General features: G+C 67.0%; 45 protein-coding genes and 1 pseudogene (1 of these 46 running past the window's edge). 39 read left to right on the top strand and 7 right to left on the bottom strand.

Annotated elements, in window-relative coordinates; all coding sequences use genetic code 11:
* The 4 genes in view from metH to ACZYSP_RS34060 are tightly spaced (at most 52 nt apart) and all read left to right on the top strand, a layout consistent with a single transcriptional unit that may run on beyond the window.
* Positions 1-924 carry the end of a methionine synthase gene (gene metH, locus ACZYSP_RS34075; protein ID WP_093059265.1) on the top strand. It extends 1,815 nt beyond the left edge of the window, so 924 of the gene's 2,739 nt are visible here — the last part of the coding sequence; its start codon lies off the left edge, out of view; it ends in the stop codon at positions 922-924.
* Positions 925-976: 52 nt separating this feature from the next.
* Positions 977-2,806: an ArnT family glycosyltransferase gene (locus ACZYSP_RS34070; RefSeq protein ID WP_093081750.1), complete on the top strand. Its 1,830-nt coding sequence runs from the start codon at positions 977-979 to the stop codon at positions 2,804-2,806.
* Positions 2,803-3,798 carry a glycosyltransferase family 2 protein gene (locus tag ACZYSP_RS34065; protein ID WP_093081748.1) on the top strand — a complete coding sequence of 332 codons (996 nt, stop codon included), beginning with the start codon at positions 2,803-2,805 and terminating at the stop codon, positions 3,796-3,798. The genes ACZYSP_RS34070 and ACZYSP_RS34065 overlap by 4 nt, the downstream gene beginning before the upstream one ends.
* A complete protein-coding gene (locus ACZYSP_RS34060) occupies positions 3,795-4,196 on the top strand; it encodes a GtrA family protein (protein WP_093081745.1) in 402 nt (133 codons plus the stop codon). The genes ACZYSP_RS34065 and ACZYSP_RS34060 overlap by 4 nt, the downstream gene beginning before the upstream one ends.
* 24 nt (positions 4,197-4,220) lie before the next feature.
* Here ACZYSP_RS34060 and ACZYSP_RS34055 read toward each other — a convergent pair whose 3' ends face one another.
* From ACZYSP_RS34055 to ACZYSP_RS34045, 3 genes are all read right to left on the bottom strand, one after another.
* Entirely contained in the window at positions 4,221-5,420 is a 1,200-nt protein-coding gene (locus tag ACZYSP_RS34055; protein WP_093059271.1) for an amidohydrolase family protein, read from the bottom strand.
* Positions 5,375-6,139 (bottom strand): TetR/AcrR family transcriptional regulator, encoded by a 765-nt coding sequence (locus tag ACZYSP_RS34050; protein WP_093081743.1) that lies wholly within the window; start codon positions 6,137-6,139, stop codon positions 5,375-5,377. The genes ACZYSP_RS34055 and ACZYSP_RS34050 overlap by 46 nt, the downstream gene beginning before the upstream one ends.
* Positions 6,140-6,257: 118 nt before the next feature.
* The gene (locus ACZYSP_RS34045; RefSeq protein WP_093059274.1) at positions 6,258-7,031 is read right to left on the bottom strand and encodes a ferredoxin--NADP reductase; all 774 of its coding nucleotides are present in this window, start codon (positions 7,029-7,031) and stop codon (positions 6,258-6,260) included.
* Between the two features lie 311 nt (positions 7,032-7,342).
* Here ACZYSP_RS34045 and ACZYSP_RS34040 point away from each other — a divergent pair, with 311 nt between their 5' ends.
* The 28 genes from ACZYSP_RS34040 to ACZYSP_RS33905 all read left to right on the top strand — a co-directional run bounded on the left by ACZYSP_RS34040 (position 7,343) and on the right by ACZYSP_RS33905 (position 42,377).
* Positions 7,343-8,962 carry a 6-hydroxynicotinate reductase gene (locus ACZYSP_RS34040; protein WP_354339328.1) on the top strand — a complete coding sequence of 540 codons (1,620 nt, stop codon included), beginning with the start codon at positions 7,343-7,345 and terminating at the stop codon, positions 8,960-8,962.
* 2 nt (positions 8,963-8,964) lie between these two features.
* Positions 8,965-9,882, top strand: a complete 918-nt coding sequence (locus ACZYSP_RS34035) for a UPF0280 family protein (RefSeq protein ID WP_093081738.1) — start codon at positions 8,965-8,967, stop codon at positions 9,880-9,882.
* A gap of 21 nt (positions 9,883-9,903) precedes the next feature.
* Positions 9,904-10,545, top strand: a complete 642-nt coding sequence (locus ACZYSP_RS34030; protein WP_093059280.1) for an amino acid synthesis family protein — start codon at positions 9,904-9,906, stop codon at positions 10,543-10,545.
* 32 nt (positions 10,546-10,577) lie between these two features.
* On the top strand, positions 10,578-11,162 hold the full coding sequence (locus tag ACZYSP_RS34025; RefSeq protein ID WP_093059282.1) for an amino acid synthesis family protein: 585 nt from the start codon (positions 10,578-10,580) through the stop codon (positions 11,160-11,162).
* A 67-nt stretch (positions 11,163-11,229) separates the two neighbouring features.
* Positions 11,230-12,435: an ABC transporter substrate-binding protein gene (locus tag ACZYSP_RS34020; protein WP_093059284.1), complete on the top strand. Its 1,206-nt coding sequence runs from the start codon at positions 11,230-11,232 to the stop codon at positions 12,433-12,435.
* A gap of 30 nt (positions 12,436-12,465) precedes the next feature.
* The gene (locus ACZYSP_RS34015) at positions 12,466-14,400 is read left to right on the top strand and encodes an ABC transporter permease (RefSeq protein ID WP_093081733.1); all 1,935 of its coding nucleotides are present in this window, start codon (positions 12,466-12,468) and stop codon (positions 14,398-14,400) included.
* Positions 14,397-15,206: an ABC transporter ATP-binding protein gene (locus ACZYSP_RS34010; protein ID WP_093059288.1), complete on the top strand. Its 810-nt coding sequence runs from the start codon at positions 14,397-14,399 to the stop codon at positions 15,204-15,206. Before ACZYSP_RS34015 ends, ACZYSP_RS34010 begins: the two co-directional genes overlap by 4 nt.
* On the top strand, positions 15,203-15,937 hold the full coding sequence (locus ACZYSP_RS34005) for an ABC transporter ATP-binding protein (RefSeq protein WP_093059290.1): 735 nt from the start codon (positions 15,203-15,205) through the stop codon (positions 15,935-15,937). Before ACZYSP_RS34010 ends, ACZYSP_RS34005 begins: the two co-directional genes overlap by 4 nt.
* A gap of 31 nt (positions 15,938-15,968) precedes the next feature.
* The gene (gene pncA, locus ACZYSP_RS34000; protein WP_093081731.1) at positions 15,969-16,694 is read left to right on the top strand and encodes a bifunctional nicotinamidase/pyrazinamidase; all 726 of its coding nucleotides are present in this window, start codon (positions 15,969-15,971) and stop codon (positions 16,692-16,694) included.
* Positions 16,695-16,749: 55 nt separating this feature from the next.
* On the top strand, positions 16,750-17,910 hold the full coding sequence (locus tag ACZYSP_RS33995) for an ABC transporter substrate-binding protein (protein ID WP_371258879.1): 1,161 nt from the start codon (positions 16,750-16,752) through the stop codon (positions 17,908-17,910).
* A complete protein-coding gene (locus ACZYSP_RS33990; RefSeq protein WP_093081726.1) occupies positions 17,888-18,388 on the top strand; it encodes a (2Fe-2S)-binding protein in 501 nt (166 codons plus the stop codon). Before ACZYSP_RS33995 ends, ACZYSP_RS33990 begins: the two co-directional genes overlap by 23 nt.
* Positions 18,385-22,086: a molybdopterin cofactor-binding domain-containing protein gene (locus ACZYSP_RS33985; protein ID WP_354339329.1), complete on the top strand. Its 3,702-nt coding sequence runs from the start codon at positions 18,385-18,387 to the stop codon at positions 22,084-22,086. The genes ACZYSP_RS33990 and ACZYSP_RS33985 overlap by 4 nt, the downstream gene beginning before the upstream one ends.
* 89 nt (positions 22,087-22,175) lie before the next feature.
* Positions 22,176-23,357: a fumarylacetoacetate hydrolase family protein gene (locus ACZYSP_RS33980; RefSeq protein ID WP_093081722.1), complete on the top strand. Its 1,182-nt coding sequence runs from the start codon at positions 22,176-22,178 to the stop codon at positions 23,355-23,357.
* A gap of 151 nt (positions 23,358-23,508) precedes the next feature.
* Positions 23,509-24,603 (top strand): type VI secretion system protein TssA, encoded by a 1,095-nt coding sequence (gene tssA, locus ACZYSP_RS33975; RefSeq protein ID WP_093081720.1) that lies wholly within the window; start codon positions 23,509-23,511, stop codon positions 24,601-24,603.
* Between the two features lie 91 nt (positions 24,604-24,694).
* Positions 24,695-25,273, top strand: a complete 579-nt coding sequence (gene tssB / locus ACZYSP_RS33970; RefSeq protein WP_093081718.1) for a type VI secretion system contractile sheath small subunit — start codon at positions 24,695-24,697, stop codon at positions 25,271-25,273.
* A gap of 33 nt (positions 25,274-25,306) precedes the next feature.
* Positions 25,307-26,815 carry a type VI secretion system contractile sheath large subunit gene (gene tssC, locus ACZYSP_RS33965; protein ID WP_093059305.1) on the top strand — a complete coding sequence of 503 codons (1,509 nt, stop codon included), beginning with the start codon at positions 25,307-25,309 and terminating at the stop codon, positions 26,813-26,815.
* Positions 26,816-26,862: 47 nt separating this feature from the next.
* Positions 26,863-27,345: an Hcp family type VI secretion system effector gene (locus ACZYSP_RS33960; protein WP_097197420.1), complete on the top strand. Its 483-nt coding sequence runs from the start codon at positions 26,863-26,865 to the stop codon at positions 27,343-27,345.
* Between the two features lie 128 nt (positions 27,346-27,473).
* On the top strand, positions 27,474-28,334 hold the full coding sequence (locus ACZYSP_RS33955; RefSeq protein ID WP_093082835.1) for a type VI secretion system accessory protein TagJ: 861 nt from the start codon (positions 27,474-27,476) through the stop codon (positions 28,332-28,334).
* 11 nt (positions 28,335-28,345) lie between these two features.
* Entirely contained in the window at positions 28,346-28,873 is a 528-nt protein-coding gene (gene tssE, locus ACZYSP_RS33950; protein ID WP_042673168.1) for a type VI secretion system baseplate subunit TssE, read from the top strand.
* Positions 28,874-30,745 carry a type VI secretion system baseplate subunit TssF gene (gene tssF, locus ACZYSP_RS33945; RefSeq protein ID WP_093082833.1) on the top strand — a complete coding sequence of 624 codons (1,872 nt, stop codon included), beginning with the start codon at positions 28,874-28,876 and terminating at the stop codon, positions 30,743-30,745.
* Positions 30,742-31,947 carry a type VI secretion system baseplate subunit TssG gene (gene tssG / locus ACZYSP_RS33940; RefSeq protein ID WP_093082830.1) on the top strand — a complete coding sequence of 402 codons (1,206 nt, stop codon included), beginning with the start codon at positions 30,742-30,744 and terminating at the stop codon, positions 31,945-31,947. Before tssF ends, tssG begins: the two co-directional genes overlap by 4 nt.
* On the top strand, positions 31,944-34,673 hold the full coding sequence (gene tssH, locus ACZYSP_RS33935; RefSeq protein WP_093082828.1) for a type VI secretion system ATPase TssH: 2,730 nt from the start codon (positions 31,944-31,946) through the stop codon (positions 34,671-34,673). The genes tssG and tssH overlap by 4 nt, the downstream gene beginning before the upstream one ends.
* A 20-nt stretch (positions 34,674-34,693) precedes the next feature.
* Positions 34,694-37,063, top strand: a complete 2,370-nt coding sequence (locus tag ACZYSP_RS33930) for a type VI secretion system Vgr family protein (protein WP_093082825.1) — start codon at positions 34,694-34,696, stop codon at positions 37,061-37,063.
* Positions 37,064-37,077: 14 nt separating this feature from the next.
* The gene (locus tag ACZYSP_RS33925) at positions 37,078-37,506 is read left to right on the top strand and encodes a hypothetical protein (protein ID WP_489018959.1); all 429 of its coding nucleotides are present in this window, start codon (positions 37,078-37,080) and stop codon (positions 37,504-37,506) included.
* A 19-nt stretch (positions 37,507-37,525) separates the two neighbouring features.
* Positions 37,526-40,237: a DUF2169 family type VI secretion system accessory protein gene (locus ACZYSP_RS33920; protein WP_093082820.1), complete on the top strand. Its 2,712-nt coding sequence runs from the start codon at positions 37,526-37,528 to the stop codon at positions 40,235-40,237.
* Positions 40,234-41,283, top strand: coding sequence for a pentapeptide repeat-containing protein (locus ACZYSP_RS33915; RefSeq protein ID WP_093082818.1), 1,050 nt, complete (start codon positions 40,234-40,236; stop codon positions 41,281-41,283). The genes ACZYSP_RS33920 and ACZYSP_RS33915 overlap by 4 nt, the downstream gene beginning before the upstream one ends.
* A 53-nt stretch (positions 41,284-41,336) precedes the next feature.
* Entirely contained in the window at positions 41,337-41,981 is a 645-nt protein-coding gene (locus tag ACZYSP_RS33910; RefSeq protein WP_489018957.1) for a DUF3540 domain-containing protein, read from the top strand.
* Between the two features lie 15 nt (positions 41,982-41,996).
* Positions 41,997-42,377, top strand: a complete 381-nt coding sequence (locus tag ACZYSP_RS33905) for a DUF4150 domain-containing protein (RefSeq protein ID WP_093058952.1) — start codon at positions 41,997-41,999, stop codon at positions 42,375-42,377.
* A gap of 12 nt (positions 42,378-42,389) precedes the next feature.
* Here ACZYSP_RS33905 and ACZYSP_RS33900 read toward each other — a convergent pair whose 3' ends face one another.
* Genes ACZYSP_RS33900 through ACZYSP_RS33890 form a run of 3 tightly spaced genes read right to left on the bottom strand, consistent with a single transcriptional unit; the run spans position 42,390 to position 45,574 of the window.
* Positions 42,390-43,181 (bottom strand): PP2C family protein-serine/threonine phosphatase, encoded by a 792-nt coding sequence (locus tag ACZYSP_RS33900; protein WP_093082813.1) that lies wholly within the window; start codon positions 43,179-43,181, stop codon positions 42,390-42,392.
* A complete protein-coding gene (gene tagH / locus ACZYSP_RS33895) occupies positions 43,174-45,129 on the bottom strand; it encodes a type VI secretion system-associated FHA domain protein TagH (RefSeq protein WP_093082811.1) in 1,956 nt (651 codons plus the stop codon). Before tagH ends, ACZYSP_RS33900 begins: the two co-directional genes overlap by 8 nt.
* Positions 45,130-45,187: 58 nt before the next feature.
* On the bottom strand, positions 45,188-45,574 hold the full coding sequence (locus ACZYSP_RS33890; protein WP_256217027.1) for a TssQ family T6SS-associated lipoprotein: 387 nt from the start codon (positions 45,572-45,574) through the stop codon (positions 45,188-45,190).
* A gap of 150 nt (positions 45,575-45,724) precedes the next feature.
* Between ACZYSP_RS33890 and tssJ the strand changes: the two genes are divergently transcribed.
* The 6 genes from tssJ to ACZYSP_RS33860 all read left to right on the top strand — a co-directional run bounded on the left by tssJ (position 45,725) and on the right by ACZYSP_RS33860 (position 55,669).
* Entirely contained in the window at positions 45,725-46,243 is a 519-nt protein-coding gene (tssJ, locus tag ACZYSP_RS33885) for a type VI secretion system lipoprotein TssJ (protein ID WP_093058949.1), read from the top strand.
* A gap of 171 nt (positions 46,244-46,414) precedes the next feature.
* On the top strand, positions 46,415-47,794 hold the full coding sequence (tssK, locus tag ACZYSP_RS33880; protein WP_093058948.1) for a type VI secretion system baseplate subunit TssK: 1,380 nt from the start codon (positions 46,415-46,417) through the stop codon (positions 47,792-47,794).
* 8 nt (positions 47,795-47,802) lie between these two features.
* The gene (locus tag ACZYSP_RS33875; protein WP_489018953.1) at positions 47,803-49,203 is read left to right on the top strand and encodes a DotU family type VI secretion system protein; all 1,401 of its coding nucleotides are present in this window, start codon (positions 47,803-47,805) and stop codon (positions 49,201-49,203) included.
* Positions 49,203-52,862, top strand: coding sequence for a type VI secretion system membrane subunit TssM (gene tssM, locus ACZYSP_RS33870; RefSeq protein ID WP_489018951.1), 3,660 nt, complete (start codon positions 49,203-49,205; stop codon positions 52,860-52,862). The genes ACZYSP_RS33875 and tssM overlap by 1 nt, the downstream gene beginning before the upstream one ends.
* 1 nt (position 52,863) lies before the next feature.
* Positions 52,864-53,577, top strand: a complete 714-nt coding sequence (gene tagF, locus ACZYSP_RS33865) for a type VI secretion system-associated protein TagF (protein ID WP_093058945.1) — start codon at positions 52,864-52,866, stop codon at positions 53,575-53,577.
* A gap of 52 nt (positions 53,578-53,629) precedes the next feature.
* Positions 53,630-55,669, top strand: coding sequence for a serine/threonine-protein kinase (locus ACZYSP_RS33860; protein ID WP_489018949.1), 2,040 nt, complete (start codon positions 53,630-53,632; stop codon positions 55,667-55,669).
* Positions 55,670-55,699: 30 nt separating this feature from the next.
* On the opposite strand, the gene ACZYSP_RS33855 is transcribed toward ACZYSP_RS33860, so the two are convergent.
* Complete coding sequence (locus ACZYSP_RS33855; protein ID WP_489018947.1) at positions 55,700-57,250, bottom strand: YifB family Mg chelatase-like AAA ATPase; 1,551 nt, start codon at positions 57,248-57,250, stop codon at positions 55,700-55,702.
* Between the two features lie 216 nt (positions 57,251-57,466).
* On the opposite strand from ACZYSP_RS33855, the pseudogene ACZYSP_RS33850 reads away from it, so the two are divergent.
* Positions 57,467-57,671, top strand: a pseudogene (locus ACZYSP_RS33850) (TorF family putative porin); the annotation flags it as partial.

Genomic DNA, 57,671 nt, shown 5'->3' with positions numbered 1-57,671 from the left:
CTGCCGCCGGTGCCCAAGTTCATTGGCCGGCGCGTGTTCAAGAACTTCGACCTGACCGATCTGGCCAAGTACATCGACTGGGGCCCGTTCTTCCAGACCTGGGACCTGGCCGGCCCGTTCCCGGCCATCCTGAAGGACGAGATCGTCGGCACCGAGGCCGTGCGCGTGTACGCCGACGGCCAGCGCATGCTCAAGCGCCTCATTGAAGGCCGCTGGCTCAGCGCGAGCGGCATCGTCGGCTTCTGGCCCGCCAACACGGTGAACGACGACGACATCGAGCTGTACACCGACGAGTCGCGCAGCGAGGTCGCGCTCACCTGGTACGGCATGCGCCAGCAGACCGAGAAGCAGATGATCGACGGCGTGATGCGCCCCAGCCGCTGCCTGTCCGACTTCGTCGCGCCCAAGGACAGTGGCGTGAAAGATTACGTCGGCATGTTCGCCGTCACCGCCGGCCTGGGCGTCGAGAAAAAAGAGAAGTACTTCATCGACGACCTCGACGACTACTCCGCCATCATGCTCAAGGCCCTGGCCGACCGGCTGGCCGAGGCCTTCGCCGAGTCGCTGCACCACCGCGTGCGCACCGATCTCTGGGGCTACGCGAGCGACGAAAGCCTGAGCAACGACGACATGATCGCGGAGAAGTACCGTGGCATCCGCCCCGCGCCCGGCTACCCGGCCTGCCCCGACCACAGCGTGAAGCGCCCCATGTTCGACCTTCTGGCCTGCGCGGACATTGGCATGACCCTGACGGAAAGCCTCGCTATGATGCCCGCCGCCAGCGTGAGCGGTTTCTACCTGAGCCACCCCGATTCGACGTACTTCAACGTCGGCAAGATCGGACACGATCAGTTGCAGGACCAGGCCGCGCGGCGCAAGGAGAGCGAGTCCGATCTCGAGCGTCTGCTGGCGCCCAATCTTTGAACCTGCCGGCCGGCGCGGCCGCCCGGCGCCGGGAGTTGTTATTCAGAAGCTGATGTTTGCAGCCGCGCACTACGCGGCACTGGCGGTTTTCGTGTTCAGCTGCTGGGGTTACGGCCGCGCATTGCTGGGCCGCATGGCCCCGCCGCCGCGCCGCGACGCTGGGCTCGAAGCCGCCATGGCCGTGGCGCTGGGCGTTGGCCTCTTCATCTGCGCGTTCCAGGCGCTGGCCATCTTCGGGGCCTTCAAGATGGGCGCGACCGTGGCGCTTGTCGTGGCGGGCTTCGTTGCGGCGGCGATCCAGCTGCCGTCGTGGCTGCGCGTGCGGCGTGCCCTGCGTGCGAACGAACCCGCCGCGCCGTGGACCTACTTCGAACGCGTCGCGATGATCGCGCTGGCCCTGGTCGCATTGCCCGCGCTGGTAGCGCCGCTCGCGCCGCCGATCGCCTTCGACGAGCTGATGTACCACTTGCCGTATGCGCGCCAGGTCGCGCAGCAGGGCTCGCTGGGCATCCACGACTGGCTGCGCTACCCCTGGTTCCCGTACAACTACAACCTGCTCTACGCCGCCGCACTGCAGGTCGGCGACGACGTGCTGCCGCACTTCCTCAATGCACTGGCGGGTGCGCTGTCGGTGGTGATGATCTTCCGCCTCGGCATCCTGCACGCCAACCGGCTCACCGCCTGCATCGGCGCGGCCATCTGGCTGGGGCTTGGCGATTATTCGAACGCACTGATCGACATGGGCGTGGCGCTGTTCGTGCTGTCGGCCTGCGTGGCGCTGTGGTGGTGGCGCGAATCGGAACCCGGAAAGCCCGTGCACGGCGGCATGCGCTGGCTCGGCGTGGCTGCGTTCTGCCTTGGCGTGGCCGCGGGCTCGAAGTACCAGGCGCTGATCTTTCTGCCGCTGGTGGCGCTGTTCGTCATTCGCCACGAGCGCCGGCCCCAGGCATGGGCGCTGGTGTTCGTCTGCTTCCTGATCCCGTGCGTGTACTGGTACGCGCGCAACGCCGTCATGACGGGCGACCCGTTCAACCCTATCGGTGCGCGCGTGTTCGGCTTCACCGAATGGACGCCGGCCGACTACGTGCAGCAGGTGGCGGATGTGCGCGTGCATGCCGAACTGCCCAATGCGCTGATCTGGTCCGTGTTCTTCGCACCGTTCAGCGTGCTGTGGAAGCGCTCCGCGGCAGTGCGCGCCGCTGGCTGGTTCTGCCTGTACTCGGTGGTGGTCTGGGTCGTGACCTCGCGCTATCCACGCTACCTGACGGCCTCGTTCCCGCTGCTGGCCGCCATCGCGGCGATCGGCTGGCAGGTGCTGTTCGGTTGGGCCGCATCGGGCTTGCGCCGCGTGTTCGGTTCGAAGGAGAAGCAGCAGGATGCCGGCGCCGTCGCGACGGGCTCGATGAGCCGCGACACCGCGCGTTCCGGCGCCCGCGCGGGCGACTGGGTGCTCGTGCTGCTGCTGGCCGTGCTGGCTGCCGTGTCGGTGCGCCAGACCGCGGTGAAGGTGTCGATGGTCTCGATCACCCCGGAAGCCCGCGATGCCGTGCTGCGCAAGCACGTGCCGGGCTATGCAGTCATGGACTACCTGCGCCGCACTGCCACCGGCCGCGTCTACCAGATCGCGCTGAACGAGGCGATCTACTACGGCCCCAACCCCATCTGGGGCGACACGCTCGGGCCGTGGCGCTACACCGACTTCGGGCGCCTGTCGGGCGGCGATCTCGCGCGCAAGCTCGGTGGCCTGGGCTTTGTCGCGGTCGTCCTGCCAGACAGCGTGGTGCCGGTGTTCAGCGCGCGTGTCGACTTCGACAAGTACTTCGCCGTGGAGTACGAGAAGGACGGCAGCCGGGTCTACCGTATCCTTCCCGCCGCACAATGACCGACGCCAATTTCCCCACCACCCACGGCAGCAGCGGCCTGCGCATTGCCGCGGTGATCCCCTGCTACAACGAGGCGCTAGCCATCGCCCAGGTGGTGGCGGGCTTTCGCGCTGCGCTGCCAGAGGCCGAGATCCACGTCTTCGACAACAACTCCAGCGACGACACGGCCGCCGTGGCGCGCGCGGCCGGCGCCATCGTCACGCACGTGACCCTGCGCGGCAAGGGCAACGTGGTGCGGCGCATGTTCGCCGACGTCGATGCCGACGTGTACGTGATGGTCGACGGCGACGCCACCTATGACACCGGCGCCGCGCGCCGGCTCATCGACCGGCTGGTGAGCGACAACCTCGACATGGTGGTCGGCAGCCGCGTGGACGACGGCCAGGACGCGCATACCTATCGCACCGGCCACCGCCTGGGCAATCGCATGCTCACGGGTGCCGTGGCGCAGCTGTTCGGTGGTGGCCTGAGCGACATGCTCTCGGGCTACCGCGTGTTCTCGCGGCGCTATGCCAAGTCGTTCCCGGCGCTGTCGCGCGGCTTCGAGACCGAAACCGAACTTACCGTGCACGCGCTCGAACTGCGCATGCCCTATGCCGAGGAAAGCACCGCCTACAGCACGCGCCCCGAGGGCTCGGTGAGCAAGCTCTCGACCTACCGCGACGGCTGGCGCATCCTGAAGACAATCTGCAAGCTGTTCGTGAGCGAGCGGCCGCTGCAGTTCTTCTCGATCATCGGGGGGCTGCTGGTGCTGATGTCGGTCGCGCTGGTCTTGCCGCTCGTCATGACCTACATGCACACCGGCCTGGTGCCCCGGCTCCCCACGGCGGTGCTGGCCACGGGTGCGATGCTGGCTGCCATGCTGTCCTTCGTGTGCGGCGTTGTCATGCAGGCCATCACGCTGGGGCGACGGGAGGCCAAGCGGCTTAGCTACCTCGCGATTCCTAGCGTGCGCGAGCAGGCGGCCCGCGGCACACGCACTTCACGATGAAGATCGGACGCGAGTTCCTCTCCTTCGCCCTCGTCGGCGTGATCGGGCTCGTGGTCGACGTGGTCGTGCTGTACCTCGTAGCGCCGTTGCTGGGCTGGTACGGCGCGCGGGTGGTGTCGTTTCTCGCAGCGGCGACCACCACCTGGGCCTTCAACCGCCGCTACACCTTCGCGGCCAGCGCATCGGCCGGCCGCTCCCTCTGGCGCGAGTACCTGGGCTACCTGGCGACCATGGCCGCCGGCGCGGTGCTGAACTACGGCGCCTATGTGCTGACGCTGCACTGGGTCGAAGGGCGCTGGGCCGCGGCCCTGGGCGTGGCGCTGGGCAGCCTTGCCGGCATGAGCGCCAACTTCCTGTCGGCGCGCTACCTGGTCTTTCGCTCGCACCGCGGCGGCTGAGGCCGCCGGGTGTCGTGGCGCGTGTCAGTGCGCGCCGGAAACCACCACCGGGATTTCAGTCGCGGGCGGCGTATTGCGGCTGCGGCCGCAGCGCACGATGCCGTCGATCATCACCATGCCCACGCCCGGAATGTCGCCGAGCTGCACGCTTTCGAGCAGGCCCGGCGCGGGCGAATGCTGTGCGCGGTCCATGAACACGAAGTCGGCATCGCGGCCCACTTCGATCAGCCCGCAGTTGAGCTTTCGGATCTTCGCCGTGTTGCCGGTCGCGAAGCAGAACACCAGCTCGGCCGGAATGTTCGCGATGGACGACAGCATTGCCACCATGCGCAGGATGCCCAGCGGCTGCACGCCCGAGCCCGCGGGCCCGTCGGTGCCGAGAATCACGCGGTGCGGGCACTTGAGCTCCAGCGCCGCCTTGGCCGCCGCGATGGCCACCTTCTCGTTGCCGTTGTGCACGATCTCGATGGCGCGCGAGCTCTTCTCGCAGAGCTCACACACGTGAGCCTCGGGCAGTGAGGTGTGGCCGCCGTTGATGTGGCCAATGATGTCGGCGTCGGCCTCGAGCACAACATCTTTGTCGATCAGGCCCGAGCCCGGGATCGACGGGCCGCCCGTGTGGATGGTGCTCTGGATGCCGTACTTGCGCGCCCAGGCCACCATCTCTTTCGCCTCGTAGCCGGCCTTGACAGAGCCCAGGCCCACTTCGCCGAGCAGGCCCACGCCGGCTTCGGCGAGTTCCTTGAAGTCGCTCTCGACCATGCCCTTCTCGATGACGGGCGCGCCCGCCAGAACCTTCACGCCGCCGGGGCGGAAGTTGTCGAAGGCGCGCTGCGCGGTGATGGCCAGGGCCTTCAGGCCCACGATGTCCTTGGGGCGGCCGGGCAGGTGCACCTCGCCGGCGGAAATCATGGTGGTCACGCCGCCGTGCATGGTGGAGTCGATCCAGCCGATCTGGCCCTGGCGCGGCGTCCAGTCGCCGAACACCGGATGCACGTGGCTGTCGATCAGGCCTGGCGCCACGCAGGTCTTCTTCGCGTCGATGACGGTCTGCGCGCCTTCGAGATCGCAGTCTTTCTCTTTGCCGACCGCGACGATCAGGCCGTCGTTCACCACGATGGTGTCGGCGTCGAGGATGGGCTTGTCGATGTCGCCCGAGAGCAGCAGCCCGATGTTCTTTATGACGACCTTGCCCGACTTGCCGCCGGCTGCGATTTCTGCCATTTCGATGTGTCCTCGTGGGGTGGTGTGTTGTCTTGCGGCTCGTCCGCTTCTGTATCCGCGTCCGCGCGCACCGTGCGCAGCAGCGTCTCGATCACGAAGTCTTCCCAGTGCGTGATCGCCTCCGGTGACTCCAGCGGTTCACCGAGGAAGGCGGTGAGCGTGTGGCGGTTGGAGGTGTAGAAATAACCCGTGGACGCGATCAGCAGGTAGATGTCGCGCGCCACCAGTTCCTTGCGGAACAGGCCCTGCGCAGCGCCGCTGGCGAGGATTTCCGCAATGATCGCCACCGCGCGCGACGAATACTCGCGCGCCCGCAGCGACTTCGAAATGTGCCGGCCCTTGTGCAGGTTCTCGGTGTTCAGCAGCGTCACGAACTCGGGGTTCTTGCGGTAGTAGCCCAGCACGAAGCGGATGACTTCGGTGAGCGCTTCCACCGGCCGCGAGGCGTCGAGCGCGATGGCGGCCTCGGCGTCGTCCATGCGCTGGTAGATGCCTTCGAGCACCGCAATGAAGAGGCCTTCCTTGCTGCCGAAGTAGTAATAGATCATCCGGTCGTACGACTTCGCGGCCTTGGAGATCTTCTCCACGCTGCCGCCGTCGTAGCCGTATTTGGCGAACACCTTGGTCGCCGCCTTCAGGATGCTGTCGCGCGTGGCCTGTGCGGCCGCCTCGCGCACGCCCGTGCGGCGCTGCGGCTTGGTGACTACCTTGCGTTCCATCGGAGGGCGGAATGAAGAGGGAGGCGGTCGCCGCCGGGCCGCCCCAAGGCGGACCGCGCCTCCCCCATGGGGGGTGGAGTTACACGAGCACAGCGAGTGAAAAGCCGGGGGGCCTTCATTACTTCTCTGCGAACGCGCGCTCGACCACGAAGTCGCCCGGCGTGCTCGTGTTGCCTTCCTTGAAGCCGCGCTTTTCCAGGATGTGCTTCAGGTCGACCAAGAGGCCGGGGCTGCCGCACAGCATGACGCGGTCTTCCTCGACGTTGAGCGGCGGCAGGCCGAGGTCGTCGGTGAGCTTGTTGCTCTCGATCAGGTCGGTGATGCGGCCCTGGTTGCGGAACTCCTCGCGCGTGACGGTCGGGTAGTACAGCAACTGCTTGGCGATCATCTCGCCGAGGATCTCGTGCTTGGGCAGGTGGTCGGTCACGAGGTCGTGATAGGCCAGCTCGTCGACCTGGCGCACGCCGTGCACCAGGATGACCTGCTCGAACTTCTCGTACGTGTCCGGGTCGCGGATGATGCTCATGAACGGTGCGAGGCCGGTGCCGGTGCCGAACAGGTACAGGCGCTTGGCCGGCAGCGTGTAGTCGATCAGCAGCGTGCCCGTGGGCTTGCGGCCCACGATGATGGTGTCGCCCACCTGGATGTGCTGCAGCTTCGAAGTCAGCGGGCCTTCTTCCACCTTGATGCTCAGGAACTCGAGATGCTCCTCGTAGTTCGGGCTCACGATGCTGTAGGCGCGCAGCAGGGGCTTGTTGTTGACCTTCAGGCCGATCATCGTGAAATGACCGTTCGAGAAGCGCAGCGCCGGGTCGCGCGTGGTGGTGAAGGTGAACAGGCGGTCGGTCCAGTGGTGGACGCTCAGGACGCGTTCTTCGCTGAATGCACTCATACGGAACTCAAGAGTTGGTTGGTAACAGGGGAGGTTGGCTGAGCCGACGTGCACGCCTTTGGGGCGAAAACCGCCGGCCGGCTCCGAACCCTCCATTGTCGTTGGTCGTAAAAACCCCGATGAACATCGCGAGAAAACACCATTGCAAGCATCGGGCCTGTTTGCTACATTGACTGCGAATGTAGTGAACGCAACATGAAAGTGTAGGGAATGCTACACAAACGGAAGTCGGTGCACAAGCGGGCGGACGGCACGTTTGTTGCAAACCCCGACAGCCAGGATTTGCCCACATACGCCCACGAGATTGCCCGATGACAGAACACACCAAGACAGATGGCCTCCCCGGCATGGACATGCCCGTGGTGGCTGAAGCCGGCAGCGGCGCCTTCGGCAAGGCGCCGCCGCGCAACGAGCGCATGAGCACTGCCAAGGTCGAGTGCAACGCCTGCCCGGTGCTGTGCCAGATCTCCGACGGCCGCACCGGCGCCTGCGACCGCTATGCCAACCGCGAAGGCGTGCTGGTGCGCGTCGATCCCGTGGTGCTGTTGCGCCGGACGATCGAAAGCGAAGCGCCTGCGCTGGTGCCCTTCAATCGCACCGGCGCCGAAACGGCCCCGGCTCCTGCCGAGCCCGACTGGAACGGCGACCTGCTGCACGCCGACGAAGTCTTCGTCACCGGCGTGGGCTCGTCCACCACCTACCCCGACTACAAGCCCGCGCCCTTCATCGTTGCATCGAAGGCCCAGGGCGTCGACATGGTCACCGTCGTCACCGAAGGCATCTTCAGCTACTGCAGCTTCAAGGTGAAGATCGACACCGACCGCTTCCTCGGCTCCGAGCAGGCCAACGTGCGCTATCGCGGCGAAGTCGTGGGCCACGTCACCACGGCCGAATACGGCTCGCAGATGCTCTCGCTCGGCGGCGTGCACCACCTTACTGGCGGCAGCAAGAAGGAAGGCCGCATGACGGCCGAGCTGATGCAGCTGCTGGGCAACAAGAAGGCCGTGGAGTGCACCATCGACGGCGGCTCCACCCTCGTCATCCAGGCCGGCAAGGCGCCCATCGTCAACGGCGTCGAAGAGCAGCGCATGCGCGTGGGCTGCGGCTCCGCGGCGGTCGGCATCTTCGCGCGCCAGTTCGCGGGCGTGGCCGACGAAGTGGTGGTGGTCGACGACCACATCACCGGCGTGCTCACCGAGCACCAGGCTGGTCGCTGCCTCGACATGGCGCCCTCGGGCATCCAGATGCTGGGGCGCAAGTCCACGCCGGGGCGCTACTTCCAGGTGGCGAACCCGGGCAACGGCTGGGGCGGCACCGACATCGCCGATCCGCTCGCGATCATCGAGGGCTGGGAAGAGGGCGTCGCGCGCCCCGGCCTGCGCCTGCTCATGACCTCGACCACCGGCGAGCACGCGCAGTGGTACGTGCTCGACGATGCACTGAAGCCCGTCGAGCAGCCCATGCCAACGGAGGTGAAGCGCATCGTCGATCGCATCGGCGAGAACTGCGAACCCTCGCTGTGCACTGTGCTGTTCCTCGGCGGCGCGGGCGGAAGCCTGCGCGCGGGCGTCACCGAAAACCCGGTGCTGCTCACGCGTGCCATCAAGCGCGCGCTGGTCAACGTCACATGCGGCGGCGCGCCGGCATACGTGTGGCCCGGCGGCGGCATCACCGTGATGGCGGACGTCATGCGCATGCCCGACAACAGCTTCGGCACCGTGCCCACGCCAGCCATCGTCGCGCCCATCGAGTTCAGCATGCGGCGCGACGACTACGAAGCGCTCGGCGGCCACATGGAACACATCTTCCCGCTCGAACAGGCGCTCGCGCGCGGTGCATGGCAGGAAGACGGCGCACCGCTCGCACGCCAATGGCTCGCGATGGACGACGCCAATCCGTGGCCGCTCGGCCACGCTCCCATGCTGGGCTGATCATGTCCGCCCAACGCGCAGCGCTCGACAAGAACCGCTGGCATTTCAACCACGGCCCGATCGACATCGTGGCCGAGGCGCATGGCGACCCGTACGCCGTCGCGGCCGCGCACGACGCCGCGTGGGCGCGCTTCGCCCACGTGCTCGACGAACTGGTGCACGAGCTGCCGCTGCTGCGCCTGCCCGTCACCGACAAGATGCGTCCGCGCAACGTGGTGGCGCGCCGCATGTGGGACGCCTGCGCCGCGTTCTCGCCGATGTTCATCACGCCGATGGCGGCGGTGGCCGGCTCGGTCGCGCAGGAGCTGATCGCGTTCTACGAGCGTCCCGGCATCGAGCGCGCATGGATCAACAACGGCGGCGACATCGCGCTGCATTTCGCGCCCGGCCAGTCCGCGCGCGTGGGCGTGTTCGCCGACCTTGCGCGCTTCGACTGGCGCGATCATGTCGATGGTGGCAGCGGCATCCTCACCACCGACGGCCAGTTCGAGCTGCACGCCGACCAGCCCGTGCGCGGCGTTGCCACCAGCGGCTGGCGCGGGCGCAGCTTCTCGCTGGGCATCGCCGACAGCGTGACGGTCCTGGCCGCCACTGCAGCGCAGGCCGATGCGGCGGCGACAGTGATTGCCAACGCCGTCGATGTCGACGACGACACCATCGCGCGCCGCCCCGCGAACGAATGCAAGGACGACAGCGACCTCGGCGACACCCTCGTCACCGTCGACGTGCCCACGCTGGCCCCCGGGCAGGTGCGCAGCGCACTCGATACGGGCGTGGTGTGCGCCAAGGTCCTGCAAAAAGGCGGGCTTGTGTGGGCCGCTCTACTCGTTTGTCAGGGGCAGTGGCGACTTGTCGAGCCCTTATGCTCGAAGGCGCTCAAGACCGAGCTGCCGAAAGCAGTTGGTTCAGTATTTGCTTAACGAAAAGCAAGGTTCTTTTTCATGATCGAAATCCGACGCGTCTTCACCCATGTCGAGCACATCCACCACGAGTTCGGACCGCGCGCCGAAACGCCGCTGGTGCGCGGTGCCATCGGCGCGGTGCTGACCAATCCGTTCGCCGGCCGCTACGAGCCCGACATCCTGCCGATGATGGCGCTGCTCGACCCCGTAGGCGTCGACATGGCGCACAAGCTGCACGCCGCCATGGACGTGCCGCTGGAGCAGATCGCCACCTACGGCAAGGGCGCCATCGTCGGCGCCGACGGCGAGCTGGAGCACGGCGCGCTGTGGCACGTGCCCGGCGGATACGCAATGCGCGAGCTGCTCGGCTGGAAGGGCAGCCGCGTTGCCTACACCGCAGGCACGGCCGAGGAGAAAACCGGCCAGCCCGGCAATGCGCTGTCCATCGTGCCCTCGACCAAGAAGGTCGGCCCGCCCGGCGCCGCGCTCGATGTGCCGCTGACCAACATCAACGCCAGCTACGTGCGCGGCCAGTTCGACGCCATCGAGGTGCGAGTGCCCGGTGCGCCGGCTGCGGACGAGATCGTCTTCATCCTCGCGATGAGCACGGGCTACCGCGTGCATGCCCGTGTCGGCGGCCTGCTCGCAGAGAACATCAGCAAGTGGGACGGCCTGCGCTGACCCGCACAGAGACAAGACAAGGAACACAGAACATGACCGCCAACATCCGCAAGCTCGTCATCCAGGTCGATGAAACCCGCAAGGAAATGGGCAAGGACGTCACGCCGCCCACGCGCCGCGCCGTCGCCATCGCCGTGATCGAGAACCCCTACGCCGGTCGCTACAGCGAGAACCTAGACGAGCTGATCGCCATCGGCGAAGAACTCGGCGCGCTGCTCGGCCAGAAGGCCGTGAAGGCTCTGGGCATCGAGCCCGGCCAGGCGCAGAGCTACGGCAAGGCCGCCATCGTCGGCGAGCGCGGCGAGCTCGAACACGCCGCCGCCATCCTGCATCCCAAGCTGGGCGCGCCGCTGCGCGTTGCGGTCGAGAAGGGCGCCGCACTCGTGCCCTCGGCCAAGAAGCAAGGCACGCTGGGCACCGCCATCGACGTGCCGCTCGGCCACAAGGACGCAGCCTTCGTGCGCAGTCACTTCGACGCGATCGAAGCCCGCGTGAGCGATGCACCGCGCGCCAACGAGATCGTGGTGGCGGTTGCCGTCACCGACAGCGGCCGTCCGCTGCCGCGCATCGGCGGCCTGCAGGCCCATGAAATCAAGGGCGAAGACGGTCTTCGCTGACGCTGTCTTTCGCTCTCGCCCAATCACGGTGTTTTCTTTCCTCATTCGATCTCAAGGAGCTTTCCCCATGAACCCATTGCGTCACGTCTTCAGCGCCGCGGCCCTCGCTGCGCTGACCACTGCTCTCGTTCCCGCGCATGCGCAGGGCGTGATCAAGATCGGCGAGGTCAACAGCTACAAGGCACAGCCCGCCTTCCTGGAGCCCTACAAGAAGGGCATGGAGCTGGCCGTCGAAGAAATCAACGCCAAGGGCGGCGTGAACGGAAAGAAGATCGAGCTCATCACGCGCGACGACAACGCCAACCCCGGCGACGCCGTGCGCGTGGCCGAAGAACTGGTGGCGCGCGAGAAGATCGACGTGCTCACCGGCACCTTCCTGTCGAACACCGGCCTGGCCGTGGCCGACTTCGCCAAGCAAAAGAAGATCTTCTTCCTGGCCGGCGAGCCGCTGACCGACAAGATGACCTGGCAGGGCGGCAACGAATACACCTACCGCCTGCGTCCCGGCACCTACATGCAGGCAGCGATGCTCGTGCCCGAGGCCGTCAAGCTCAAGAAGAAGCGCTGGGCCGTCGTGTACCCCAACTACGAATACGGCCAGTCGGCCGTGGCTGCCTTCAAGGCGCTGCTGAAGGCCGCGCAGCCCGACGTCGAGTTCGTCGCCGAGCAGGCGCCGCCGCTGGGCAAGGTCGACGCAGGCGCCGTGGTCCAGGCGCTGGCCGATGCCAAGCCCGACGCAATCTTCAACGTGCTGTTCGCCGCCGACCTGTCGAAGTTCGTGCGCGAAGGCAACACCCGCGGCCTGTTCAAGGACCGCACCGTCGTCAGCGTGCTGACCGGCGAGCCCGAGTACCTCGACCCGCTGAAGGACGAAACGCCCAACGGCTGGATCGTGACCGGCTACCCCTGGTATGGCATCCAGACGCCAGAGCACAAGGCCTTCTTCCTCGCGTACCACGCCAAGTACAACGACTATCCGCGCCTCGGCTCGGTGGTCGGCTACAGCATGATCAAGTCGGTCGCGGCCGGCGCTGCCAAGGCCAAGAGCACCGAAACGCCGAAGCTCCTCGAAGCCTTCAAGGGCCTGCAGGTCGATACGCCCTTCGGCAAGATCAGCTACCGCGCCGAAGACCACCAGTCCACCATGGGCGCCTTCGTCGGCAAGACGAAGAACGAAAACGGCAAGGGCGTGATGGTCGACTACACCTACTTCGACGGCGCGAAGTTCCAGCCCTCCGCCGCCGACGTCAAGAAGTCGCGCGCCGCCGACTGACCCTGATCCTTTTTCGGAACGCTTGCACCCATGAGCCTCTCGTCCCTGCTGCTTCAGTTCCTCACCGGGCTGTCGTCGGCTTCGTCGCTGTTCCTCGTGGGGGCCGGCCTTTCGTTGATCTTCGGCGTCACGCGCATCGTCAACTTTGCGCATGGCTCCTTCTTCATGGTCGGCATCTACCTGGCCTACACGCTGGTCGAGAAGCTCGGCGGCGGCATGGGCTTCTGGCCCGCGCTGGTGATTTCCGCGCTCGCGGTCGGCATACTCGGCGCGCTGATCGAGATGGTGCTGCTGCGCCGCATCTACAAGTCGCCCGAGCTGTTCCAGCTGCTGGCGACCTTCGCACTGGTCCTTGTCATCAAGGACGCGGTGCTCTACATCTGGGGGCCTGACGAACTGCTCGGGCCGCGCGCGCCGGGCCTGTCGGGCTCCGTCGAAATCCTGGGCCGGCAGTTTCCGACCTACGACCTGTTCCTGATCGTCGTCGGCCCGGTCGTGCTCGGCCTGATGTGGCTGCTGCTCACGCGCACCCGCTGGGGCACGCTGGTGCGTGCCGCCACGCAAGACCGCGAGATGGTCAGCGCGCTGGGCGTGAACCAGGCCTGGCTCTTCACCGCGGTGTTCGCGCTCGGCGCCATGCTCGCAGGCCTGGGCGGTGCGCTGCAGCTGCCGCGCGAGCCGGCCACGCTTGCGATGGACCTCAACACCATCGGCGCGGCCTTCGTGGTCGTGGTGGTGGGCGGCATGGGCTCCATTCCGGGCGCCTACGCGGCCGCGTTGCTGATCTCCGAGATCAAGGCCGTGTGCATCTGGCTCGGTGTGGTGGAAATCTTCGGCTACAGCGTGTCCTTCTCGAAGCTCACGCTGGTGGTCGACTTCATCGTCATGGCCATCGTGCTGGTGTGGCGCCCGTGGGGCCTGTTCGGCCGGCCGCAGGCGCCGAGCCGCTACGTGGGCATGGCCGAGGAGCCGCTGCGCCGCGCGAGCAAGGGCTACCTGTGGCTGGTCGCCGCGCTCGGCGTGGTGCTCATGGCGATGCCGCTGCTCACCGCCGATTCGCCCTACACCACGGTGCTGATGATCGACCTGCTGATTGCCGCGCTGTTCGCCGCCAGCCTGCACTTCATCATGGGGCCGGCCGGCATGCACTCGTTCGGGCATGCCGCCTACTTCGGCCTCGGGGCTTACGGCGCCGCGCTGCTGGTGCGCTCCAGCGGCCTGCCGATGGAAGTGGCGCTCATCGTGGCTCCGCTCGTCGCGGCCATCGGCGCCTTCATCTATGGCTGGTTCGCCGTGCGGCTGTCGGGCGTGTACCTGGCCATGCTCACGCTGGCCTTCGCGCAGATCACCTGGGCCATCGTCTACCAGTGGGATTCGTTCACCGGCGGCAGCAACGGCCTCACGGGCGTGTGGCCTTCGGAGTGGCTGTCGGACAAGCGCACCTACTACTGGCTCACGCTGGTGCTCGTGGCCGCCGGCGTCATGATGCTGCGCCGCGTGCTGTTCTCGCCCTTCGGCTATGCGCTGCGCGCGGGCCGCGATTCGGTGCTGCGCGCCGACGCCATCGGCATCGACGTCAAGCGCATGCAGTGGACGGCCTTCGTCGTCGCGGGCGCCGCGGCCGGGCTGGCCGGCTCGCTCTACGCCTTCTCCAAGGGCAGCATCTCGCCAGAGAGCCTCAGCGTCGACAAGTCGGTCGACGGACTGGTGATGGTGCTGCTGGGCGGCATCCAGACGCTGGCGGGGCCGGTGGTCGGCGCCGTCACCTTCAGCTGGCTGCACGACACCGTGGCGCGCAACACCGACTACTGGCGCGCGACGCTCGGCGCCATCATCCTGATTCTCGTGCTGCTGTTCCCGCAGGGCATCGCAGGCTTCGCGAAGCAGCTGACCGACAAGCTGCTGCGCCGCACCAAGCCCGATGCGGCGCCTGTGGCCGCCGAGGCGAAGGAGGCCAAGGCATGACGACCACTTCCAACGCACCCCTGCTCAAGGTCGAGAACCTCGGCAAGTCCTTCGGCGGCGTGAAGGCCGTCGATGGCATCAGCTTCGAACTGCATGCCGGCGAACTGCTAGCGCTCATCGGCCCCAATGGCGCCGGCAAGTCGACCACCTTCAACATGGTCAACGGCCAGCTCAAGGCCGACCAGGGTTCGATCCTGTTCGACGGGCACGAGCTTGTGGGCCAGAAGCCGCGCGCCATCTGGCGCCAGGGCGTGGGCCGCACCTTCCAGATTGCCGAAACCTTCGCCTCGCTCACCGTGGTCGAGAACGTGCAGATGGCGCTGCTGTCGCACGACGGCAAGCTGTTCTCGATGTGGCGCCGCGCGGCCGACCACAAGCGCGACGAAGCACTGGCGCTGCTCGACCAGGTCGGCATGAAGTCGCAGGCCGACCGGCCCTGCAGCGTGCTGGCGTACGGCGACGTGAAGCGCGTCGAACTCGCCATCGCGATGGCCAACAGCCCCAAGCTGCTGCTGATGGACGAGCCCACCGCCGGCATGGCCCCCAAGGAGCGCAACTCGCTCATGGCGCTGACCAAAGATCTCGTCATCCAGCGCGGCATGGCCGTGCTCTTCACCGAGCACAGCATGGACGTGGTGTTCGCGTACGCCGACCGCATGATCGTGCTGGCGCGCGGGCGCCTCATCGCGCAGGGCAAGCCGCTCGAAATCCGCGACCACCCCAAGGTGCAAGAGGTCTACTTCGGCAGCGGCAAGACATTCGAGAAGATCGCAGAGAAAGCCGCAGCCCTTGGAGTCGCCGCATGAGCACACACGAACCCCTCCTGCAGGCCAAGGCCCTGTGCGCCTGGTATGGCGCCGCGCAAATCCTTTATGACGTCGACCTCGAAGTGCGTCGCGGCGAAGTGGTTGCGCTCATGGGCCGCAACGGCGCGGGCAAGTCGACCACGCTGAAGACGCTCATCGGCATGCTGACCAAGCGTCGCGGCGCGGTGCGCTTCCTGGGCCACGACATCTCCAGGAGCGAGCCGCACCACGCAGCGCGCCTGGGCCTGGGCTTCGTGCCCGAAGACCGCCGCGTGTTCACCGACCTCACGGTGATGGAGAACCTCGAAGTCGGCAAGCAGCCCGCGCGCCGCTGGGCCGACGGCACCGATGCGCCGCTGTGGACGCCCGAGCGCCTGTTCAAGCTGTTCCCCAACCTCGGCGAAATGCCGAACCGTCCGGGCGGGCGCATGAGCGGCGGCGAGCAGCAGATGCTGACCGTGGCGCGCACGCTCATGGGCAACCCGTACCTCGTGCTGCTCGACGAGCCTTCCGAAGGCGTGGCACCGGTGATCGTCGAGCAGATGGCCAACATGATCCTGGAGCTCAAGGCGCAGGGCGTGAGCATCCTGCTGTCGGAGCAGAACATGCACTTCGCCGAACTGGTGTCCGACCGCGCCTATGTGCTCGAGAAGGGGCAGATCCGCTATCACGCCACCATGGCCGAACTTGCGGCCAACGACGAAGTTCGCCGCGCCTACCTGAGCGTCTGAGTTTTTCCTTCAACCCATCGGAGTCCATGCCATGCATCGCAGAACCCTCGTGAAATCCGCCGCCGCCCTCGGGCTGGCCGGCGGCTTCGGCAGTGTCGGTTTCAACGCCTTCGCGGCGGGCAAGATCAAGCCCGGCGACAAGGCCGCGCTGATCGTGGTCGACGTGCAGAACTGCTTTCTCGACGGCGGCACGCTGGCTGTGAAGGGCGGCAACGAAGTCATTCCGGTCATCAATGCACTGGCGCCCGCGTTCCAGAACATCGTCGTCACGCAAGACTGGCACACGGCGGGCCATGCGTCCTTCGCGAGCACCTACAGCGGCAAGAAGCCCTTCGAGACCACCAAGCTCAGCTACGGCACGCAGGTGCTTTGGCCCGACCACTGCGTGCAGGGCACTGAAGACGCCGCGCTCGGCAAGGAGCTGAAGGTGCCCACCGCGCAGCTGATCATCCGCAAGGGCTTCCACAAGGAGATGGACAGCTACTCGGCCTTCGAGGAAGCCGATCACAAGACGGCCACGGGCCTGGCCGGCTACCTGAAGGCGCGCGGCATCAAGACCGTGTACGTCACCGGCCTGGCCACCGATTTCTGCGTGGCATGGACCGCGATGGACGCGCGCAAGGCAGGCTTCGAGGCCTACGTGATCGAGGACGCCACGCGCGGCATCGATCTCAACGGCTCGCTGGCCGCGGCGTGGAAGCAGATGACGGCCAAGGGCGTCAAGCGCATACAGTCCGCCGACATCCAGACCGCCTGAGATCGCACCGCGAAGAACAACGACGAACAACAAGAAAACACGAGACACACGACGCATGAAGCTTTCGATCTCAAGGCGCGCCATGGTGGCGGGCAGTGCGGCCCTGGTCCTCGGCCCCGGCCTGCTGCGTTCGGCACGCGCGGAAAACGGCGTGACCGACACCACCATCCGCATCGGCCAGTCGGCCGTGTTCAGTGGGCCGGCGAAAGACTTCGGCGTCGACTACCGCGCGGGCATCAAGCTGTACTTCGACCGGGTCAACAAGTCGGGCGGCGTCAACGGTCGCAAGATCGAACTCGTCACCTACGACGACGCATACGACCCCGCAAAGACCGCCGTCAACACTGCGAAGCTGATCGACGAGGACAAGGTCTTCGCGCTCACCGGCTACGTGGCCACCGGCAACCTCGCGGCCGCGATGCCGCTGGCCGAGAAGGCGGGCGTGCCGATGTTCGCACCGCTGGTGGGCACCAGCTCGTTCCGCACCAAGGTCAACCGCTACCTGTTCCATGTGCGCGCGGGCTACGACCTGGAGCTGCGCAAGATCATCAGCCACCTCTCGACCATCGGCATCCAGTCGATCGCGGTGGTCTACCAGGACAGCGCCTTCGGCAAGTCGAACCTCGCCACCTGCGAGGAGCTGGCGGCCGACCACAAGGTGAAGGTGCTGAAGACCTTCCCGCTGGCCATCACGGCCGAGGACGCGAAGCAGGTCGTCACCGGTCTGTCTGAAGCCAAGCCTGGCGCGGTCGTGATGATCATGGCCGGGCGCATGGTCGAAGTGTTCATGCGCGATTACCGCGCGAACGGCGTGGGCGCGCCGCTGTACACGCTGTCGGTCGGCATCACCGACGCGGCCGGTTCGGCCAAGCGGCTCGACGGCAAGCTCGCGGGGCTGGTCACGGCCAGCATCGTGCCGCCGCCGCAGGCGCAGCGGATGCCCATCGTGGCCGACTACCAGCGCGACCGCGCGGAGTTCGGCGAGAAGATCGACAGCTACACCGCGCTGGAAGGCTACATCGTCGCGCGCGTGATGGTCGAGGGCCTGCGCCGCGCGGGCAAGACACTCACGCGCGACAGCTTCATCGCCGGGCTCGAAAGCATCGGCAGCACGCGCATCGGCGACTTCCCCGTCGAGTACAGCGCGAAGAACCACAACGGCTCGACCTTCGTGGACCTGGAGATGTACACCCGTGACGGCCAGTTGCGGCGCTGAGCCGCTGCACCTGCTGGTCAACGGCCAGGCGCAATCGATCGAGGGCGTGCCGCGCGAAGCAACGCTGCTGCACCTGCTGCGCAACGACCTGGGGCTGAACGGCCCCAAGTACGGCTGCGGGCTGGGGCAGTGCGGCGCATGCACGGTGCACGTCGACGGCGTGGCGGCGCGCTCGTGCGTGATTCCCGCGCGTGGCGTGGCGGGGCGATCCATCACAACGCTCGAAGGGCTGGGCGCGCGCGGCGACTGGCATCCGGTGCAGGCCGCCTTTGAAGACGCGCAGGCTGCGCAATGCGGCTACTGCCTCAACGGCATGGTGATGCAGGCGGCGGCCTTGCTTGCACGCGATCCGGATGCGAGCGATGCGCGCATCCGCAGCGAGCTTTCGGGCAACCTGTGCCGCTGCGGCACCCACATCGAAATTCTCGACGCCGTGCAACGCGCGGCGGCGCGCATGCGCGCGCATCCGGCCCCATGACGCGACGCGCCGATCTTCCGCGGACCCGCGCCGAGTTCCTGTCGGCCAATGGCGTGCTGCTGGTGGTGCGCGAGACCCCGCTCGCACCGCCGCCCGCCAAGGGCCAGCCCGCGTTCATTGCCGGCAACCCGATCGAAGGCGACGAGATCCTGCTCGCCGTGTGGGACGACGGCAGCGCCTCGGCACTCAACGGCCACGTCGACCTGGGCACCGGCATCCAGACCGCGCTCGGGCAGATCGTGGCCGAGGAACTCGACCTCGGCATGCCCTGCGTGCGCGTGATGCTCGGCGACACCGCGCGCGCGCCCAACCAGGGCGCGACGATTGCGAGCGCGTCGATCCAGATCCATGCGCAGCCGATGCGGCTTGCCGCCGCGCAGGCGCGTGCATGGCTGATGGCGCGCGCGGCTGAGCGCCTGGGCGTGGCCGTCGATGGACTGCGGGCGCACAACGGCGTGGTGCGAGTCACCGAAGCGCCGGACCGACACGTCAGCTATGCCGAGCTGGTTGCCGGCCAGCGCACCGTGCTTCGGCTCGATCCGCTGGCGCAGCCAAAGAACCCCGCCGATTACCGCGTCGTCGGCACACGGCAGGCGCGCGTCGACATTCCGGCCAAGCTGGCAGGCGAGCTCGTGTTCGTGCACGACATGCGCGTGCCCGGCATGCTGCACGGGCGCGTGGTGCGACCACCGTATGCGGGCGCGGACCATGGCGAGTTCATCGGCAACACGCTCGAGGCGGTCGATGAATCGTCGATTGCGCACATCCCCGGCATCCGCGCCGTGGTCGTGATCCGCGACTTCGTCGGCATCGTGGCCGAGCGCGAGGAGCACGCCGAGCAGGCCTTGCGTGAACTGCGCGTCACGTGGAAGCCATGGCCCGGCATGCCTGACCTGGGCGACCTGGCGCAGGCGCTGCGCGACAACCCGTCGACGCAGCGCCTGCTGGTCGATGAAGGCGATGTCGATGGCGCCATTGCCGCCGCCGCGCAGCCGATGCATCGCACCTACGTGTGGCCATACCAGATGCATGCCTCCATCGGCCCTTCGTGTGCGCTCGCCGACTGGCAGCCGGCCGACGGCAGCGGCATGCAGTTGCGTTGCTGGGCCGGCTCGCAGAATCCGCACGTGCTGCGCGCCGATCTCGCGAAGCTCATGGGCGTGGAGGACGTGCAGGTCGACGTGGTCCGCATGGAAGCTGCTGGCTGCTATGGCCGCAACGGCGCCGACGACGTGGCCGCCGATGCGGCGCTGCTCGCCCGTGCGGTCGGCGCGCCGGTGCGCGTGCAGCTCACGCGCGAGCAGGAGCATGCGTGGGAGCCCAAGGGCGCCGCGCAGCTCATGGAGATCGACGGCGGCCTCATGGCAGACGGCCGCGTCGCTGCATACGACTTCGAAACCTCTTATCCGTCGAACGGTGCGCCCACGCTTGCGCTGCTGCTCACGCGCACCATCGAACCGGTGGCGCAGGCTTTCGAGATGGGCGACCGCACCGCGCGACCGCCCTATACGTACGACAACCTGCGCGTGAAGGTCAACGACATGGCGCCGATCGTGCGCGCCTCGTGGTTGCGCGGCGTGTCGGCGCTGCCCAGTTCGTTCGCACACGAGTCGTACATCGACGAGCTGGCGACTGCTGCGGGTGTGGACCCGGTGCAGTTCCGCTTGCGGCACCTGGAAGATCCGCGTGCGGTCGAGCTGGTGCAGGCCACGGCGCAGAAGGCCGGCTGGCGCATGCGAACCGGGCCGCAGGAGAACGCGGACGGTGGGCTCGGCGAAGGCGGCGACATCCTCTTCGGGCAAGGCTTTGCGTACGCTCGCTACATCCACAGCAAGTGGCCGGGCTTCGGCGCCGCGTGGGCCGCGTGGGTGGCTGACGTCGAGGTCAATCGCAAGACCGGCGAGGTGCATGTGCGCCGCGTGGTGGTGGGGCATGACGCGGGGCTGATGATCAACCCGGCAGGGGTCGAGCATCAGATACACGGCAATGTGATCCAGACCACGAGCCGGGCGCTGAAGGAGCAGGTGCGGTTCGCGCCGCAACAGCAGCAGCAAGGCACGGCGACAGGTGCGCAGCTGCCGGGCGTGCTGCCTTCGGGCGTGGTCGCGAGCCGCGAGTGGGGCAGCTACCCGATCATCAATTTCCGCGAAGTGCCGGTGATCGAGGTGATGCACATGCCCCGGCCCGGCGAACCTTCGCTGGGGGCGGGCGAGTCGTCTTCGGTGCCGGGGACTGCGGCGATCGCGAATGCCATCTTCGATGCGACGGGGGTGCGATTTCGCTCGCCGCCGTTTACGCCGGAGACGGTGCTGGCGGAATTGAACCGGGGGTTGCCTGGTGACGCCGTCGTGCCCCCATCCCAACCTTCCCCCAGAGAGGGAAGGAGCAATGCAGCCTGGCCGCGCCGCAAAGGCTTGTGGGCTACCGGCGCCGCGCTCGTCGTCGGCGGCATCGGCGTTGTCGCCGGCCTGCTCGGCTGGCGCTCCGCTATTGCGCCCGTATCGCTCACCGCTCCGGTCTACAGCCAGGCCACCATCGACCGCGGGCGTGTGCTCGCAGCCGCCGGTGACTGCGCCGTGTGCCACACCGCACCCAATGGCACTCCCAATGCGGGCGGCCGCGCGATGGAAACGCCCTTCGGCACACTCTACACGACCAACCTCACGCCCGACCCCGAGACGGGCCTCGGCCGCTGGTCCTTCAGCGCCTTCCAGCGTGCGATGCGCGAAGGCGTCTCGCGCGACGGCCACTACCTGTACCCCGCGTTCCCCTACACCGCATTCGCGAAGACCAGTGACGACGACCTGCAGGCGCTCTATGCGTACTTCATGTCGATGCCTGCGGTGCGTGCGGAAACGCCGAAGTCCGAGCTCAAGTTTCCGTTCAGCATGCGGCCGCTGATGGCCGGATGGAATGCGCTCTTCCATGACCCGACGCCGATGCAGCCCGTGGCCACGCAGAGCGCGGAATGGAACCGTGGTGCGTATCTCGTCAACGGCCTCGGCCATTGCGGCGCCTGCCACACGCCGCGCAATGCGCTCGGCGCGGAGCAGGGCGGCAGCGCCTTCCTGTCGGGCGCCATGATCGATGGCTGGGAAGCACCGGCGCTCACGCACCTGTCGAAGTCAGCGGTGCCGTGGGACGCCGACGAGCTCTATCGCTACTTGCGCCACGGCCACACGCAGCGCCATGGCATCGCCGGCGGGCCGATGGCCGAGGTGGTGCGCGAGCTTGCGCAGGTGCCGGATGAAGACGTACGCGCGATGGCAACCTACCTCGGTTCGTTCAATCCAACACCGTCCGTGCAACCGACTGTCGTGGCACAGCAAGCGGTCGATAACGCTGCACGCACGCAGGGCCAGTTGCTCGGTCCCGCGCAGCGCATGTTCGACAGCGCCTGCGCCTCCTGCCACCACGACGGCAACGGCCCCACGCTGCTTGGCGTGAACACGCCGCTCGCGCTCAACAGCAACCTCACGAGCGCGAGGCCAGACAACCTGCTGCGCACCATCCTCGACGGCGTGCGCGAGCCCGCGAGCCGCGACATCGGTTTCATGCCCGCGTTCCGCGAAGTGCTCGACGACCGGCAGATCGCCGAGCTTGCCGGCTACATGCGCACGCGCTTCGCACCGCAGGAGCCTGCGTGGGCCAACCTGCCTGCCGACGTGGCGCGCGTGCGCGCCGCGCCGGGACACTGACACCAGAAAGAGAAGAGCCGGCCGCGTCGCAATCCGCTGTGCGCCGCTACGATGCAACGTAGCGCACACATCCAAGGAGACACCACGCCATGCCGCTCGATCTTTCAATCTCTTCCAGCCTGCCCCGCGACGCCGAACGCGCCACCCTCGTTGGCCGCATCTGGCAACCCGGCGTGGGCCCCGTGCTGGTGGCCGTGCACGACGGCGACCTGTACGACCTGTCGAAGCTCGCGCCGACCATGAGCGACCTGCTCGAAGGCAAGGAGGCGCCTGCAGAAGCCGTTCGCCATGCATTGCAGGGCGCGCCGCGCATCGCCGCGCTCGACGAAGTCCTTGCCAACAGCGACGAGACCGTGCGCGACACGAGCAAGCCCTGGCTGCTCGCACCCTGCGACCTGCAGGCCATCAAGGCCAGCGGCGTCACCTTCGTCGCGAGCCTGCTCGAACGCGTGATCGAAGAGCAGGCGCGCGGCGACGCATCGAAGGCCGAGGCCACGCGCGCGGCCATCGGCGGCGTGCTCGGCGACAACCTTGCCGACATCGTGCCGGGCTCGCCCAAGGCCATGAAGGTCAAGGAAGTGCTGATCGCGCAGGGCGCGTGGTCGCAGTACCTCGAAGTCGGCATCGGCCCCGACGCCGAGATCTTCACCAAGGCCCCGGTGCTCTCCGCCGTGGGCACGGGGGCCGACGTCGGCATTCACTCGGGCTCGGTGTGGAACAACCCGGAGCCCGAGGTCGTCCTCGCCGTCAACAGTCGCGGCGAGACGCTTGGCGCCGCGCTGGGCAACGACGTTAACCTGCGCGACTTCGAAGGCCGCAGCGCGCTGCTGCTCGGCAAGGCCAAGGACAACAACGCCTCGTGCGCCATCGGCCCCTTCATCCGCCTGTTCGATGCGCACTTCGGCATTGCGGACGTGCGCCGCATCACCGTCGCGCTGGAAGTGACCGGCCCCGAGGGCTTCACGCTCGAGGGTTCGAGCTCGCTGTCGAAGATCAGCCGCGATCCGCTCGACCTCGTGGCGCAGACCGTGGGTAGGCATCACGCCTACCCTGATGGTTTCATGTTGTTTCTTGGAACGATGTTCGCGCCGACACAAGACCGTCATGGGCCTGGGCAAGGATTCACCCACGTCGTGGGCGACCGCGTGTGCATTGCCGCACCGGAACTCGGCGCCCTGGTCAATCGCGTTGTGCACGCGGACCAGGCGCCGATGTGGACTTTTGGTATCAGTGCGTTGATGCGCAATTTGAGTGAACGCGGTCTGCTGTGATTCGCATGTAGACGTTCCGTTTGAATTTCAAAAGGAGTTGTACTCCTTAGTAATTCATATGCGTCGTGTTGCAATCTGTTGCTGTTGACCGCGCCTCTTGTTCCCCTCAAGATTGCCGCTGTTACGAAACGGTTGAACAGGGAGAAGAGGTTTGTCGCCGAGCGAAATCGATCTATTGCAGTTGCCTGTGGAAGGCTCGCATCCGTGCGGTGAAGACCTGGAATACGACCCCGATTTCATGGCGTTGCACCAAGCAACAACCGGTAAGCGCGAGCAGCAATTCGGCTCGACGATCATCCCCGCCGAGCCACCCGACTGGGCCCGCGTGGAGCGCATCGCGAAGCAGCTGTGCACACGTACGCGCGACCTGCGGGTGCTGGTGCCCCTCACGCTGGCCTGGACCGAAAACCGTGGCTTGCCCGGCTATGTCGATGGGTTGCAACTCGTCGACGCCGTGCTGCAGAAATTCTGGGACGGTGTGCATCCGCGCGTTGTCGACGATGGCTTCGAAGACCCGCTGCCGCGCATGAATGCACTGGCCGCGCTGGCCGAGGCCGAGGGATTGGGGCGCAGTGTTCGCGATGCAAGGCTGCTCGAAGACGGCGGCGCATCAATGAGCCTGCGACAGGTCGAAGCCTTGCTCGACTCGAGCAAGACCGACCATCAGAACGATTACCCGGGCGGCATCGGCCGACTGCGGGACGCGGCGCGGCGCGCGCAGGAAAAGGCGGCGCCCCCGGTGGTGGCATTGCGTGCTGCGCTCGACCTGCTGCAGCGCATACGCGAGACCTGCGAGCGCGCGCTAGGTCAGAGCTGGGCGCCTGATTTCTCGCGGCTCGAACGCTCGCTGCGCACCGTGGCCCAGCTGTTGCCCGAGCAGGCGCAGAGCGAAGGGGTCGAGGCCGGCGAAGCCCACTCTGGAGCCGATCCGCAAGGGGCGGGAGTTGCCGGGCCGGCTGCGAAGGGTGCTGCTGCCGGCAGTGCAAATGGTGGTGCTGGCCTACGCACGGTGCCTATTAAAGATATTGAAATATCGACTCGTGATGATGTGCAAGTGTTGTTGGAAAAAGCTTGCCAGTTCATGGAGCGCACGGAACCCAGTCATCCGGCGCCCATGCTGATTCGCAGAGCGCAGCGGCTGCTGGATCTCAACTTCTTCCAGATCATCGAAGAGCTTGTGCCCGAGGGATTGCAAAAGATAGAAAGCCTTGCTGGACGCCCGCTGAACAGTGGGGGCAGCACGTAATAAGAAGAAGGCGGAGGCCGTCGCGGACTCCGCTGGCCGGCAGGACTGCCGGGGTCGTACCCACACGCATTACAGATTCAAGAGGAAGCTTATGGCAGACAACCGTGTCAGAAACAGTGGTCAGAAGTTCATTGCGCGTAACCGCGCGCCGCGTGTGCAGATCGAATACGACGTCGAGATCTACGGCAGCGAACGCAAGATCCAGCTGCCCTTCGTGATGGGCGTCATCGCCGATCTCGCGGGCAAGCAGGTCGACCCGATGCCCGACCTCGGCGAGCGCGAGTTCATGGCGGTGGACATCGACAACTTCGATGAACGCATGAAGTCCATCAAGCCGCGCGTTGCCTTCCAGGTGCCCAACACGCTCACCGGCGACGGCCAGATGAACGTCGACATCACCTTCGACAGCATGGACGACTTCTCGCCCGCGCGCATCGCCCGCCAGGTCGGCGCGCTGCAGCACCTGCTCGAAGCGCGCACCGAGCTGTCGAACCTGCTGTCCTACATGGACGGCAAGAACGGCGCGGAGCAACTGATCGCACAGGCGCTGCAGAACCCGGGGCTTCTCAAGTCGCTGGCCTCGGCGCCGAACCCGGCCGTCGCCAAGGCAGTGGAAGCCGCCAACGAAAAGGCCGGTACGCCCGGCAACCCAGGGACCTCTTCCGAGTAAGCGCGAGCACGAGCAGCAAGGACCGTCATCATCATGAGCACCGCCCCCAAACAGACCGCCGCGCGCGCACCCGCCTCCGTCGAAACGCTCGAGCCGAACGAGTTCTCCGACCTGCTGCAGCGCGAGTTCAAGCCCAAGACCGACCAGGCCCGCGAGGCGGTCGAGAACGCCGTCAAGACGCTGGCCGTGCAGGCGCTGGAAAGCACCGTCACCGTCTCCAACGATGCCTACCGCACGGTGCAGGCCATCATCACCGAGATCGACCGCAAGCTCTCCGAGCAGATCAACCAGATCCTGCACCACGAGGACTTCCAGCAGCTCGAAGGCGCGTGGCGCGGCCTGCACTATCTCGTGAACAACACCGAGACCGACGAGCAGCTCAAGATCCGCGTGATGTGCGCGTCCAAGCGTGAAGTGGCGCGCTCGCTCAAGCGCCACAAGGGTATCGGCTGGGACCAGAGCCCGCTGTTCAAGAAGATCTACGAAGCCGAGTACGGCCAGTTCGGCGGCGAGCCCTTCGGCGCGCTGATCGGCGACTTCCATTTCGACCACAGCCCACCCGACGTCGAGATGCTCAGCGAAATGGCCAAGATCGCCGCGGCCGCGCACTGCCCCTTCATCGCCGGCGCATCGCCCACCGTGATGCAGATGGACTCGTGGCAGGAGCTGTCGAACCCGCGCGACCTGACCAAGATCTTCCAGAACACCGAGCACACCGCATGGCGCAGCCTGCGCGACTCGGAAGACGCGCGCTACATCGGCCTGGCCATGCCGCGCTTCCTGGCGCGCCTGCCGTACGGCGCGCGCACCAATCCGGTCGACGAATTCGAGTTCGAGGAAGAGACCGACTCGGCCGCGCACAGCCGCTACACCTGGGCCAACTCGGCCTATGCAATGGGCGTGAACATCAACCGCTCGTTCAAGCAATACGGCTGGTGCACTTCCATCCGCGGTGTGGAGTCCGGCGGTGCGGTGGAGAACCTGCCCACGCACACCTTCCCGACCGACGACGGCGGCGTGGACATGAAGTGCCCGACCGAGATCGCCATCAGCGACCGGCGCGAGGCCGAGCTCGCCAAGAACGGCTTCATGCCGCTGGTGCACCGCAAGAACTCCGACTTCGCGGCCTTCATCGGTGCGCAATCGCTGCAGCTGCCGGCTGAGTACTACGACGCCGACGCCACGGCCAACGCGAACCTCGCGGCGCGCCTGCCGTATCTGTTCGCCTGCTGCCGCTTCGCGCACTACCTGAAGTGCATCGTGCGAGACAAGATCGGTTCGTTCCGCGAGCGCGAGGACATGGAGCGTTGGCTCAACGACTGGATCATGAACTACGTCGACGGCAGCCCCGGCACCTCGTCGCAGGACACGAAGGCAATGAAGCCGCTGGCGGCGGCGGAAGTCCAGGTGGAAGCCATCGAGGACAACCCGGGCTACTACGCCGCCAAGTTTTTTCTCCGGCCGCACTATCAGCTCGAAGGGCTGACGGTGTCGTTGCGGCTGGTTTCGAAGCTGCCATCCAACAAGAAGGACAGCAGCTAATTCAACGGTGTCCCGGAATCGGGCACATATAACTTTGGGGGTTAATCATGGCAGTAGACATGTTCATGCGCGTTGAAGGCGCGAACGGCGAATCGAAGGACTCGAACCACAAGGAGTGGACGGACATCAAGTCGTTTGCGTGGGGAGCAACGCAGCCTGGAAACATGGTCAGCGGCGGTGGCGGCGGCGTGGGCAAGGCGAGCTTCAATGACCTGCAGGTGCTCGCACGCATCGACAAGGCGGCGCCGTCCGTCCTGAAGAACTGCGCCAGCGGCAAGCACCTGAGCAAGGTGGAAGTGTCGGTCTGCAAGGCCGGCGGTGCGCAGATCGAATACACGCGCGTCACGCTCGAAGAAGTGCTGGTCACCTCGGTGCAGTACACGGCCGAGCAGGGTTCGGACGCCGTGTTCGTGCAGTACGCCTTCCAGGCCGCGAAGGTGAAGCAGCAGTACTGGGAACAGACCGACAAGGGCGGCAAGGGCGCCGAGACGGTGCTGGGCTGGAACATCAAGGAAAACAAGGAAGCCTGATTTCCTTTTTCCCCGATGCGCGGCCGGCCCAGCGGGCCGGCCGCGACGTTTTTCCCGACGGCCTCCACGGCCGTCCTTCGCACACAGGCCTTTCGCGCCGTGTGCCATTCAGTCAGCGAGGAAGCTTCATGGGCGATGGGTTTGCAGTGCTGGGCGAACGCTCCGTGGCCGAGCACACCGAATGGGTACAGAGGCAGATCCGCGCCAATCCCCAGAATGCAAGCTTGCGTCTTGCCCTGTGTCACTTCCTCGCGCTGCGCGGCGAATGGCAGCGGGCTGAAGACCAGCTCAAGCTCGCCACCAAGCTCGACCCCACTTTCACTCCCGCCAGCGTCACCTGTTCGATGGCGCTTTCGGGCGAACGGCATCGCAGCGACTTCTGGTCCGGCGGACGCGCTCCGGCCATCATCTGCGGCAACGCGGAATGGGTCGAACAGCTGATCGCTGCCGCGGCCCTGCCGGCCGACCGTGCCGAGGAAGCCGCCGCCCTGCGCGAGACCGCGCGGCAGGCCGCGCCCGCCTTGCATGGCGCGCTCACCAGCGTCGACCGCTCCGATTCGCGCGCCGTGCAGGCGCTCGACGGCGAACCGGTGGAGCGCAGCATCTTCGCGTGGCTGTGCGACGGCGACGTGCGCATCGGCGCGGTGCTGGAGTTGCTCACGCCCTCGGGCTATGCATGGCTGCCCCTGCCCGAAGTGCGCCGCATCAAGTTCTCGCGCCCTCAACACCTGGTCGACCTGCTGTGGGCGCCAGCTGAATTCGAGCTGCACGATGGCCGCGCGCTCAACGGCCTGGTGCCGGTGCGCTATCCGGGCTCGCTCGAAGGCCTCGACGACGAAACCACGCTGGGCCGCCGCACCGACTGGCTGCCGCTGGCCGGCGAAGATCAATACGCGGGCCTCGGCCAGCGCACGCTGATCAGCGAGGCCGGAGACCATTCGCTGCTCGACCTGCGGCTCATCGAGTTCTCGCGCGAGGACGCGACCTGATGAGCAGCATCATGGACACCGACGGCGACCAGCAGGAAAGCGTCGCGCGCGACCGCCTGCAGCCGGTGCTGCTCGACCGCCTCACCGACAAGACGCCGCAGACCCGCCAGGAGCGCGCGGGCGCCTTCCTCATGAGCGGCAGGCTGTTGCGCGACTCGGTGTTGCGCGATCTGCAGTGGCTGCTCAACACCACCAACTTCGGTGCGGACCACAACATCAACACCATGCCGCGCGCGCGCCGCTCGGTGCTGAACTTCGGCGTGCGCGGCTGGGCCGGCGGCCGCATGTCGGAGGTCGACTTCGCGGACGTCGAAGCGGCCATCCGCTCGGCCATCATTGACTTCGAGCCGCGCATCATGAAAGACAGCATCGACGTGCGCTGCGTGACCGACGCCACCGATCTCGAACACCACAACCTGCTCGCGCTGGAGATCCGCGGCACGCTGTGGTCGGTGCCGTACCCGATCGAATTCATCCTGCGCTCGGAGCTCGACCTCGAAAGCGGGCACATGGTGCTGCGGCCCACCGGAGGCCTCTGAATGGATGCCAGGCTGCTCGACTATTACAACCGCGAGCTCACCTACATGCACGAGCTCGGGGCCGAGTTCGCGCAGCGCTACCCGAAGATTGCGGGCCGCCTCGGCATGCGCGGCATCGAGGTCAGCGACCCGTACGTGGAGCGCCTGCTCGAAGGCTTCAGCTTTCTCACCGCGCGCATCCAGCTCAAGATGGACGCGGAGTTTCCGCGCTTCTCGCAGCGGCTGCTCGAAGTGGTGTACCCCAACTTCCTCGCGCCGCTGCCCGCCATGGCCGTGGTGCAGATCGACGGCAACCTCAACGAAGGCTCGCTGAAGGCTGGCTACGAGCTGCCGCGCCACACCATCCTGCGCGGGCGAATGATCAAGGGCGAGCAGACAGCCTGCGAGTTCCGCACCGGCCATGCCGTCACGCTGTGGCCCATTCGCATCGCCGACGCGGGCATCGGCCCGGTGCCCGCGGAAATCGCGCATGCGATGCCCATGGCTGCGCGGCAGGCGAAGAGCGCCATCACCATCAAGCTCGAAGCGGTGGGCGGCGCGCGTTTTGCCGACATGCCGCTCGACCGGCTCGAGTTCTTTATTTCGGGTGCGGAGCTGCATGCGCTGCGCGTGCTCGAACTCGCGGCGCACCACAGCATCGGCGTCGTGTGCCGCAGCGGGCCGGGCAGCACGGCGCGCATCGTGCCGCTGGGCGACGAGGCCATCAGGCACGAGGGCTTCGACCCTGACCAGGCGCTGCTGCCCTACGACGCGCGCTCCTTCCAGGGCTACCGCCTGCTGCACGAGTATTTCGCGTTTCCCGATCGCTACCTGTTCTTCAGCGTGAACAAGCTGCGCGCGGCGGTGCAGGCCATGAGCGGCACCACGATGGAGATCGTGATCCTGCTCGACCGCGCCGACGGCGACCTCGAACGGCTGGTAGACGCCAAGCATTTCTCGCTGTTCTGCACACCCATCATCAACCTCGTGCCGCGCCGCAGTGACCGCATTCCGGTTGGGCCGGGCCAGCATGAGCACCATGCGGTGATCGACCGCACGCGTCCGCGCGACTTCGAGATCTTCACCGTCGAGCGCGTCACCGGCCACATGGCCAACGGCTCGGAAGAGCGCGAGTTCCGGCCCTTCCTCGGTTCGTTCGCGGCGGACGACGGCGACTTCGGCGCGTACTTCTCGCTGCGCCGCGAGCCGCGCCTGGTGTCGGACCGCGCACGCGCCCAGGGTACGCGCACCAGCTACACCGGCAGCGAGGTCTACGTGTCGCTGGTCGACCAGCACGACGCGCCGTTTCCGCACAGCCTGCGGCACATCACGCTCGACGCGCTGTGCACCAACCGCGACCTGCCGCTGCTGCTGCCGACCGGGCTCGAGTCAGATTTCACGCTGCGCGTATCGGCACCCGTGCGATCGATCCGCATCCTGCGCGGGCCTTCGCGGCCGTACCCCGCATTGGCCGAAGGCGCGCTGACGTGGCGCCTCATCAGCCACCTGGGCCTGAACTACCTGAGCCTCACCGATGTCGATGCGGCGCAGGGCGCGGCCGCGCTGCGCGAGATGCTCGACCTGTACGGCAACCTCGCCGACCCTTCGGTGCGCCGCCAGATCCAGGGCGTGCGCTCGATGGCGCTGGCGCCGGTGTTCCGCCGCCTGCCGGAGCCGGGCCCCATCGTGTTCGGGCGCGGCGTGGAGATTGCGCTGAAGATCGACGAGGTCGCGTTCTCGGGCGCGAGCCCGTATCTTTTCGGCGCCGTGCTGGAGCAGTTCTTCAGCCGGCACGTGTCGCTCAATGCGTTCACCGAGTTCGCGCTGTCCAGTCTGCAGCGCGGCGAAATCGCGCGGTGGACTCCGCGCGTGGGACGCCGCCCCGCCGTATGAGCGAAACCGGCTTCACCGACGGGATGCAGCAAGCCACGGCGCCAGCCGGGGAAGCGCAGGAGGTGCTGGATGCGGCCGAGGCTCGCCACGACATCGCGCAGCCTGTGCAGCCTGCGTACGGTGCTGCGGCGCGGCGCGGCGTGCCACAGGCCGATCCCGTGCTCTGGGCCAAGCTGGTCGAGCAGCCCTTCGAGCACGACCTGTTCATGCTGCTGCGCCGGCTCGACGCGCAGGGCGACCATCCGCTGCTGGGCCGCGCGCCGCGCCCGCTCGACGAGCCGCTGCGCCTCGGGCAGGAGCCCTCGATGGCCTTCGCGCCCTCGAATGTGTCGGGCGTCGATGTCGACAGCGACGGCCCGCCGCGTATCTCGATCTACGGCTTCGGCCTGTTCGGCCCCAACGGTCCGCTGCCGCTGCACCTGACGGAGTACGCGCGCGAACGCAAGCGGCATCACGCCGACAACACCATCAGCGCGTTCGCTGACCTGTTCCATCACCGGCTGATCCTGCTGTTCTACCGGGCCTGGGCCGACGCGCAATCGGTCAACAGCCTGGACCGCCCCGACGGCCACCGCTTCGTCGACTACGTGGCCAGCCTCATGAACATGGGGCAGCCCGGCCTCAAGGAGCGCGACCGCATTGCCGACCACGCGCGCACCTTCATGGCGGGCCATCTCGTGCGCCAGACGCGCAACCCCGAGGGCCTGATCCAGATCCTCAAGCTCTACTTCGACGTGCCCGTGCGCGTCGATGAGTTCGTGAGCGACTGGGTGATGATCGACGAGCGTCAGGTCAGCCGCATCGGCATCACCGGCCGCAACCACCGGCTCGGCGGCGGCGCCACCATCGGCCTTGCGGTGCGCGATGCGCAGAGCAAGTTCCGCCTCGAACTCGGGCCGCTCTCGCAGGAAGAGTTCCGCGAGTTCCTGCCGGGCAGCAAGCGACTGCAGCAAGTGGTCGACTGGGTGCGCCAGTACGTCGGCATCGAGTTCGCGTGGGACCTGCGGCTCGTGCTCAAGAAGCAGGACGCGCACGGCATGCGGCTCAACAGCAACCAGCGCCTCGGCTGGGGCAGCTGGCTCGGCACGCGCCTGTCGGACACCGACGCCGGCGACATGGTGTTCCAGCCCGAAGCATTGTTTTCCCGTTCCGCATCGGCGGCACCCGTTGCCGCGCCCGCATCTTCCTCCATGGCTCTATGACCGACATCCGCCGCGTCTCTCTCTTTTCGAAACTCAATCCGATGCTCTACAAGGCATTGGAGACCGCCACCGCCTTCGCCAAGCTGCGCGGCAATGCCTACGTCGAGCTGGTGCACTGGCTGCACCAGATCCTGCAGCTGCAGGACAGCGACATGCTGCGCATCATCAAGCGCGCGGGGCTCAACCTCGACGCGGTCGAGCAAGACCTCGTGCGTGCGCTCGACCGGCTGCCGCACGGTGCCACGTCGATCAGCGACATCTCCGAGCACGTCGACAACGCCGTCGAGCGCGCGTGGGTCTATGCGAGCCTGCGCTTCGAGGCTACCTCGATCCGCGGTGCGTATTTGCTCGCGGGCATCATCAAGACGCCGGGGCTGCGCCAGGTGCTCTCGGGCATCTCGCGCGAGTTCGACAAGATCGTGCCCGACGTGCTGGTGGCGCAGCTCGCTGCATGGACCGAAGGCTCGCCTGAAGACGACTTCGATGCCGCACCAAGCGGCGTCGCGGCCGGCGGCGCAGCCGCTGCCGCGCACCACCAAGGCGATAGCCCCGCGGCAGGTGGTTCGGCGCTCGCCAAGTATGCGAGCGACCTCACCGCCAAGGCACGCGCAGGCGAGCTCGACCCGGTCTACGGCCGCGACGACGAGATCCGACAGATCATCGACATCCTCATGCGCCGCCGCCAGAACAACCCGCTGCTCACCGGTGAGGCCGGCGTCGGCAAGACGGCAGTGGTCGAGGGCCTTGCCTCGCGCCTCGCCGCGGGCGACGTGCCGCCTTCACTGAAAGACGTGTCGCTGTGGGTGCTCGACCCCACGCTGCTGCAGGCTGGTGCGGGCGTGAAGGGCGAGTTCGAACAGCGCCTGCGCCAGGTGATCGACGAGGTCGAGAAGAGTCCCAAGCCCATCGTGCTGTTCGTCGACGAGGTGCATACGCTGGTGGGCGCAGGCGGCACGGCCGGCACCGGCGATGCGGCCAACCTGCTCAAGCCGGCGCTGGCGCGTGGGCGGCTGCGGACCATCGGCGCGACCACCTGGTCGGAGTACAAGAAGTACATCGAGAAAGACCCGGCGCTCACGCGGCGCTTCCAGACCATCCAGGTGCACGAGCCCACCGAGCCCAAGGCGGTGATCATGCTGCGCGGCATCTCGGCCGAGCTGGAGAAGCACCACGGCGTGCTCATTCTCGATGCTGCGCTCGAGGCGGCCGTGAGCCTGTCGCACCGCTACATTCCCGCGCGGCAGTTGCCTGACAAGGCCGTGAGCCTGCTCGATACGGCTTGCGCACGCGTGGCGCTGAGCCAGCATGCGCTACCCGCCGCCATCGAAGACCTGCAGCGCCGCATCGAGGTGCTGGGCATCGAGTCGGGCATCGCGGGGCGCGAGGCAGCCATTGGCGTGGGCGAGCACCAGCGCGTGGAAGACATCGCGGTCCAGGTGGCTGCGGCGCAGGCCGAGCTCGATCTGCTGGAGACGCGGCGCGTGGAAGAAAGCACGCTGGTCGAACGCATCGTGGCGCTGCGCAAGCAGCTGTCGCCGGCGGCGGTGCCGGTGCAGGCGGAGACGGCAGAAGCCGGCGAGGCGAATGTCGATGCGGATGTCGACACACCGTCCGCTGAACCCCAGCGCACGCCCGAGGAAATCCGCGCCGAACTCAACGAAGCACAGGACAAGCTCGTGCAACTGCAGGGCGAATCGCCACTCATCCTCGCGGCCGTCGATGCGCAAGCCATCGCCACCGTGGTGGCCGACTGGACCGGCATTCCTATCGGCCGCATGGTGCGCGACGACGCGCAGTCGGTGCTGAAGCTCGGCGAAATTCTCTCGGCCCGCGTGGTCGCGCAGCCCGATGCGCTGGAGACCATTTCGCGCCGCATACGCACCGCGCGCGCACGTCTCGACAACCCCAACAAGCCCGTCGGCGTGTTCCTGCTGTGCGGCCCCTCGGGCGTGGGCAAGACCGAGACAGCGCTGGCATTGTCTGAAGCTTTGTATGGCGGCGAGCAGAACCTCGTCACCATCAACATGAGCGAGTTCCAGGAGTCGCACACCGTCTCCACGCTGAAGGGCGCACCGCCCGGCTACGTGGGTTATGGCGAAGGCGGCGTGCTCACCGAGGCCGTGCGCCGCAGGCCTTACAGCGTGGTGCTGCTCGACGAGATCGAGAAGGCGCACACCGACGTGCACGAGATCTTCTTCCAGGTCTTCGACAAGGGCTGGATGGAAGACGGCGAGGGCCGCCACATCGACTTCCGCAACACCGTGATCATCATGACCTCCAACGTCGGCACCGACCTGGTCATGCAGCTGTGCGAAGACCCGACCCTGCGCCCCGACCCCGAGCCGCTGGCTGCCGCACTGCGCGAGCCGCTGCTCAAGGTGTTCGCGCCCGCGCTGCTCGGCCGCCTCGTTGTAGTGCCTTATTACCCGTTGCACGCAGAGGCATTGCATCGCATCATCCGTCTGCAGCTCGATCGCATCGCGACGCGCCTGCAGGCGAACCACGGCATCGCACTGGCCTACGACGACAGCGCCGTCGAACTCGTCGCGCGCCGTTGCACCGCCATCGAATCGGGCGGCCGGATGATCGACGCGATCCTCACGCACACGATCCTTCCAAGGCTGAGCGAGGAAGTCATCGGGGCCACGGTCAGTGCGCGCAAGCTCGCGAGTGTGCAACTGAGTGCGGCGGATGACGACTTCCGCTACGAATTCTTCGAACATTGAGCGCAGAAAGGGAGCATCACATGGCCAGAGTCGTCACTGCACACACGCCGCTTGCACCGGACCAGTTGCTGTTCCGTTCGATGCACGGCAAGGAAGGGCTGTCGGAGCTCTTCGAGTTCGAAGTGGACCTGCTGAGCCCCAACACTTCCGTCGACATGAAGGCGGTGCTCGGCAAGCCGCTCACTCTCGAGATCGTGACGATCGACGGGACGCCGCGCTACCTCAACGGGCAGATCACGCGTTTCACGATGATCGGCCGCGAAGAGAGCTCGTCGCGCTATGTGGTGTATCGGGCTCTGGTGCGGCCCTGGCTCTGGTATCTCACGCGCACCAGCGATTGCAAGATCTTCCAGAACAAGTCGGTGGTCGACATCCTGGACGAAGTGCTCGGCGAGTACGGGTTCGCGTTCGAGAAGAAGCTCAGCGCCACCTACCGCCAGCGCGACTATTCGGTGCAGTACCAGGAGACCGACTTCGCATTCGTGAGCCGCCTGATGGAGCACGAGGGCATCTACTACTACTTCAAGCACGAGAAGAACCAGCACACGCTGGTGCTGGCCGACGACATGGGTGCGCACGACACGCTGCCGGGCTACCCGCGCATCGGCTACCTCGCCACCGATCGCGCGGGCGAGACGGGCCGCGAAGTGATCGACCAGTGGGAGGTGACCGAGGAGATTCGCCCCGGCACCTTCGTGGTCGACGACTTCGACTTCAAGAAGCCCAAGGCCGACCTGCTCAACACGCGCAGCCAGCCGCGGGAGAACGATCACGGCCGCTACGAGATGTACGAGTGGCTCGGCGGCTACAGCGACGCCGGGGATGGCGAGCACTACGCGCGCATACGGCTCGAGGAAGCGCAGGCGCAGGCCGAGGTGGACACCGGTCACTCCAACGTGCGCGGCATGGCGCCCGGCTACCGTTTCAGCATGCAGAACGCGCCGCGCGACGAGGACAACAAAGAATACCTGATCGTCTCGGTGACGTACAACCTGCGCGAGGGCGGCTATGCCACCGGCAGCCCCGACGGTCTCTACAGCTTCGACTTCGACGTGCAGCCCACGTCGTTTCCGTTCCGCGCGCCGCGCGTCACGCGGATGCCGACCACGCACGGCCCGCAGACCGCCACGGTCGTGGGCCCGCCCGGGGAAGACATCTGGATCGACAAGTACGGCCGCGTGAAGGTGCAGTTCCGCTGGGACCGCTACGGCCAGCGCAACGAGGACAGCTCGTGCTGGGTGCGTGTGTCGAGCGCGTGGGCGGGCTCCAACTTCGGCGCGGTGAACCACCCGCGCGTGGGGCAGGAAGTGATCGTCGATTTCATCGCCGGTTGCCCCGACCGGCCGATCATCATCGGCCGTGTCTACAACGCCGACCAGATGCCCCCGCTCGAACTGCCGGCCAAGGCGACGGTCAGCGGCTTCATCAGCCGCACCATCAAGGGCGACGGCGAACTGGCCAACCACTTCGTGATCGACGACGACCCCGGCAGCGAGTCGATCAAGATGCACGCGCAGAAGGACTTCAGCCTCAGCGTAGAGAACAATGAAACGCACACCGTGGACGGCACGCGCGAGACGCTGATCGAAGGCGCGGACACCTACACGACCAACACCTCGCTCAACGAGACGGTCAACGGGCCGCACACGCTGACGGTGAACAAGGGCGGGCCGCAGACGATCACCGTCAACGGCGGCAACCAGTTCATCAAGGTGGATGGCGGCGACCAGCAGGTCGACGTCATCGGCAACCAGACCATCCATGTCACCGGCAAGCGCACAGACACGGTAGACAGCGGTGAAGAGCGGATCATCGGTACGTCGCTCAAGGAAGACATTGCCGGTCCCCAGACCACCAAGGTGGTCGGCCTGTACACCGAAGAAACCAAGGGGAAGAAGGTGACGGTCCACGGCGACGAGGACTATCTCGTCGAGGGGGCACAAAAGGTGCACGCGAACACGTCGTTGAGTGCGACGACGGATGGCCCCATGAACCTGGAAAGCACCGCGGCGGACATCTCGGTCAAGTCACCGACCAAGATCATCCTGGATGCCCCTCACGTGGAGGACAAGTCGGCCAAGAAGGTGACCTTCACGGACTGGGGCATTGCCTTCAAGGGCTTCAACATGGGGATCAACGGGATCAACGTGAGCATCAACGGGCTCGCCGTCTTCGCCAACGGAAGGGTGGTCAGCGTTGCCGCGCAGAACCTGGGCTTCAACGCCTACTCGCTCACGGGCGCCATCAACAAGTTCGACATGTATTCCGCCAGCGGTGCGATCGGCCTCTATACCGCCACCCGGACGCTTTTCACGACGGACAACCCGGCGACAAAAATCGACTACTCCCAAATCAGGGTGAACCCCAGGGGCATCACCGTCTATCTCTGAGCCTGGAGCGCGTGTTGGATCTTTTCGTCGTGTGGTTCACCAAGTATTGGTATCTGATCGTCATCATCGCTGTCGTCGTGCTGCTGCCGTCCGTGCTGACTACGCTGGCCAAGCGCTATGTATTCCGCGTGATAGATCAGCAGAGTGTGGTCAACCGCCAGGTGATGGGGACGGATCGCGCCGAAAGAGTGCTTCGCACGGGCCAGCCGGCCGTAGGGGTGGTGCTCGAGAGCTATGACACGGCCATGCGGGTCGAGCGCATCTATATCCTCGTGCGGCTCAAGTTCCAGGTACGGCCTGAGGGCGGACTGCCCGCCTACGAGACCGAACTGGTCGCCCCGATCAGCCCGGTGAAGCTCGCCGACTTCGCACCAGGGCGCTCCGTGAAGCTGCGCTTCGACCTGGTCTCGCGCGAGATCGCCATCGATCAGCCGGTGCGCTGAAGCAGGTGCGCTGCCCCCGATGAAGACCATCAAGCCCTTTCGCCTGAGCATCATCACCCGGCCCTTCCGACGGCAGCGGCGAGACTTCCTGGGCGTCTCGGTCTTCGCGATGGCCAGCCTGGCGCCCGAGCCCCTGCTGATGCCCGACCAGGATCTCTGGAAGCTGGCGGCCGACGAGATAGGGCCCGGCAACGTGCTGGACATGGGCGTGCCCAAGATCGAGCCGGAGTGGCTGGTCAGCGGCTATGCGTACACGGCGCATCAGGAGGACAAGACACTGTGCGCGGCCCAGGCCGTCTTCCATGGCCAGGCCAAGTCGTTGCTGGTGAGCGGTGATCGCTACTGGCTCGACGGCCGCGCCACGCCCGCGCAGCCTTTCGAGCGCCTGAGGCTGGATTGGGCGCATGCCTATGGCGGCCCGGGCGAGCCCGAAAACCCGGAAGGCATCGGCAGCTTCGATGAAACGATCAACGGCGTACAGACGCGCCGGCTTCCCAATGTCGAGTTGCCCGGCGCGCGTCAGGACGTACCCGGGCGGCGCATCGTGCCTGCGGGTTTCGGCGCCATACCCCCCGACCGGCCGCAGCGGCTCGCGCTGATGGGGCGCGCCTACGACCAGCAGTGGCTGCAGCACGAGTACCCGGGTTTCGCCGAGGACATGGACTGGCGCTACTTCAATGCCGCACCTGCCGACCAGCGCCTACCTGGCCAGAGCGAATTGCCTCCGGGCGCCGCCTACGAACTGTGGAACATGCACCCCCGGCAGCCGGTGATGCGCGGCCAGCTGCCCGATTGGCAGGCGCGCTGCTTCGCCAGCTTCCAGAAAGACGGTGGCGCGCTGTCGGAAATTTCGCTGCGCATGAGCACGGCCTGGTTCTTTCCGCACGCCGAGCGCGTCATCCTGGTCTGGCACGGTGTATCGCCCATCGCAGAGGATGACGCGGCCGACGTCAAGCACATCATGCCCGCGCTCGAGTTGCGCGGGCAGCCGCGGCCGCTCGCCCACTACCAGCAGGTGCTGCAGCAGCGCATCGATCCGGCCAAGGCGGTGCTGGTCCTGCGCGACAGCGACCTGGTCCCCAAGGCGATCATGGGGCCATGGGCAGGCGACCAGATGCCCGATATCGCTTCGCTTCCGCTGGCGCGCAACCTGCGCGCAGGCCGGCAGCGCGAGCACGAACGCCTGAGCGCCCGCCTGCTGGAGCAGGGCCTGGATCCCGAGCAGTATCTGCCGCCCCTGTCCGAACCGGATTTGCATCCGCCTGCCTCCATGGACGATCTGCCAGACTTCGCCGAGAAGGCCGATCGAGCCCTCGAGCAGATGCGCGAGTCGGCCCTTGCCCGCGGCGCCGAGGGGCGCGCTCAGGCCGTCGCGCGCGGGATGCCCGCTGCCGTTCAACCCGACGTCGATATCCCACCGCTGTCGCAGATGGAACCGCGCCAGCTGTCCGACGAGATCAAGGCGAGCATCGACAAGGCCATGACCGAGGTGGAGGCGCGGACCGGCAAGCCTGTGCAGCGCCGATTCGACCCGGACCGCCTGCTGCGTGACCTCGCGCGCCTCGAGGAAGAAGCGGCGCGAGAGCGCCGGACCCCCCTCACATCCGACGAGGCCGCCGAAAACGCGCGGCTGCGCGAGCAGGCCGGGCGCAGCGCGCGCATGGGGCACCTCTACGGCGCACACCTGCTCGAGCCGGCGCCGCCGGCCAGCAGCCTGCGCTCCAGGCGGCTGCGCCGGCGCCTCGAGGCCGCAGCCAGCGGCGAGCGTCGTTTCGCAGGCATGAACTTCGTCGGCGCCGACCTCTCGGGCCTGGATCTGCGCGGTGCCGACTTCACGGAAGCGAACCTCGAAGACGTCGACTTCAGCGACGCGCGGCTCGATGGCTGCAACTTCACACGTGCCGTGCTTGCGCGGGCGCGGCTGGTCCGGGCTTCGCTCACCGATGCGCGGCTGGACGAGGTCAATCTGGGCGGCGCGCAATGCGACGGGGCGAACTTCACGGCGGCCAGCTTCGTGCAGACGCGTTGCAGCAAGACCATTTTTCGTTCCTGCGTGCTGGCGAAGGCCGCGTTCAATCAAGCCGATCTGTTCGAAAGCGAATGGGCGCGCTGCGATGCGCGCGGCTCGCACTGGGAGCAAATGGCGATGGTGAAGCTGGCACTGGAAGACATCGCTTTCGACGACGCCGCGTTCAAGCAGGTGAGCTGGGTCGAGTGCAGCTTCAAGGAAACATCCTTCGTACGCGCCTCGCTGAACGCCTGTGCTTTCGTCGCCGTCGATGCGCGGGAGGGGGTCGACTTCACCGAGGCCAGCCTCGTCACCTGTTCCTTCGTCCATGGCTGCAGCCTGGTGCAGGCAGTGTTCTGCGCCGCTTCGCTCAGGCAGTGCGGCCTGCGCGGAGCCATATTGGTCGGCGCCGATCTCGCGAGGGCGCGCCTCGAAGGCTGTGATTTCTCCGAGTGCGACCTGCGGCGCGCGCGGCTCGAGGGACTGCATGCCGGCGAGAGCCTGTTCATTCGCGCGGACTTTCGCGAAGCCTCGTTGCGCGGTGCCAACCTCATCGACGCCAATCTTTCCAAGGCCGACCTGCGCTTTGCCAGCCTGCAGGATGCCAATCTGTTTCGCGCCGACGTGTCGCAGGCCGCCATCGACGGCTCGACCACTTTCATCGGCGCCTACACCCAAGGAGCCAAGACCTTGCCCGCACGAAGGACTGAGCCGGTTCGATGACAGTCGAAGAACTTCTGGACAAGATTCGGCATGGCGAACCGGTGGTCAAAGCGAGTCTCGCGGGTCAGGACCTCAGCGGCGTCGACTTGTCGGGGGCGCAGATGGAGCACGTCGACCTGAGCCTGACGAATCTGCGTGGCGCCAGCCTCGACGACAGTTCGCTGACGCAATGCAACTTCGACCGGGCAGACCTGTCGGCGGCCAGCTTGAGAGGCGTGCGCGTGTTTCGGTGTCGGTTGGAGGCTGCGCAACTCGGCCGCGCGTTCATGCAGGACACCAACTTCTTCGAATCTTCGCTGGCTCATGCGGATTTCGGGAAAGCCCAAATGGAACGCGTGGCCTTTGCCAGATGCGAACTCGGGAATGCCGTGCTGAAGCCGAGCATTTGCGATCAGATCGTCGTCACCGAATCAAGGGTCGATCAGCTCGATTGCCGCGGGGCACAGCTGTTGCACCTGATGTTGTTTCGCATGGATCTGCGCACGGTGGAGTTCGCTCAGGCCCGATGCGATGGCTCGATCTTGATGGAGTGCAATCTCGAAGGTCAGCGCCTGCCGCACACCGCCTTCCTGCGCTGCCAGTTCACCGACAGCGCGATGGCAGGCGTCGATTTCAGCGGCGCCGTGCTGACCCAGAGCAATTTCAAGGGCGCCACGCTGACCCATGCGAACTTCAGTGGAGCGGATGCCGCCCAAGCCATGTTCCCGGAGGCCGATCTGCGTGGAGCGAATTGCAGCGATGCCGTCTTCGATCAGTCGATCTGGTCCGACGCCAAACTCGAAGGTACCGATTTCAGCCGCTCGCGCCTGCCGCTGAGCGTGTTCCATCGCGCGCGGGCGAGGGGGGCCAGCTTTCGCGACGCGGATCTGCACGATGCCGATCTCTCCTATGCCGATCTTCATGGCGCCGATTTGCGCAATGCACGCTTTTTGCGTACTCGCTTTCATCGGGCCGCGCGCGAAGGTGCGCGTTTCTCGGGAAGCGGTGGCATCATCGAAAACGATTCGGAGCTGTTCAAGGCCCAAGAGATCCGTCCGCCGAGCTGATGCCGCCAGGCCTGCCCGTTCCACTGTTTACCCATCGAAACAAGGAGATCTCCATGTCAGTCGTTTCACTGCGCAAAGCCTCGTTGCTGACGGCTCCGGTTCACTTCCAAGGGGTGGTCGCCGCATTGCTGCCGGATGGACTTATCAGCGTCGATGACGAGCAGGGTGCTGTCTGGGTTTGCCGGCGCGCGGCTAGCTGCCTGCTCAAACCGGCCAGCGGCGATACCGTGCTGGTGTCCGGTCCCGACAGCGCGCGAGCCTACCTGATCGCCGTGATCGAGCAGGCCGATGCGTCGTCAAGCTGCATCGAGGCGGCGGGCGACGTCACCTTCGCGTCTACCGGCAACGGCCGGGTGACCATCGCGAGTACTTCGGAGCTCAGGCTTCGCGCGGACAAGCGCTTCGTACTCAAGGCAGAAGAGGGCGAGTGTGACATCGGTGAACTGCGGCTGGTGACGCGCTCCGTGCAGGCCGCGGCAGGAAGCGTCCGGCTGGTCGGCAAGGTATTCGAGACCGTGGCCGATCGCATCGTGCAGATGGCGCGTCAGACGCTACGCCTGACGGATGAAGTCGACCAGGTGCGTGCGGGCCACATGGACTACAAGGCCAGCGAGACGGTGCGCATTCATGGCCACCACACGATGGTCACCGGCCAGGAGCTGGTGAAGGTGGATGCGGCTCAGATCCACATGGGCTAAGCGAGGAGGTACCAGATGTTTGCCAATTGTCAGCTCATGGGAATGGACATGGCATTCCCCGACGTCTGCAAGACGCCGGTGCCCATTCCATACCCGAACATGGCTATGGGGCCGATGGCTGTTCCGAATGCTTGGAACATCCTTTTCATGGCGATGCCGGCACACAACATGGCTACGACCACGCCAATCACCCTGGGGGATCAGCCCGGGGCGCTGGGCGGCGTTGTGTCGCAGACGTTCATGCAGCAATCGCGTCATGTGACAGGCGCGTTCACCGTGCTTCTCAAGGGTACGCCGGCCACGCGGGTCACCAGCATCACGACGCAGAACCGTTGCAACATCGTCGGCATGCGCATCGTGCCGAGCCAGTTCAAGGTGCTGATGCTGGCGCCCTGAGGGCGCGTCGATTCAGACCGGCCCTGCCAGCGTCACCTGCTGCGGAAAGCCCACCCACACGGCCAGCGCCGAGTAGTTGTCGCGCGATTCATCAGCCTTGGATTCGGCTGCGCGGCGAATCAGCGCGAGCCATTCTTCCGCGCTGTCGGCCAGCTGCAATGAGCGTTCCATCACCTGCTGCGAGATCAACTGCCAGAGCCCATCCGTGCACAGCAGGAAGGCGTCGCCATCGGCAAGGCGCTGTGGCGCCGTGATGGTGGCTTCAGCCGTCGCGCGTGCGCCCAGTGCGCGGTACAGCAGATTGGTCTTCACCAGGCGCTCGCCGCCGTTCTGGTGGCTCGCGGCCGCATCGCCCGAGCGCTCCGACAGGCTGTGGTCTTCTGTGCGCTGCATCAGCGCGCCACGGCGAAACCAGTAGAGGCGGCTGTCGCCCACGTGGGCCCAGCAGGCCTGGTTGGTGATGCGGTCGATGAACAGCGACACGAAGGTCGCGCTCATGCGGCTCTGCTCCGTGAGCTCGCGCTGCTTCGCAAGAATGGCGTCGTTGGCCGCCTTCACGCAGCGCTGGATGTTGTCGGCGGCCAGCGAAGGGGCGTCGACAAAGGTGTTGAGGGCGGTGTCGACCGCGATGCGCGAGGCCAGTTCGCCGCCTGCGTTGCCGCCGACGCCGTCGCTCACTACGAAGCAGCCGTTGCGCTCGTCGAGGTGGTAGCCGATGGCGTCCTGGTTGCCGCTGCGTTCGCCCACGCAGGAGAACTGCGAGGTCGAGATGGGTACGGCGAAAGAGCGGGTGGCTTCAAGCACGGCGCGCCTCCTTCAGCCGTTCCATTTCCTTGTCGTAGGCCTGCTGGAAGGCACGGCCGAAGACGGCCTGGAAGTCGTCCTCGACGGCTGCGGTCGTTTCGGTGTGCAGCTGCTGGAGCTCTCGCCACAGGCGCGCCTCGCGACCGCCGGGCAGCAGCTTCTCGCCCAGGCTGCCGTCGTGCGGGGTCTCGCGGCTCAGCGCGGCGGGGTCGAAGCGCTTGAGCAGCGTGAGCAGCGCGGCGCGCATGCCGGCGACCATGCCGAGCTGGTGCGACTGCAGGTCGCCGAGCGCGTCGTGCACGGCGGCTTCGGGCGGCAAAAAGCCGGGCATGCGCGCGCCGAACATCTGCATCAGCACGGCGCGGCCGTTGGGCAGGATCTTGAACGGGTTGTTCTCCTCGTCCACGATCATCGTGATTTCAGCGCGCACTTCGCGCTTGAGCATGGCGCGCGAGGACAGCAGCTCGATGGTGCCGTCGGTGAAGGCCCGCATGATGCGGCCCAGGCGCTGCATGGCTTCGATGTCGAGCGGTTGCTGGCCAGCGACTTCGGGGACGCCTGCGCCTTCGAGAAAGGCCTTGAAGAGGGCTTCCGACGAGGACGATGGGGCTGCGGTGGGTTGTGTTGCTGCTGCGACGGGTGTAGCCGCAGGTTCAGCAACTACGGGCGGCACTGCGACAGGTGGCGGCTCGGGCGGGCTCTCTTGCACCACGGGCGGTGGTGCAGGAGGCGGCGGCGGAGGTGGTGGCGGCGGAGCGGGCGCAGGCGGCGGTGGCGGCGGTGGCGCCTCTACCTTCACAGGTTCGACGGCGGGCACGGGGGCCGGCGCAGGTGCTGGCACCGGCATCGCCACCGGAGTCGGCGGACGGAACTGAGCCGCCACTTCCCGCGTATGGTTCGAATGGCTGTACCCCTGCACGGCCGGCCTGTTGTTCTGCAACAGGTCGAGCGCGGGGTGCGTGTCGCCCGGCAGCATCGGGTCGGTATGCGTCAGCGCGGTGGGGCGCGGATCGGTCAGCGGCGAGTGCGCGCTCTCGTCGGCTGCGAAGAAAGAAAGCGGATCGACACCGCGCTTGAGCGCCATGTCCGACATGTCGTTGGCCGCGTCGGGGTTCAGTTCCGCGAGCGGATCGACCGGGTTGCGGCGCGCCTGCGACGGCAACTCGAAGGGCTCGTGCGCCATCGGGTCGGGCATCGGCGCGGGCGTGCTGTCGACGCGGCGCGGTGCGTTGGCGAGGATGGCGTCCCAGTCAGCCGCAGAAGGGATCTGCGACGAGGCGAGGGTCGGGCTCACCTTGGGTTGCGGCGCCGGCGGTGGCGCGGACGGCTGCAAAGGGGCAGCGAAGGACTCGCGCGGCGCCGGAGCGAACGCGGGCGGCTGCATCGGTGGCGGCACGGGCGTTGCCTGCCGCGGCGGTGGCATCGCCGCCGTGGGTTGCGTGTCGCCGATAGGCAGTGCGCCTTCGCCGAACAGATCGGAGAACACGTCGGATGCGCCGGAGGACGGCAGCAGTGCGTCGATGGGGCTCGCCGACATCGGCGCGGCCATTGGCGGCTGCATCGATTGCAGCGGCGGCGGGGGAGGAGGTGGCGGTGGCGGTGGCTGAACCGCAGCCGCTACGGGCGCCGCGCGCTGCGCGCTCGCGGCCTCCAGCACATAGCTTCCGATCGCGACGCGGTCGCCATCGGCCACGCGCGCTTCCTGCTCGTGCGCGAGCGTGTGCCCGTTCACGCTGATCGGCAGCACCGCACTCATGTTGCGCAGTACCGCCACGCCGTCTTCGTCGAAGCGCACGGTGGCCTGCAGGCGCGAGATCTGCCGCTGCTCGTCGGGCAGCACGAGGTGATTGTCGGGGCTGCGTCCGATCGTTCCGCCGGGCGCGGCGAGCAATGCCGAGGGGCCCACGGTCACCGGCCTGCCGGCATGTTCGATCACTGTCCAACGCATGGCTTCTCCGTGTTCGTCGTCTCGCGCCGCGGCACCGTGGCCGCCGCGATGTTCTTCATCAACGCTTCATTCGCTTGGCGGCCTCGAACGCGGGGCCCCACACCGGATGCTTGCGCTCCGCCACGTTGAGCTCGAAGGTCGGGAACGCATCGAGGATCTTGCGGAACTGGTTGCGGCACTCGGCGATCTGGTTGGCCACGCAGTAGCTGAAGGCCTCGAGCTTCATCGCATCGAGCCGGGTGCCCGGCTCGGCACCTTCGAATACCGACACGCCGCCGCTCTTGAGCGTGCTGACGGCCTTGGCATAGTCGCCTTCGTCATACGCTTGCTGCGCCTTCTCGAGCGTGGTGCGCGCCACTTGCTGGCTCAGTCGTTCGGGTTGCGGCGCGGGCTCTGGCGGCGGTGTGGTCGTGCAACCCGCGACCACGAAAAGAGCGAACGCCAAAGCAGGCAGACATGACTTCAATCTTCTCTCCTACCTTGCAAAAGGAATGCTTGAGATAGTGTGCCGCTGTGTTGCGACATGCACGTTATGCGCCATCGTAAGTGCGCATGACTTCGATAATATAGGCCGCGAACCCTCGGGGAGATTTCAATGCATCGACGAAGCTTGCTACAAGGCGCACTTGCCACCACACCGTTGTTTGCGGGCCTCATCGGCGGATGCGCATCGACAGCCAAGTCCATGCCCACGCCCTATGCCGTCACAGTCAAGATCGACGATGGCGTCAACCCCGACGGACGCGGCCAGGCCGCACCCATCCTCGTGAAGGTCTTCGAACTGAAATCTTCCGGTAACTTCGAAACCGCAGACTACTTTGCACTACAGGATCGCGACCGCGAGACGCTCATGACCGAGCTCGTGAATGCCGACCAGGCCATCATGCGCAGCGGCGAAGAGCGCGTGTTCAAGCGCGAGGCAGGACTCGACTCGCGCGCCATCGGCATCATCGCGGGCTATCGCAAACTCGAGGCCGCGCGCTGGCGCATCGTGTTGCCGTTGAAGGAACCGAAGCAAACCAACCTGTACAAGGTGTGGCAGTTTTCGCCGAGCGAGCAGGCCGTGCACGTTGCCGTGCGCAAGACGGGCATAGAGCTGCTACCAAGTCGTTAACTTTCGGCTTGGGGTGCTGGCCTGCTAGTACGAAAGTGCGAGAAATTCTTGAGCGAAATGCGGTGCAAAACGTAAGACGCGCCGTGTAGCATCAGGAGCAAAACAAGTGGACCGGGAGGCCGCTCCTCAGCGCATCTCCCGCTTCGATGTGAGCACTCCCCAGGAGGTCTTTTGGTGACAGTTCGCAATTCGGGCGCCGCAAAGAATGGCGCCCATCCGCAGGCATTGGCGAATCGTGTGGTGTGGTCCGAAGGGATGTACCTGCGGCCGCAGCATTTCCAGCAAATGGAACGCTATGTCGAGCAATACGTGACCCGGCGCACCGCAGGCCTGCAAGGCGCCTATTGGGGTTGGCTGAGTCTGGAGATCGACCGCGACGCCTATGCGCTGGGCCGTGTGTCGCTGCTCGGAGGCGCGGGGGTGATGCCCGACGGCACGCCGTTCTCGTTCGGCGCCGAAGACGCGCCGCTGCCTTATGAAGTGCCGACCGATCTCACCGACGAGCTCATCGTGCTCGCGCTGCCGCTGCGCAGGCCCGGCAGCGAAGAGGTCATCTTCGCGGAAGACGAAGGTTCGGCCGCGCGCTTCGGCGTGATCGAGCGCGAAGTGAACGACGGCAATGCGGTGGCACTCGGCCCCGCCGTGCTGCAGCTCGCCGCGCCGCGCCTGCGTCTTGCGCGTGCTTCTTCGCTCACCGCTGAATGGCAAGCCATCGGCGCGGTGCGCGTGATCGAGCGGCGCACCGACCACAAGCTGGTGGTCGATGCCAACTACATTCCGCCGGTGCTCGACGCTTCTGCGCACGCAATGCTGCGCAGCATGATCGCGGAGCTGCACGGCCTGCTCACGCAGCGCTCCGAGGCATTGGCCTCGCGGCTGTCGCAGCCGGGTCGCGGCGGGGTGAGCGAGGTCTCTGACTTCCTTTTGCTCGAGCTGGTCAACCGCTACCTTGCGCTCACGTGGCATTCGCAGCAGGCGGTGCAGGTGCACCCAGAAAACCTGTTCGTCGACTGGCTCAAGCTGGCCTGCCATCTGGCCACGCACACATCGCCCACGCGCCGTCCGGTGCTGTGGCCGATATACGACCACGACAACCTCAACGAGTGCATCCGCCCGCTGCTTGAGGAGCTGCGGCGTTCGCTGTCGGCCGTGCTCGAGCAGAGCGCGATCGCCATCGAACTCGAAGAGCGCAGCCACGGCGTGCGCGTGGGCCGCATGCCCGACCCGGTGCTGGTGCGCAACGCGGGCTTCGTGCTCGCGGTGCATGCCGACCTGCCGGCCGATGCAATTCAGCAGCGCTTCCCCACGCAGGTGAAGATCGGCTCGGTCGAGCGCATCCGCGACCTCGTGCAACTGCAACTGCCGGGGGTGGTGGTGCGGCCGCTGCCGGTGGCGCCGCGGCAGATTCCGTACAACGCGGGCTACCACTATTTCGAACTCGACAAGAGCGGCGACATGTGGCGCCAGCTCGAAAAATCGGGCGGCGTGGCGATGCACCTGGCCGGTGACTTTCCCGGGCTGGCCATGGAGTTCTGGGCCATCCGTCCGTGAGGGACTCTATGAACGGTGTCAACGACATGGCCGTCGGTCCGGGAGGCTTCGTGCCGCCGAATCCCGGCGGCGGCAATGCAATGGGCGACGCAGGCGGCATGCCGAATGCCTCGCGTGGTGGTAGCGGCCTTGGCGCGCAGCCCGAGTCCTTCACCGCATGGCACGACGCGCGGCGCCCGCATGCGGGCGACACGGCGCTCGCGGGCAACAACCCGCTGGTGGCGGCCGCCAATCCGCTGCTCGACCTGATTCCGCAGATCCGCGCCACCGGCCACCATCCCGCGCCGGCGCAGCTGCGCGAGCACCTTGTCGATGAAGTGCGCCGCTTCGAAACGCGCGCGCAGCAGGCGGGTATTTCGCCCGAGGTGATCATCGGCGCGCGCTACTGCCTGTGCACGGCAGTCGACGAGGCCGCGGCGCTCACGCCGTGGGGCGGCAGCATCTGGTCGTCGCAGAGCCTGCTCGTGATGTTCCACAACGAGACCTGGGGCGGCGAGAAGTTCTTCCAGCTACTGTCGCGCCTGGTGCAGAACCCGCAGCAGCACCTGCACCTGATCGAGCTCATCTACTTCTGCCTGGCCATGGGTTTCGAGGGGCGCTTTCGCGTCATCGACAACGGCCGCACGCAGCTCGAAACTCTCAAGCAGCGGCTGCTGCAGATCATCCGGCAGACGCGCGGCGAAATCGCCGTGCCGCTGTCGCCGCACTGGCAGGACGCGAGTGCGCCCGTGCGCCGCACGCGCAACTGGCTGCCCGTGTGGGCGGTGGGCGCGGTGGCGGCGGTGCTGCTGCTCGTCGTGTTCGCGCTGCTCACCTTCAACCTCGCTGGCCATTCCGACGGTGCTTTCGCGGCCGTCAACGCGGTACGTCTGCCGCAGACCACGCGCGCCGTGGTCATGCCAGCGCCAACGCCGCGCCTGCAGCGCTTTCTCGAGCCAGAGATCCGCGACGGCCTGCTGACCGTGCGCGACGAGGCCGACCGCAGCGTGGTGGTGCTGCGCGGCGACGGCCTGTTCGCCTCGGGCTCCGACCGCGTGCTCGACCGCTATGCGCCGGTGCTCGCGCGCGTGGCCGATGCGCTCAACGCCGTGGACGGCAACGTGCTGGTCAGCGGCTTCAGTGACGACCAGCCGATCCGCAGCGTGCGCTTTCCCTCCAACTGGCAACTCTCGCAGGCCCGCGCCGACGCGGTGAAGAAAATGATCGCCACGCGCCTTGCGCGCCCCGAACGCCTGCGAGCCGAAGGCCGCGGCGATGCCGACCCGCTCGTGCCCAACGACTCCCCGGCCAACCGCGCGCGCAACCGGCGCGTCGAGGTGACGCTGCTGGTGGCGCCCGTGGCCGGCGTGCCCGCCAACTCTGCGCCACTTGCCGCTCCAGCAGCACCGCAGCCCGGAGGCACCCGCTGATGCTGCGCGCCATCTTCCGTTTTCTCATCAGCCGCGATCTGTGGGTCTTCCTGGGCCTAGTCGCGCTCGCTTTCCTGATCTGGATCATCGGCCCGGCCATCGCGGTGGGCCGCTACCGCCCGCTCGAAGACGAGATCGTGCGCATCGTGGTCATCGCGCTGATGTTCGCGATCTGGATCGCGCGCGTCATCTACCGCAAGTGGCGCGAGCGCCGGCTCAATGCGCAGCTGCTCAACCAGCTGCGTACCCCTTCCAAGAAAGAGAAGGAAGCCAAGCCCGAGGACGCGCCCGAGATCAAGGAGCTGCAAAGCGGCTTCACCGATGCCACGGCCATCCTGAAGAACATGCGCTTCGGCGAAGGGGCCGACGGCAAGTCCGGTGGGCGCTTCTCGCTGTTCGACCGGCAGTACCTGTACCAGCTGCCCTGGTACATCTTCATCGGCGCGCCGGGCTCGGGCAAGACCACAGCGCTGGTGAATTCCGACCTCGACTTTCCGCTGGCCGACCAGCTCGGCAAGGCCGCGGTGCGCGGCATCGGCGGCACGCGCAACTGCGACTGGTGGTTCACCAACGAGGCGGTGCTGATCGACACCGCGGGCCGCTACACCACGCACGAGAGCAACCGCGAGACCGACGAGGGCGAGTGGAAGGGTTTCATCGATCTGCTGAAGAAGTTCCGTCCGCGCCAGCCGATCAACGGCGCGATCCTCACAATCAGCATTGCCGACCTGCCGCTGGCCGACGACGCCCAGCGCGCGCGCCATGCGATGGCGCTGCGCAAGCGGCTGCTGGAGCTGCGCAACGACCTGGGCATCGACTTCCCGGTGTACGTGCTGGTCACCAAGACCGACCTGCTGGCCGGCTTCAACGAGTACTTCGGCTCGCTGGGCCGAGCTGAGCGGCAACAGGTGTGGGGCTTCACCTTCCCGATCCAGGGCAACCCGGCGAACAAGGCCGGCAAGGGCGCGGCACCCGTGGGCAGCGGCGACCTGCGTGAGCGCTTCCACCAGGAATACAAGCTGCTGCACCAGCGCCTGGACGAGCGCCTGCCCGAGCTGCTGGCGGCCGAGTCCGACCCGATGCGCCGCGCGCAGGCCTACCTGCTGCCGCAGCAGTTCGCGAGCTTCGAGGACATCCTCGGCACCTTCCTGGCCGACGTGTTCAACCCGTCGAAGTTCGAGGCCGCGTCGATGCTGCGCGGTGTGTACTTCACCAGCGGCACGCAGGAAGGCACGGCCTTCGACCGCGTGATGGGCGCCATCAAGCGCTACCTGCAGGTCAACGCGCCGCCGGCGCCGCCGCCGGGCCCGGGCAAGAGCTACTTCCTGAAAGAACTGCTGCAGGAGGTGATCTTCCGCGACGCTGGCGTGGCCGGCACCAACCTGCGCTGGTACCGGCGCAAGCGGGCCATCGACATCGCGGGCTACAGCGCCATCGGCGTGCTGCTGGTGCTGTTCCTGGGTGCCTGCGTAAATAGCTGGCGCAACAACAAAGACTACGTGGCCGAGGTCGACACAAACGCCAAGGCCTTCAACAAGGCAGCCGCGCGCGGCGAGCTACCCACGGTGGTCGATTCGAGTGGCGACATCGCCAGCTCGCTGCTTATCCTCGACAAGCTGCGCGACCTACCGAAGTCCAGCCACTTCGACATCGGCGATCCGCCCACGTCCTACCGCTTCGGCCTCTACCAGGGCGAGAAGCTGCAGGCCGCAACTGATGGCGTGTACCAGCGCGCGCTGGAGACGGTGCTGCTGCCGCAGGCCGCGCAGCGCGTCGAGCAGTCGCTGCGCGACGCCGCGAAGATCGACGCCGAATACAGCTACGAGGCGCTCAAGGCGTATCTCATGCTGTATGACGCAGAGCGCTACGACGCCGACTTCCTGCAGGCCTGGCTGCTCGCCGACGTGGACCGCAAGATCGGCGCCTCGCTCACGCGCGAGCAGCGTGCGAACCTCGAGTCGCACCTGAAAGCGCTGTTCGTGGGCCGCGTGCTGACCTCGCCGTTCGCAAAGGACGACCGGCTCATCACGCAGACGCGCGAGCGCCTGGCCGGCGTGCCGCTGGCGCAGCGCTCGTATGCGCGGCTGCGCCGCATCCTGCTGCAGACCAGCCAGCCCAATGCCTTCACCATCGCCGAGGCGGGCGGGGCCGAATCGGCGCTGGTCATCCGCCGTGCGAGCGGCAAGCCGCTGACCGACGGCATTCCCACGCTGTTCACCTACCGCGGCTACTGGGACATCTTCGACAAGCGCATCGCCGAGACCACGCTGTCGCTCGAGCAGGAAGACCGCTGGGTGCTGCAGATCCGCGCGCCCGGCATCACCGACATCACCTCGCGCGAGTTGCTGCTGCGCGAAGTGCGCCGGCTCTACCTCACCGACTACATCAAGGTGTGGGACGACTACCTCGTCGACATCCGCCTGGCCGACAGCCGCTCGCTGCTGCAGAGCATCCAGATGACGCGCGTGCTCTCGACCGCGGAGTCGCCGATGTCGCGGCTCATCCGCGGCGCGGCGCGCGAGACCGACCTGCTGCGCAACCACGACGAGGCCGCGCGCAGCCTGCTCGACCAGGCGCAGAACCGCGTGCAGAGCACGCGCGAGCGCATCGAACAGCTCATCGGCCAGCCCGACGGCAGCCAGCGCCGCAACACGCGGGTAGACCGCCCCGAGTCGCTGGTGGACAACCACTTCGAGCCGCTGCGCCGCATGGTGACCGCGCCCAAGCAGGGCGGGCAGGCCCCCATCGACGCGACGGCCGCGCTCATCAACGAACTCTACAACTACCTCACCGCCACCGACACCGCGCTGCGCAGCGGCAACATTCCGCCGACCAGCGATTCGGTCACCAAGGTGCAGGCCGAGGCCGGGCGCCTGCCGGTGCCGTTCCAGGGCATGCTGAACGACCTGTCGGCCACTGCGTCGTCGAAGGCGGCGGCGGTAACGCGGCAGAACATCGGGCAGAGCGCGGCGGCGAGCATCGGCTCGTTCTGCAACCAGGCGATCGCGGGGCGCTATCCGTTCACGCGTGGATCGAACCGCGACGTGGCCTCGGGCGACTTCGCGCAACTGTTCGCGCCGGGCGGGATGATGGACGACTTCTTCCAGAAGAACCTCGTCACGCAGGTCGACACCTCGGTCAACCCGTGGGCCTTCAAGCGCGGCGTGGACGGCAGCGCGGCCGGCCGCTCGGCGTACCTCGATTCGTTCCAGAAGGCGCAGGCCATCCGCGACGTGTTCTTCTCGGGCATGGCGGGCGGACGCACGCCCTCGTTCACCATCGACATCCGGCCCGAGGACATGGACGCGGCGCTCACGCAGTTCACGCTCGACGTCGACGGGCAGACGGTGCGCTACGCGCACGGTCCGCAGGCGCCCAGCACCATCAAGTGGCCCGGCCCGCGCAACAGCAACCAGGTGCGCCTGCAGGTGACCACCGCCAACGGCACGCCGGCCGGCGGTATCGTGACCGAAGGGCCGTGGGCGCTGCACCGGTTGTTCGACAAGGCCTCGATCTCCGCGGGCAGCTCGCCCGAATCGTTCAACGCCAGCTTCGACCTGCAGGGCAAGAAGGTCGTGCTCGCGGTGACGGCCAACAGCGTCTACAACCCGCTGCGCCTGCCGCAGATGAACGGCTTCTCCTGCCCGGGGAAATCCTGAAATGAACAGCAGCATTCCTCCTCAGGCCTGGGTGCCAGTCGACGAACAGATCGGCTGGTACGGCAAGCTGCCGGCAGCCGGCGACTTTCTCTACCGCCGCATGCCGCGCGAGTTGCAGGCGTGGTGGGACCGCTGGATGCAGAACGGCCTGGGCAGCTTCAAGCGCTGGCCTGACGCGATGACGCGGCACTACGCCGTTGCGCCGGTATGGAACTTCGCGATCCCCGCCACGCAGGGCGTGGACGCCGTGCAGTTCGGCTGCATTGCGCCGAGCTGCGACCGCGTGGGTCGCTACTACCCCGTGTGCATCACGCTGCAGGTGGCCGCGCAGAACTACCGCCCATCGGTGCTCGAAGGCTCGGCCGCGTGGTACCGGCAGTGCGGCACCGCGCTGCTGCAGGCCATCCGCCACGGCGTGGCGCCCGACCAGTTCGACAGCCAGGTGCTGGCCGCGGGCCGTGCCGGCTTCCAGACCGCCAGCGGCGGCTCGGACGACATCCTCTCGATCCTCGGGCCTACAGCCGGTGGCGCGAGTGCCCAGCAGCCCCTGGGCTGGCCAGAGCTTCCACTGTGCTTCGACCCTTTCGGGAGCACCAGCTACTGGTGGACCAATCAAGCCGACGGATCGCCGTTGCGGACCGCTGCCCATGGCGGCGGCCTCAACACACCGCTGTTTTCCAAGTTGTTTTCGCAGGGGCATGTGCCATGGGCATGAAGAAGAGCCAGACCGGCCATAGGGGCCACAGCAGTCCCGCAGGAGGAGAAGCATGACGACGACGCACGGCATCGGAAGCCCGCCGGCCGAGACGGATGACGAACGGCCGCACCCGCTGGGCGTGAACCACCGGCTGGCCGAATTCGAGCTGCTGGAGGTGATCGGCGAAGGCGGCTTCGGCATCGTCTACCGCGCCTACGACCACTCGCTGCAGCGCGAGGTGGCCATCAAGGAATACATGCCCTCGATGCTCGCGCGCCGCGTGGGCGACAACAGCGTGCACGTGCGCTCCGAGCGGCTCACGGCCACCTTCCAGGCGGGCCTGCGCAGCTTCATCAACGAGGCGCGCACGCTGGCGCAGTTCAGCCACCCGGCGCTGGTGCGCGTACATCGCTTCTGGGAGGCCAACTCCACCGCCTACATGGCGATCCAGCTCTACAAGGGCCGCACGCTGCGCCGCCTGGCCGAGGACGAGCCGGGCAGGATCACCGAGCCCTGGCTGCTCGGCATGCTGGGGCCGCTGCTGGGTGCGCTGGAGACGCTGCACCGCAGCCAGTGCTTCCACCGCGACATCGCGCCCGACAACATCTTCATCCAGCAGGACGACCTGCCGGTGCTGCTCGACTTCGGCGCGGCGCGCAAGTCGATCGCCGACCTCGTCGACGAAGTGGCGGTGATGGTGAAGTCGGGCTACTCGCCCATCGAGCAGTACGCCGACGACAACACGCTGCTGCAGGGCGCGTGGACCGACATGTATGCGCTGGGGGCAGTGCTGTACCGCGCGGTCACGGGCCATCCGCCGCCTTCGGCCGTGGTGCGCAGCGTGCAGGACGCCTACGTGCCCCTGTCGTCGATGGGCCGCGACGACCTGAGCCCGAGCTTCTGCGCAGCGGTCGACCACACGCTGGCCGTGCACAGCAAGGACCGCACGCAGACCGTGGCTGCCTTCGCGGCCGAGCTGGGGCTTGTGAAGCTCGGCGACATCTACGTGAGCGGCATGAGCGCCCCGACGGTGATCATTCCCGCGGCGCCCGTTTCGGCGACGCCGCCACCTCCGCCGCTGGTGCCGCAGCAGTTCTCGCCGATGTCGGCACCGGTGCCGTTGGAGCCGATGCCGGTGGCAGCGCCGGAGCAGCCGAGGGCCGCGCCTACACCAGTGCCGGCGCCCGCACCGCGCGTCGCACCGCAGGACCGCAGCAAGGCGCAAGGGCACAAAGCCGCAGCACCAACCGCGCAGAAGAACAAGCTCAAGCGCCCGCCGTGGGGCATGGTGGGCGCGCTGCTGATCGCGCTAGTGGCCGTGGGCAGCTGGATCGGCCTGCGCCTGACCTCGGGCATGCAGCCGCAGGAGACCAAGACCGCGATGGTGCCGGTGCCGCCTCCGGCTGCGCCGATGTCGAGCAACACCGCGCCGCCGGCGGCAATGCCACCGGCCACCACCACCGATGGCGTGCCGGCCGCGCCTGGAACGCCTGCGGCCGCCGGTAGTGCAGCAGCGCCGCTGCCCGCCGCACCGGCCAGTGCGCCCGCCGCTACGGCCACGGCGCCGCTGACACCGCTGGAGAACGTGCCGGTCGGCCCACCGGCCGCGCCGCCCGAATCCGCGCTGGCCACCGCCGAAGCCGAAGACTGGAACCTCGCGCAGACCGAGAACACGCGCGAAGGCTACGAGGCTTACCTGCGCCGCTACCGCCGCGGCGTGCATGCGCGCGAGGCGCGCAATGCAATCGCCGAAATCAACCGGCTCTCGCCGCCGTCAGTGCCCGTCGCGCCCGGCACGTTGCCGCCTGGGACCACGACGACGACCGTGGCGGGTGCCACACCCGCCGGCACGCCGGGCGCACCTGCTGCCGCTCCCGCCACGCCTGCGGCCTCGCCCGGCATGGGCCGGGTGCTGTTCAACGTCCGCCCCTGGGGCCAGGTGTTCGTCGACGGCGCGGACCGCGGCGTGAGCCCGCCGCTCAAGTCGCTGTCGCTGCGCCCGGGCATCTACAACATCGAAGTGCGCAACGGCGACCTAGAAGTGTTCCGGCAGCGCGTGACGGTGCAGGACAGCAAGTCGGCGCCTGTGGTGAGCCACGAGTTCAAGTAGTACGGTCTGCGCCGCGGCTGGCTCCCGCGTTCATTTGGCGCCGCGCAGTGCCCTGCGGTACTGCACCGCCTCCGCCACGTGCGCCGCTTGCACCGCATCCGCCCCCGCGAGATCGGCGATCGTGCGCGCCACCTTGAGCGCGCGGTGCGTGCTGCGCGCCGACCAGCCGAGCTTGTTCGCCGCGTTGAACATGAACTTGCGCGCCGCGTCGTCGAGCACGGCATGCCGGTCGATGGCAGCGCCTTGCAGCGACTGGTTGGCGTGGCCTTGCCGCCGTATCGCACGCTCGCGCGCATCGACCACGCGGGTGCGGATGCTGTCGGTCGATTCACCGGGCGGCGCTTCGAGCAGCAGCTGCGCCGACACCGCTGGCACTTCGATGTGCAGGTCGATGCGGTCCAGCAGCGGGCCGCTGAGCTTGCCCTGGTAGCGCGAGACCTGGTCCGGCGTGCAGCGGCAGGGTCTCGACGAAGAGCCCAGGTAGCCGCAAGGGCAGGGGTTCATGGCGGCAATCAGCTGAAAGCGCGCCGGGAATTCGGCGCGCCGCGCGGCCCGGGCGATGGTGATGGTGCCGGTCTCCAGTGGCTCGCGCAGCGCCTCCAGTGCCGAGCGGGCGAACTCGGGAAATTCGTCGAGAAAGAGCACTCCGTGGTGCGCCCGCGAGATTTCTCCGGGCCGGGGTGGAGAGCACCCGCCGACCAGCGCCACCGCGCTCGATGTGTGATGCGGTGAGCACGTCGGCCGGCTCATCCACCGCTCGGTCGCAAAGCGCCCGCCCAGGCTGGCCACGGCCGCGCTTTCCAGTGCCTCGTCGATGTGCATCGCCGGAAGCAGGCCCGCGAAGCGCTGCGCGAGCATCGACTTGCCCGAACCCGGCTCGCCGACCATCAGCAGGCTGTGGCCGCCGGCCGCCGCGATTTCGAGCGCGCGCTTGGCGCCGGCGTGCCCCTTCACTTCAGACAGGTCCGCGTACTGCGGCGGAATCGCGCCGGGCGCGGCCTGGACGCGCGCCCAGCCACTGTCGTCTGGCGATTCGGGCAGCTGCGATGCGGCATCGCTGCCTTCGGCGATGAACTGGCGCACCACATCGAGCAGGTGCTTCGCGCCATACACCTCGCCGCCCGGCACCAGTGCGGCCTCCTGTGCACTCTCCAGGGGCAGCACCAGCCGCGTGGCAACGCCGCGCGTGTGCAGCGCCAGTGCCATGGCCAGCGCACCACGAACGGGCCGCAGCTCGCCCGACAGCGACAGCTCCCCGGCGAACTCGTGGCCGGCGAGCCGGGCGTTGTCGATCTGCCCGCTGGCCGCGAGGATGCCCAGCGCAATGGGCAAATCGAAGCGCCCGGAGTCCTTCGGCAGGTCGGCCGGCGCAAGGTTCACCGTGATGCGCTTGTTGTTCGGAAACTCCAGCCCCGCGTTCTGGAGCGCCGAACGCACCCGTTCGCGCGCCTCCTTGACCTCGGTTTCCACCAGCCCGACCAGCGTGAAGCTGGGTAAACCGTTCGCCAGATGCACCTCGACAGTGACACTGGCCGCTTCCAGGCCCAGCAAGGCGCGGCTCTGCACCAAAGACAACCCCATTCTTCTCCCTCTCCCCAAGATGGTGCGCCTATCTTCGACATGTCCGCGGTGGTGCGGCGCACCGGATATCTGCAACCACTCGCAACAGACGTTGTAACGATTTGGCTCTCAACCAATGCGGGGGCGGGGGTGGTTATGACCGGTATTTGTGCAGTTTGGCACGCTCCCTGCTTTGAGCCTCACAGGTCCAACAACACACTTGCGAGGAGTTCCCTGATGACGCACCGTACCGCCGCCCAGGCGCTGATCGTTCTGGCCGCTGCATTGACCGCTTCGGGCGCAGCCCTGGCGCAAACAGCAACGACGGATGCCGCAGCAGCACCGGCAGCCGCTCCCGCCCCGAATCTCACGGGCAACGTGTCCATCACCACGAACTACAAGTTCCGTGGCCAGGACCAGGACATGATCGGCAAGAACGACT

Source organism: Variovorax sp. F042, from assembly GCF_057814215.1.
Note: the sequence above shows the minus strand (reverse complement) of the source record. Positions and strands in the feature narration are given on the sequence as shown.

Excerpts from the sequence above, each read along its gene's own strand:
- tssB (WP_093081718.1), top strand. The coding sequence starts at position 24,695 with ATGGCAGACAACCGTGTCAGAAACAGTGGTCAGAAGTTCATTGCGCGT.
- ACZYSP_RS34060 (WP_093081745.1), top strand. The coding sequence starts at position 3,795 with ATGAAGATCGGACGCGAGTTCCTCTCCTTCGCCCTCGTCGGCGTGATC.
- ACZYSP_RS33905 (WP_093058952.1), top strand. The coding sequence starts at position 41,997 with ATGTTTGCCAATTGTCAGCTCATGGGAATGGACATGGCATTCCCCGAC.
- tssM (WP_489018951.1), top strand. The coding sequence starts at position 49,203 with ATGCTGCGCGCCATCTTCCGTTTTCTCATCAGCCGCGATCTGTGGGTC.
- ACZYSP_RS34010 (WP_093059288.1), top strand. The coding sequence starts at position 14,397 with ATGACGACCACTTCCAACGCACCCCTGCTCAAGGTCGAGAACCTCGGC.
- ACZYSP_RS33930 (WP_093082825.1), top strand. The coding sequence starts at position 34,694 with ATGGCCAGAGTCGTCACTGCACACACGCCGCTTGCACCGGACCAGTTG.
- ACZYSP_RS33995 (WP_371258879.1), top strand. The coding sequence starts at position 16,750 with ATGAAGCTTTCGATCTCAAGGCGCGCCATGGTGGCGGGCAGTGCGGCC.
- ACZYSP_RS34035 (WP_093081738.1), top strand. The coding sequence starts at position 8,965 with ATGTCCGCCCAACGCGCAGCGCTCGACAAGAACCGCTGGCATTTCAAC.
- ACZYSP_RS33915 (WP_093082818.1), top strand. The coding sequence starts at position 40,234 with ATGACAGTCGAAGAACTTCTGGACAAGATTCGGCATGGCGAACCGGTG.
- ACZYSP_RS34050 (WP_093081743.1), bottom strand. The coding sequence starts at position 6,139 with ATGGAACGCAAGGTAGTCACCAAGCCGCAGCGCCGCACGGGCGTGCGC.
- ACZYSP_RS33955 (WP_093082835.1), top strand. The coding sequence starts at position 27,474 with ATGGGCGATGGGTTTGCAGTGCTGGGCGAACGCTCCGTGGCCGAGCAC.
- tagH (WP_093082811.1), bottom strand. The coding sequence starts at position 45,129 with ATGCGTTGGACAGTGATCGAACATGCCGGCAGGCCGGTGACCGTGGGC.
- pncA (WP_093081731.1), top strand. The coding sequence starts at position 15,969 with ATGCATCGCAGAACCCTCGTGAAATCCGCCGCCGCCCTCGGGCTGGCC.
- ACZYSP_RS34070 (WP_093081750.1), top strand. The coding sequence starts at position 977 with ATGTTTGCAGCCGCGCACTACGCGGCACTGGCGGTTTTCGTGTTCAGC.
- ACZYSP_RS34045 (WP_093059274.1), bottom strand. The coding sequence starts at position 7,031 with ATGAGTGCATTCAGCGAAGAACGCGTCCTGAGCGTCCACCACTGGACC.
- ACZYSP_RS34030 (WP_093059280.1), top strand. The coding sequence starts at position 9,904 with ATGATCGAAATCCGACGCGTCTTCACCCATGTCGAGCACATCCACCAC.
- tssE (WP_042673168.1), top strand. The coding sequence starts at position 28,346 with ATGGACACCGACGGCGACCAGCAGGAAAGCGTCGCGCGCGACCGCCTG.
- ACZYSP_RS34015 (WP_093081733.1), top strand. The coding sequence starts at position 12,466 with ATGAGCCTCTCGTCCCTGCTGCTTCAGTTCCTCACCGGGCTGTCGTCG.
- tagF (WP_093058945.1), top strand. The coding sequence starts at position 52,864 with ATGAACAGCAGCATTCCTCCTCAGGCCTGGGTGCCAGTCGACGAACAG.
- ACZYSP_RS34020 (WP_093059284.1), top strand. The coding sequence starts at position 11,230 with ATGAACCCATTGCGTCACGTCTTCAGCGCCGCGGCCCTCGCTGCGCTG.
- ACZYSP_RS33920 (WP_093082820.1), top strand. The coding sequence starts at position 37,526 with ATGAAGACCATCAAGCCCTTTCGCCTGAGCATCATCACCCGGCCCTTC.
- ACZYSP_RS33985 (WP_354339329.1), top strand. The coding sequence starts at position 18,385 with ATGACGCGACGCGCCGATCTTCCGCGGACCCGCGCCGAGTTCCTGTCG.
- ACZYSP_RS34055 (WP_093059271.1), bottom strand. The coding sequence starts at position 5,420 with ATGGCAGAAATCGCAGCCGGCGGCAAGTCGGGCAAGGTCGTCATAAAG.
- tssG (WP_093082830.1), top strand. The coding sequence starts at position 30,742 with ATGAGCGAAACCGGCTTCACCGACGGGATGCAGCAAGCCACGGCGCCA.
- ACZYSP_RS34005 (WP_093059290.1), top strand. The coding sequence starts at position 15,203 with ATGAGCACACACGAACCCCTCCTGCAGGCCAAGGCCCTGTGCGCCTGG.
- ACZYSP_RS33860 (WP_489018949.1), top strand. The coding sequence starts at position 53,630 with ATGACGACGACGCACGGCATCGGAAGCCCGCCGGCCGAGACGGATGAC.
- ACZYSP_RS34040 (WP_354339328.1), top strand. The coding sequence starts at position 7,343 with ATGACAGAACACACCAAGACAGATGGCCTCCCCGGCATGGACATGCCC.
- tssJ (WP_093058949.1), top strand. The coding sequence starts at position 45,725 with ATGCATCGACGAAGCTTGCTACAAGGCGCACTTGCCACCACACCGTTG.
- tssC (WP_093059305.1), top strand. The coding sequence starts at position 25,307 with ATGAGCACCGCCCCCAAACAGACCGCCGCGCGCGCACCCGCCTCCGTC.
- ACZYSP_RS33875 (WP_489018953.1), top strand. The coding sequence starts at position 47,803 with ATGAACGGTGTCAACGACATGGCCGTCGGTCCGGGAGGCTTCGTGCCG.
- ACZYSP_RS34025 (WP_093059282.1), top strand. The coding sequence starts at position 10,578 with ATGACCGCCAACATCCGCAAGCTCGTCATCCAGGTCGATGAAACCCGC.
- ACZYSP_RS33960 (WP_097197420.1), top strand. The coding sequence starts at position 26,863 with ATGGCAGTAGACATGTTCATGCGCGTTGAAGGCGCGAACGGCGAATCG.
- tssF (WP_093082833.1), top strand. The coding sequence starts at position 28,874 with ATGGATGCCAGGCTGCTCGACTATTACAACCGCGAGCTCACCTACATG.
- ACZYSP_RS34065 (WP_093081748.1), top strand. The coding sequence starts at position 2,803 with ATGACCGACGCCAATTTCCCCACCACCCACGGCAGCAGCGGCCTGCGC.
- tssH (WP_093082828.1), top strand. The coding sequence starts at position 31,944 with ATGACCGACATCCGCCGCGTCTCTCTCTTTTCGAAACTCAATCCGATG.
- ACZYSP_RS33855 (WP_489018947.1), bottom strand. The coding sequence starts at position 57,250 with ATGGGGTTGTCTTTGGTGCAGAGCCGCGCCTTGCTGGGCCTGGAAGCG.
- ACZYSP_RS33910 (WP_489018957.1), top strand. The coding sequence starts at position 41,337 with ATGTCAGTCGTTTCACTGCGCAAAGCCTCGTTGCTGACGGCTCCGGTT.
- ACZYSP_RS33980 (WP_093081722.1), top strand. The coding sequence starts at position 22,176 with ATGCCGCTCGATCTTTCAATCTCTTCCAGCCTGCCCCGCGACGCCGAA.